Here is a 57,671-nt window from a genome sequence, read left to right as displayed (position 1 = left end):
GGGGACACAGACAGTCTCTAATATCGCAGATATTGTTTATTTACTGAGTCTGATTACACTGGTTTTTACCGCTACAGGTTCGCTTGTGACCACCATACTAATTCCTTTATTTCGCATGTTATCCAAAATTGTTAGTGGGTTGATTGCTCCATTGGTGTTATCGAAATATCGTCTGACTTCTATATTAATAGGATCGCAATTCGGCCAGTTCGTATTATTTGCAAGTTTAATTTTTTATTTAAATAGTACAGTTACTCCTGCTTATGTGATTATTTTTCTTATTGTGTTCGGTATGTCTTTTCTAGATGGTTGGACAGATCCGGCGCGCAATGCTTTGATTCCACGATTAGCTTATGATGAAGGATTAATGAAAGCAAATGGATTCATGTCGATTAGTGATCAGATTATCAAATGTGCAGGTTGGGCTTTGAGTGGTCTTATCGTGGCGATTATTGGTGCGATTCCAACGATGTGGATTGCAGCCGTTTGTTATTTGTTAGCGATGATCTTTACTGCTTTTATCCGAGATCCTTATGCTTCTCCACGTAAAGAGCCTGCTGTGGTTGCTATTACAGATGAGGATACGCTTGCCACAGAAGTGGTCTCTGAATCGCCAGCACAACAGCCAGTTTCACGTTGGGAGCAATTATCGGAAGGTTGGAAAGTACTGGGACGCAATCGGCGTATTCGAATGTTAGCGATTATTGATAATATAGATACACTAGGCGGAGCAGCTTGGATCGGTGCATTTGTACTGGCTTTTGTGGTACAGGTGTTACATCAAGATGCACGCTGGTGGGGATTTATGAATGCTTCCTTTTTTGTAGGTTCGATTGCAGGTGGAATATTTGTAGTCGCCCGTGTGAAAAAACTACAAAAAAATGCTTTTCCAGTCATGTTAATTAGCTTGCTCGCGTATGTGATTATCACCCTATTTTTTGCATATAATGTAGTGCCGTGGATAGCCTTGATCTTGATTGGATTATCTGGCTTACCTGTACAGATTGCAGGCGTGATTCGCCGAACACTGATTCAGCAGAATCTAACTCCTACCGAAACACCGAATGTGATGTCTGCATGGAGTGTACTTAGTAATCTGACTTTTGCGATAGCGATGTTATTGTTAAGCTGGTTTGCCGATACATTTGGGATGAGCAATATGTATTTACTTGCAGGCTTGTTAACGCTTGCTGCTATTGTTATGGGCTTTGTCAGTCGGGCTATTTTCCGCGAAGATTATGAAGGTTATGTACAAGATAAAAAGTTGGCGGCTTCAAAGTAGTAGATAATACAAAGTGCTGATTTGTGAAATGTTAACGCACATGATCAAAGCCTGTTCTTTTCCCATGGTTATATAGGGATAAAGAACAGGCTTTTTGATTGATTGTATATGATGAACATATATAGGATGCATTAGATAGTAGGATTAAATACTAAACGCCTGAATATGCCATAAATCCACCATCTACAGGAACTGTTATTCCGGTCACAAATCCAGAAGCCTGCGAATCAGCAAGCCATAACAGTGTTCCTAGTAGATCATTTGGTTCACCGAATCGACGCATCGGGGTATGAGCGATAATTTTCTCAGAACGTTCATTGTACGAACCATCTTCGTGTTTGAGCATTTTGGCATTCTGATCGGTTAAGAAAAATCCAGGTGCGATCGCATTAATTCGAATGCCTGCATCGGCAAAATGAACAGCTAACCATTGTGTAAAGTTATTGATTGCCGCTTTGGCAGCACTATAAGCAGGTACTTTGGTCATTGGAGAATAGGCACTCATGGATGAAATATTGATGACTGTGGCACCTTCACGGTGGATCATATTCCGTGAAAAAATTTGTGTAGGAATCAATGTACCAATCATATTCAGGTCGAATACATCACGGAATCCATTGAGTCCAATATCATAAAAAGTCTGCTTGGAGACATCATTCAGATGTTCTTCACGAAAAGCTTCTTCTGTTGTATTGGCATCGGGATGATTACCACCAGCACCATTAATCAGAATATCGCAAGCACCAAATTCAGCCATCACCGTAGCTTCGGCTAGAATCACGCTATCTTCTTTGGTCACATCACAGCCTACAGCAATCGCTTCACCACCTGCATCACGAATCTCGGCAGCCACCATTTCACCTTTGGCTAATGTACGATTTAAGATCGCGATTTTACAACCTTGTCGTCCTAATTCATAAGCCATCGAGCGGCACAATACACCTGCTCCACCTGTAATTACAACGACTTTACCTCGTAGATGAGAGTGAAGTGGAAGTGCATTTTCTTCGGTTTCGGTAGGTGGTTCGCCCGCTGTTTTTTCAGCAGAACGGATCACTTCACGTAATGTTTTGTCTACCAGTGCATTCCCTGTTGAAGGGGCTTTGGGTGCGGTAGGAGGGACATCTGCTGCTAATAATGGATCTGCTTCTAATTCGGTTGTATGCTGATGTTGATGATCATCTTTTCCTGTAAAAGATTGGCTCAAAGTTATCCCTTCCTTTCACAATAGTGCTTTTTGGAGTGTGAGGATATTCAAGTACGTTTATATTGAAATGAATCCCATAATCCCCATAGATACATAATACCCAAAGCACGGTCATACAACCCGTAACCCGGGCGACATTCTTCATTCCAAATATGTCTGCCATGATCCGGTCGACAATATCCAGTGAATCCTTCTTCGTGATACGCTTGTACAATGCCAGTTAGATTGACAGTTCCATCTTGTGTACGATGAGACGTTTCAGCGAAATCGCCATTTTCTTCGACTTTCACATTACGCAAATGGGTAAAAGGAATCCGATCGGCAAATTCATGTACCATAGCGACAATATCGTTGTCTGGATTCGCTCCTAATGAGCCACTGCACAAAGTGATCCCATGTGCTGGACTGTTATACATATTCAAAAAGCGTCTGATATTATCTTGGCTACGAATAATACGAGGTAGACCAAAAATCGACCATGGTGGATCATCGGGATGGATCGCCATTTGGATACCATTTGCTTCAGCAACCGGAATAATTTCATCTAAAAAGTACTGCAAATTGCTCCATAAATGATCTTCAGTGAATCCTTCATAAGCTTTAAATAATTCAGTTAAATGAGCTAACCGTTCAGGCTCCCAGCCGGGCATTGTTAATGCAGAATTGGCATTGATCTGAGCTACTAATTCCAACGGATCAATATGTTCGATTTTGCTTTTCTCATAAAAAAGAGAAGTAGAGCCGTCTGACGCAGGGCGGTGCAGATCGGTACGTAACCAATCGAAAATAGGCATGAAATTATAACAAATCACCTGAACACCAATTTCTGCTAGATGGATAATCGTCTGCTTATAATTGGCAATATACTGATCACGAGAAGGTAAGCCTAGCTTAATATCTTCATGAATGTTGACGCTCTCAACAACGTGCGTATGTAGACCGTAACGATCAGCAGTAGCTTGGATCTCATGGATTCGCTCTTGCGACCATACTTCGCCGACAGGTACATCATGCAGTGCCCAGACGATCCCTTCAACTCCGGGAATCTGCCGAATCTGCTCTAATGTGACCGTATCATTATGTTCTCCAAACCATCGGAATACCATTTTCACAACCATAACACCTCCATCATCCCAAATTATAAATAAGTATAACTATAACAATAAAGGAAGAATATTCATTACACAACAACGAACTTGCCCGCCAGTAGGAGAGCAAGTTCGATATTAGGCTTTACATTCGGAAGGCATCACCATTTGATTTTTGCGATAATGACTGGGCGATATGCCAGACCAGCGCTTAAATTGCCTGCTAAAATGAGCAATATCACGATAACCTAGAATCGAAGCAATATCTTGTATCGACATGCGTTGATCGGACAATAATAATTTGGATTTGTGAAGGACTAGATTAGATAAGTAACTGCGCGGAGAAATCGCAAATACTTGATGGAAAATTCGATTGCAATGAGAAGGGCTGATCCCTAGTTCGGCTGCAATATCGTCAATCCCATAATGGGAATCAGACGTGGCTTCCAGCTGCACAATATTGCGATTGGCAATGCCTTGCAATCGAGCAGCAATCTGATGCGCCATTTCGACATGGGCATAACTTGCAGGCGCTAGACCAGCAGCTTCATTGGATATCGCTTCCCAGAGCACGCCAAACAATTCAAATACCGCAGCTTGCAGACGCATTCGACGGGTAATAATATGTTCATCGGTATGATCAATCGGCTGGGCAATTTTGAGCAAATGAGGGCGTAACGCTTGAGCCACTGCACTGGATTGTCTAAAAATCACTTGATTCAACCGTTCCAATAATGATAAAAACAACCGATCATCAATATCAAAATGAATACAAAAATACGTAAAAGACTGTCCATCAATCGTACGACTGGAATGAGAAGTACCGGGTGAAAGGATCATCAGATCGCCTTCTTGCTGAACATAACTTTGCGAGCCAACTGTCATGAGTTGTTGCCCTTGTAATACATAATTAATCTCATACTGTGGATGATCGTGAATCGGATATTGCCAATCTGTACTGACTGTACGCAAATGAATACCGAACAAATTCATTGTTGTCTGCACATCTGGAAAAATGGTCTCAGCTAGACTTTGTCCCCATTCGGGTGGAATAAAGGAAGTAGACATGGACAACCTCCAATCTCACTATAATGCTTGATTTGGGTAAATAGATGAGCGATTTGGAAATGGTCTTACAGAATATACTTTGATAGGATAAATCTGAACTATTAAGGTAATTACTGATAGCATACACGGATACCTATCAAAATGAAAGGGGTTACAAGAAATGAAAAAAAATTCATTTTATAATGTACAACATTCTCCGATTGGCGCATTTGCTAGCTTTACCTTAGGATTCAAAGGAGCTAAAGGAGGACTCGGGTTAGAACTGGGCAAACCAGCGGATGAGAATATCTATATCGGCTTACAATCGAGAGATGGCAAGCGGTATGAAGCGCTTCCTTTTTTTACTTCATTGAATGATGAAAGCTCTCGTTACGATGTAGAAAAGGAGAAACCGACCGACCAGACCTCTACAGAAATAGTCTATTATCAGGATGGTGAGATTGAGCGTACATTAGATGTAGCTACAGATACATGGACAGCAGGTGATCTAACGTTCAAAATTTATTCTTCTGTTCGCCCTGTTCCTGATCCTGCACAGGCTAATGAAGAAGAACTCAAATCAGCGATTGTGCCTGCTGTATTTGCCGAAATGACGATTGATAATACAGCAGGTGAAGTGAGTAGACGTGCCTTTTTCGGTTATGAAGGTAGCGATCCTTATCGTTCGATGCGGATTATCAAAGAAGCAGATGAATCAGTAGAGCAAATGCAATCCAATGCTTACGCAGGCGTTGGACAAGGCAGACAGACAGCCATCTTATGTGATGACCCTGATGTTACACCTGCACTTGGATTTGCTCTCGAAAAAATATTGCAAGAAAAGTATGCAAACAATTTGTATTTTGGCTTGGGTATTGTAGGTGCGTTACTGATGGATGTTCCCGCAGGACAAACACGTACATTCCGTTTTGCGATCTGCTTTTATAAAGAAGGCATTGTCACCACAGGGATAGATACGTCTTACTATTACACTCGTTATTTCAAACGTATCGAAGAAGTCGGTACATATGCGTTAGCTCATTGGGATGCCTTAACTCAAGCATGTGAAGATGCGAATACTTGGATTGGTAATCATCAAGCATTGAATCAAGATCAGCATTTTATGGTGGCACAGTCGATTCATAGTTATTACGGCAGTACGCAGTTGTTGCAGACTGAGGATCAGCAACCGCTTTGGATCGTGAATGAAGGAGAATATCGAATGATGAATACACTCGATCTTACAGCAGATCAATTGTATTACGAATTGATTATGAATCCGTGGACAGTGCGTAATGAACTGGAACTGTTTGTAAATCGGTATAGTTATTATGATGAAGTTCGTTTTCCTAAAGATCAGACTAGATATCCAGGTGGGTTATCATTTACACATGATGTGGGCATCGCCAATCATTTTTCCCGTCCACAATATTCGGCTTATGAGCTAGCAGGAATTGATGATTGCTTTTCATATATGAGTCATGAAGAATTAGTAAACTGGCTCTGCTGTGCTTTAACCTATATGGAGCAGACACAAGACCATGAATTTAAAGACAAATATATGAATATATTGCAAGATGGACTACAAAGTATGCTCAATCGTGATCATCCTGAAGCAGAACAGCGTAACGGTCTAATGGGACTGGATAGTCATCGTACAGAAGGTGGGGCTGAGATTACCACCTACGATAGTCTGGATGTGTCTCTGGGTCAATCTCGTAACAATATTTATCTAGCAGGTAAATGCTGGGCAGTTTATTTGGCACTAGAGAAATTATTTTCCCAAGAAGGACAGACCGAATACGCAGCACAAGCAGGAGCACAAGCAGATCGCTGCGCAGCTACAGTAACCGCGCAGTTGAACGATCAAGGATATATTCCGGCCGTTATTGGCGAAGGCAATGATTCGCAGATTATTCCTGCGATCGAAGGCTTGGTATTTCCTTACTTTACCGGTTGTTCTGAAGCACTGGAACGTGATGGACGATTCGCTGATTACTTGAATGCTCTGCATACACATTTGAATACAGTACTGGTTAAAGGAATCTGTTTATTTGAAAATGGAGCTTGGAAATTATCATCCACAAGCAACAACTCGTGGTTAAGCAAAATCTATCTATCTCAATTTATCGCACGGGAAATTATGGGACTAACTTGGGATGAACAAGGGCAAACAGCCGATGCTGCTCATGTCGAATGGCTGACTCACCCTGAATATTCTTACTGGTGCTGGAGTGACCAGATTATATCGGGCATTGCTAGCGGTAGCAAATATTATCCACGCGGTGTCACGTCAATTCTCTGGTTATGGGAAAAAGGCGATGGTAAACTGCGTACACCTGAAGCCTTAGCCCACCCCATAGCATCAGTTCATGTATAGAAATTAAAGACTCACAAATTTCATTATCCATACAAAAAGGATTAAATCTTACACCTCTGCGTACCACCAACAGAGACAAGATTTAATCCTTTTCCATACACAAAATCGTTAGGTTCAACGGGTTTAACCAGCCTAAAAGATTTAATCTTTCAAATGGTTTATCTCTAAGGTGTTCATCTTTCCTGCCCCATAACCACCCTTGCAGTAGCGAAGGGCATCCTGTTGTTCTGAAAGAGCGAAGCGATCGCCTTTGTGGATGAATCCCTACCGCATAGCGGTTAATCAAGGGATTCATCCACAACAAGCGACGACAAGAACAACAGTATGAACGCAGCGCTGTAACTCCTACCTCAACTATTCTTCTTTGAAAAAAGGCATAATCTCCATATCAAAAACAAATTCTTTTTCATGTAATTGATACTTTTCAGCAAGTTGAGGGCCACACGAATTCGAGCCAACACCGCTCATTTTGTAATCCAGATGGATAAACGTTTCCAGGCGACGCACCAGTTCATACGTGTGTGTTGCATGCATCAAGTCGGCTGTAGTGTAATGAGAGGCATTAAATGAGAACGGTTGGGAACCTTTGAAATGAAGCCCTGCACCCATCGCTTGTGTAGCACTCATCCAATGCGTTTCAAAGCGAGATCCATTTTCTTGAGGCATAATATAATTGTAAAAAAGGTCATCGACCGTTTTCTCATATTTACCAAAACGTGTACTATGATGCTTATCAATATAACTTTCATGCGGTCCACGTCCAAAATAATCTATATATTCGGTACCTGCTGGCATTGCAAACATTAGACCAAATCTCGGTAAAAATGGGCTGGTATCTAATACAGTCACTTTTACTTTCAATTCGATCTTTCCATCACTCTGAATCGTCCACCATGCTTGACCACGCAGCACAGGATATTTACTATACGGAGCAAGCGAGAAAGAAGTCGTAATGATCACCGATTGTTCTTCTGCACATGACCAGTGGCTGTTGTATACTTTGGTCGATATATGATCATATCCAATATCTAACCATTTTTCTTTGATATGCATATCGTTATCGATCGGTGCTCTCCAGATTGTAAATTCGGTAGGTTGTTGAAGTAAAGGAACCCCCGATTTGCTCCATTCTGTAAATTGTCCACGTTCCAGATCATAGACATAACGGAAATCTAATCCTTCGATCACTAAGCGCCCCTGATGTTCAGTAGTCTGTAGTGGATATCGAAGTGAATCTAAAGAGTAACGCTCTGTTAAAATTTCGTCTATCGCTATAGCATCAGCAGGAATATAGAATTGAGTAAAAGCAATCTCATAACCAATTGGAGCCCATACTGTTTCTGTAGCCGTCCGTATAGAGAAGGTAAGATAACGAAGCGGATGATGATGTTGCAAAGCTAAAGTCGGCAAAGTAATTGTAGCTGAATCTTGTGGAGCAATACTAGGCATCGACAATGTACCTTGCTCGATAAGTAGACCTTCATCTTCGATTTTCCAGTGTAATATCAAGTGAGATACATCGGTGAAATCGTATAGATTAGTAATGCTAAATTGATTCCCTATTGCAGTATCTGTTCTTCCTTCGACTGTAATTAAAGCTTCGATTCGTACAGGAGCCATGATTTCTTTCAATTCTAATAACCCGGCATGTGGCTTACGATCTGGTGAAACTAGACCATCGATACAGAAATTGCTATCATTCGGTTGATCTCCAAAATCTCCACCATACGCATAATAAGATTGACCTGTTGCACTAACTTGAGCTATTCCGTGATCAACCCATTCCCACACGCAACCACCCATTAATTTGGGATAAGCATAGATCGCGTCCCAGTATGACTTGAGATCACCCGGGCCGTTACCCATAGCATGACTGTATTCGCATAAAAATAAAGGTTTGGTAGTAGTATCGTTATTCGCGTAAGCAATAATATCGGCAGGAGAAGAATACATACGACTTTCCACATCTAAGACACTTACATCTTCATGCCCTTTATAACCAGGAGCCGCACCTTCATAATGAACAAGGCGAGAAGGATCACGTTCTCTTGTCCATTGTGCCATCGCAATATGATTGATATCGTAACCCGATTCATTTCCCATCGACCACATAATCACTGATGCAAAATTTTTGTCTCGTTCCACCAAGCGAACAGCACGTTCAACAAAAGCTTCTTGCCAGTCTGGATTAACAGATAGTTGGTGAAAAGCACCTTCTGCAAAATCTTCAGGTATACCGATACCATGACACTCCAGATCCACTTCATCAATCACATAGAATCCGTATTCATCACAATATTCCATAAATTTAGGATCATTCGGATAATGAGAAGTACGAATCGTATTGATATTATGTTGCTTCATTAATTGCAGATCAGTCAGCATATGTTGTACAGGAATCGTCTGTCCAAGTTCTGGATGAGAATCATGACGATTAACACCTTTAAGCTTAATAGGCTGTTTATTAATCTGAAATACACCTTCAGGTGTCACTTCAATCTGACGCAGACCTACTGCAAATCGTAATACTTCTCTGCCTGCTTTGAGATATAAGCTGTATAGCGCAGGAGATTCTGCATTCCAAAGAATTGGATGGGTAATCTCCATGTCTAAAGATCCCCTTTGATCCAATAAAGCGGTTGTCGTTAACAGTTCGGTACCGTCAGGTGATAATAGAATCGCTTGAACTTCCAGATGTTCGTTCTCTTGTGATGATGTGGAGCAGTCCAATTGGATATTCAGTCTAGCTTGATGGTAGTGATCATGGTCATAATCCAAAGACTGCTGGATAAATACATCCCGAATATGCTGACGATCACGAGTAAGTAGATACACATCACGGAAGATGCCGTTATAACGCCACATATCCTGATCTTCCAGATAAGAACCTTCACACCATTTGAGAACCAACACAGCGATACGATTGATCCCTTCTTGCAAATAAGGGCTTACACAGAATTCAGCAGGGACACGACTGCCCTGACTGTAACCGACAAACTGTCCATTTACCCATAGATACAGACAAGATTGAACACCTTCAAATACAAGATACGATTCTCGATCTTGCCAACCATGCTGTAATCGTATTTCTTTGACATAAGCGCCAGCCGGATTCTGATCAGGGATAAATGGAGGATCACATGGAAATGGATAACTTAGATTCGTATAATGCTGTTGGTCATAGCCATTTGTCTGCCAGCAAGAAGGAACAAGCAAAGAGTCCCATGTCTGTACATCATATTCAGGCATAAAAAAAGCAGGTTCTACATCACGTACAGCATCATAATAACGGAATTGCCAGCCTCCATTTAGCGACTGATAAAAAGGAGATTTACCACGTTGACGTGTACGTGCGCTTGGCATATCTGCATATGGAATATAATACGCTCGGGCAGGCTCACGATTCACTTGCAATACATTCAGGTCTTTCCAATAGCTAGGAATGATCGTATTCATAGGGAAGATGGCTCCTTACTGGATTGAAGTGCGTACTGACTAACAAATTCAGCGAATAAACTATTTGCCCATGCAAACCATGGACGAGTAAATAGAGTAGAGTCGTCTTTATGAAATCCTTCATGCATAAATCCTGTACTAGCATGGGTAGTAGACAGCATATAAAGGATAGATTCTATTTCGCTAGGATCGGTAGAAGTTAATCCTTGCATACACAATGCGATATGCCAGATATAATCGGTCGGCGTATGCGGGCTACCGATTCCACTGGCTGCTGTACCTGTAAAATAATAGGGATTGTGTTCGCTTAATACAAATGCACGTGTATTTTGATATACGATATCATCGACAGGGCGATAACCCAAATAAGGAATTGATAAAAGACTGGGCACATTCGCATCGTCCATTAGATTGTGATTGCCTTGACCATCTGTTTCATACGCATAGATTTTGCCATATTGCGGATGGATCACTGCTCCATAATTTTCGATACCAAAATTGATTTCTTCTTGTAAACGCAGTGCTTTAGAAGCGAGACGCTCATCATTGTAAAGCTCGATCGCTATTTCTGCCATATAACGAAGGACGACAGAAGCAAACATATTGGATGGAATCAGATAACCAAATGTACAAGCATCATCACTAGGGCGAAATCCTGACCATGTCATACCTGTATACGACGTAGGCATACCTTTGCCCTGATTACGAAGTGTATCGGAAGGAGGACAATCTTCACGCATAAATGTATAAGGAGAATGGTCATCATGGTATTGTTCACAACGCCAGAGATCTATAATACGATGCATCACGATGCGAAAAGATTCATCAAACAAGTCAGTACGACCTGTCATTTTCCAAAATAAATAACTGAGTTGAATCGGGTAACAGAGCGAATCAATCTCATACTTACGTTCCCATACCCATGCATTCAATTCAGTAAGATCGATATCGTAGCGATTATCATTATCTTCACAGTTAAAAGCATTCCCATATGGATCAATACCGATATAGAAAATCTGGCGACGAATCACACCTGCAATGATATCAGCTACTTTAGGATCACTAGATGCCACAGGTAAGTAATGACGAACTTGAGCAGTAGAATCTCGTAACCACATGGCTGGAATATCTCCTGTAATCACAAATGTACTACCATCTTCTAATATCTGTAATGTTGTCTCATACGTATTGGCATAACAATTCCGAAACATCCTCTGAAGTTCAGGGAAATGTTCCAATTGTTGTTCAACGTGCTGAATATAATCATGCATAGCTGTCGTGAGTTGCAAAGGTTGAGAAGTCATAGGTTACACCTCTTGAAGAGAGATTAGGAATGTACGAATTTCATAAGGTGCAATGTCTATCGACAATGGAGAATGATGTTGTTCACCAATCGGTTGTTCCATCAGATTACATTCTTGCCAGCTAGTGATTTTTAGATCGCTAGTGATCTGAAGTGCTGAACGGATACCACCATATTCATGAACACGAAGTACAACCAGATCGTGATCTTCTGCTTTTTTGACTGCATCAATCATGACATGTGAAGCAGACAGAGTGAACATAGAGAATGAAGAAGGCTGTGTACTTAAGACACGCGCTGTACCTGAAGCGATCTGAAAAGGTTGATTTAATAACCATGCTTCTTGAACGGTATGCCCATCTAACCAATCTCCAGCATGAGGGTAAAGTGAATACGTAAACTCGTGTTGCCCGTAATCTGCTTGCGGATCAGGGTAGATCGCAGATTTGAGAAGCGACAGACGCATCACATTGTCTTTGATATCATAGCCATATTTACAATCGTTCAGCAGACTCACACCATAATTACGTTCAGACAAATCAGCCCATTGATGACCTACACTTTCAAATCGTGCCCAATCCCAGCTTGTATTCCAGTGAGTAGGACGCTTCACATTACCGAACTGGATATCATAGGTAGCTTCTGTAGAACGAATCTGTACAGGGAAAGCGACTTTGAGTAATTTTTGACGTTCTTTCCAATCGACATGTGTTTTGAAGTCGATTCGGCGACTATGAGCATAGACGATTAATTGCTGTGTGATCACTGTCTCATCATACTGCCAGACAAATTCTATTATGGTCTGAAGCGTTCCTGTTTCCAGTAAACGTACAGAGATGAGATGATTGATTTCTTCCATCTTTTCTTGATAAAAAATATCGATATCCCATGAATCAAAGTTCATCGGTTTGTCTTCAAACAATTGCAATACATTGCCCCGAGCTTCTGGAGCAAGCACTTGACGTAAATTTTCCAAATCCATAATTTGAATCAGTTGTCCTTGTTTATTCCATTGCAGTTCATAATAAGGAGTTACTAATTTGCCTTCTTCATATAAGAAAGGTACAGAATCTACTGTTGTCGTATCGTCGGAATCAACAACAGGCTGATAGTGAATTGTGCGTACTCCCATCGATGGAAGGAGAGGCGTGTGAACAATCCAGTGATCGTTTGCACGTTGCACTTGTAAAGGATGTTGCTGATCGTCTGTCCATGTGTACGCATCGGCTCCACATAATGCAAATGGAATCTGAACCGTAGACGAAACTGCCCATGAAGAACTATTGAATACAGTGATGGTGTGATCATCTGTTGTTAATACTGTTGAAGCAGATGTCCATGCTTGCTCACCGATCTGCTGAGCTTGGGCATATTCTTTGGTGCTATCTTCATAGACTTCTGCAATCGAAGAGCCTGGAATAATATCATGGAATTGATTACGCAAAATGATTTTCCAACCTTCATTTAATTCTTGCTGATTGTAGTTTGACCAGTCGGACTGAAGGACGCTACTCATCGTCTGTAGCCATTCGGTTTCCCGATAAAACAACTCTAATTTGCGATTCATTTTTTTGTTATATGCCTGGCTGGTATACGTACCGCGGTGATATTCTAAATACAACTCCCCATCCCATGTATGCACATAACGATCCGTCTGATCGAACGACTGATGCAACTGTTCGAAATAATCGTCAGCCCGTCCAGTGGTTACATGAGGAACACCGGGTACACGATCCAATTGACGACGAAGTTCTAACATTTCACGATTTACGCCACCGCCGCCATCTCCATATCCATAGGATAAGAGTAAGTTCTGATTGACTTCTTTGTTCTGATAACTATTCCAGATGCCTTGAACAGTCTGAGCTTCAATCAACCCATTATACGTATAAAAGAAAGAATTACCGCCTTCCCAATCATCCGGTGTCGTAATAAAATGAGTCAGTACTTCTGAACCATCAATACCACGCCATTGGAATGTATCATGCGGCATCCGATTGACTTGATTCCAACTGATTTTGGTCGTCATAAATGTATCAAAACCTGATTTTTTCAAAATTTGTGGCAATGCCCAGCTGTAACCGAATACGTCGGGTAACCACAAATAACTACTGGATACACCAAATTCTTGTTCGAAAAAGCGCGTTCCGAATAAAAATTGTCGTACAAGCGATTCGCCAGAAGTTAAATTACAATCGGCTTCTACCCACATGCCACCGCCAGCTTCCCAGCGACCTTCGGCAATACGTGCTTTAATCTTTTCATAAATATCAGGATAATCTTGCTTAATATAGTCGTACAATTGAGGTTGTGTCTGAAGAAAAATATAATCAGGATCATGTTCCATTAAGCGCAGTACAGTGGAGAAGGAGCGTGCTGCTTTTTCACGGGTATGTTTTAAGCGCCATAACCAAGCGACATCAATATGTGTATGTCCAAGAGCGGTCACAGTGACAGGATGAGTCTGCTTCATCGTATCTAATTGTTGATCTAACTGCTTAGCAGCAGCATAGACTGATTCATAGAAAAGGTCTGAGCCAGGCTTCGACCAATTGATCAGCTGGAACGATTGATCCAGACATGTGGTCAAAGCAGAACGTTCATACACCGTTTCTGGTAGAATCGTGATCGCTTGTAAGATGGCTTTAGCAGTATAAAAAAAGGTATCCACTTGTCGATCCAACCATGCGATCTGTGAGCGTTTGAGCTGATGATTCATCTCACGAGGAATGCCACCACCTTCAAGCCCTGACCATAAGCGGAAATCAAGTCGGGCTTCACCAGAGTATCCCACAGGAAGAATCATCTCGATATGATTGCTATCTACACCTTGATAAGGCTGATTGTTCCAGTACGCTAATGATTCAAATCCACCATTGTTACCGCCTTCGGTGATACCAAAGTCGAACAGTCCAACTACAGTATGGTTACACCATGCCACAGGAACGTTAACAGAGGCAGAGAGCCATAGATAACGGTCTCTACCTTTCCAAAAATCGCCTGTACGCATCACTGTATTCGGATGATCTAGTGTTGCTGTTGGGGGGCGCATCCCATTTTCACCTGTGATATCTTCGATTGCGATGTATTCGGATACCTCGAAAGCCTCCCGATAACGGAGTGGTTCAAGTTGCTCAAGACGTTTTTTTAATTTATCTTCTGTGAAAAACATAGTGTGCCTCCCTTAATCAGACAATAACTTCCCAATCGTCTGCAATATGTCCAGCTTGTTTGGCGATAAAATCTTCGACTCCTGCTTGATCCGGTATCCCTGTATTGCCACCATAAGCCGATACTGAAAGGGCTCCGCACGCATTGCCATATTGCAGACATTCTCCTGTATCGTGTCCGGTTAATACACCATACATGTACCCCGCATTAAAACTATCTCCAGCACCTGTTGTATCGACTGCTGTAATCGTGTACGCAGAGCGGTAGACCATGTGATGATTCTGTACAGAAACGGCACCACGTGAGCCCATTTTAACAACCAAATGTTCAGCGTGTTGCGACATTTTGTTAATCGACTCACGAATTTCGCTACAACCTGTGTAATGTAATGCTTCCAGTTCATTGAGAAAGAAAATATCAACTTCACTCATAATTTCAAAAATACCGCTGTACCATTCACCGCTATCGTCCCAACCGACATCAAAAGAAATCGTAGCGCCAAAAGATTTAATCTTTTTGATCATTTGAATATACGCATCATGATTACGACTACCTTGATAACCGGTTAAATGCACATGCCGACCGTATCGCATACTGTTTTCATTCAAGTCTTCCATCCGAACTTCAGCATTAGAACCCATATAGGTGATAAAAGAACGATCTTGTTCAGGGTTAATCGCAATCGAAATTCCAGTGTTATTATGTTCACTTTGACGAATATAAGAGGTATCAATATTCAATTCACTAAACTCATCCAAAATAAAACGACCGTAATAATCACTTCCCAAAACGCCATTAAAAGCGACTTTGAGTCCCATTTTAGCGAGTGCCATCGAGAATAGAGCAGCACCACCGCCAATATGAATCAGCATATTTTTGACGAAAACTTCTTGACCTGGAAGTGGCATCTGATCACTGCCTGCCACAATCAGATCAATATTAGCATCACCGATAGAGACAACATCGTATTGTTTTTCGTTCAATGATAATCCCTCATTTATTTAAGGACGTAGCGCATCCCGATTTGTGTACTCTATTTCTGTAGGGTAATGGTAATCGCCCATCGGTTGAGATATTGGAATTATCCTTTGACCGATCCGACCATAATCCCTTGGACAAAATACTTCTGAATAAACGGATAAACGGTAGCAATCGGCACAACAGAGATCATGACCATCGCCATCTTCATCGATTCGGTGGTGACCGAGTTACCGGCGCTCATCATCGCATTCATGGATAAGTTTTTACGCATCGCCTCAGCAGCAGTTAACATTTGTTGTAATATCGTCTGCAAAGGTCTTAATTTCTCATCTGTGACATAGAATGCGCCAGAGAACCAATCATTCCAGTGCATAACCCCATTAAAAAGACAGATCACGGATAAGACCGGCATACTGAGCGGAATATAGATACGGAATAACACTTGAAAATCATGAGCACCATCGATCTTCGCAGATTCTTCCATACTTTGATCAATCGATTGGAAAAAGGTACGAACCAGTATTAGATTCCATGCGCTATACAGGGTAGGGATAATGTATACCCAGATGGTATTGTTCAAGTTGAACATTTTCAAAACCATAAAGTAAGGAATAATACCGCCATTAAACAACATAGTGAAGACGATAAAAATACTAGCTATACCGACACCGGGTAGGTTTTTATTTTTAAGTGCAAAAGCCGCCATCGATGTAAGCAATACACTTAGAAAAGTTCCTATAATCGTACGAAATAAAGTGACTTCCATGCCTTGCAATACCGCTGGATTTTTGAAGACTTCAATATAGTTAGAGACAGAGAAGACACGAGGCCAGAATGCAATACCACCGAGCGAAGCATCTTTACCGTCATTTAAAGAAAGCGCCAGAATATTAACAAGTGGCATCAGAATAACCAGACACAATACCACCAATAACATATAGTTGATCACAATAGCGATGCGCTCATTGAGCGGTGCGTTGCCTACTGCTTTATCCATCTGCATAACCTCCGCAGTTTTAATTTGATAGGGGATGCTTGAACATCACATCCCCTGAGCAGTTCAGTGGTAAAACATGATCAGATCATTGAGGATACTTACGACTTGTTTTTAGAAAAAGGCATCAATATAGAACACGACAGAAGAAGGATCGGCATTGTATTTCTCTTGTAAATATTTCTCGTATTGTTCGACTCCAGCATCTTTGAGCTGTTGACGATAATCATCAAGTAGTTTTGTAGCTTCAGTCATATCTTTAGCGAAAAAGGCTTGTACAAGCACATCTTTGTACGAATCCAGTACCGGTTTGAGTGATGCTTCAATATCAGGAACTTCTGCTAAATAAGAAGCTGCGGTATAACCATCCCAGTATTTGTATTTCGGATTACCATAATTCATCAATTCAAAATACAGTTTGTAACGATCCGGTTGGGAATTCGCACTGCGGATCAATTCACCGAAATCTTTATTATTGTTCACATCGGTTTTGCCAAGTAGACTTCCCCAGAAATAAGGAATTGTATTGCGTTCTTCACCTGGGTTATTTTTCATGACATCAAGTACTTTGTCTGTATAGATATATTGCCCTTTATCATTGACCTTGTAATCTTCGCCTTCAACACCATAGTTCCATAGCGTTTTACCTTCTTTACTGGCTAGGTAGTCCATGTATTGAATAATTTGTTCTGGATTTTTGGTAGTGGAAGGGATAGCGACTACTTGGCTACCTGATTTTTCTTTTTCATAAATAGCAGTTTCGCCTTTGTAATTTTCCATTTGATCCATTGGTAAATATTTTGTTTTTTCAAACATCGTTAATGAATCAGGAGCGATATTCATATAGGAAGAGATGGCGTAAGAACCATTATTGTAAGCTTCTTCTGCACGAACACCATCCATATTGAAAGCTTCTTTATCGAGTAGACCTTCTCTAAGCAATTTTTGTACAAATTCAATACTTTTTAGTGCGTAATCGGTCTCAGCTACATGTTTAACTTGTCCATTATCAACATCAAATTGTGTACCGTTACCGAAATCGAAGTTTTTGAACAGCGTACTGGTGACTTGACCGCCCCATTTACGTGGGCCAATCACAGTGATTGGTTTACCATTATTATCTTTAAAGTTTCCAGCTTTGATTTTGATTGCTAGATTGTATAGATCATCTTGTGTTTTGATGGTAGAAGGATCAACATTTAATGCTTTTGCAATATCTGCGCGAAGCCATAATCCACCACGGTAGTGAATACGGTCAGCATCGGTTGTATTTTTGGCAGGGATATTCATATGAATAAAGTACACTTTGCCGCCAAACTCTGGGCGGAACATCACGTTTTCTTTAGTATCACGAGGTAAGAAATCTGGGTCGAGATAGTTTTTGAGCACTTTGGTATTTTTGAGGTAAGGGCTTAAGTCTGTGAATAGACCTTCACGAGCACCTTTGAGAAGTACATTCATTTCAGGGCGACCACCATGATCGAGATAAGCTTCAATCACATCAGGTAAATCTCCAGTCGCTAGCGCTACCGTTAATTCTTGTAGTCCATCTGCTGCACCGCTGGATTGCCAGTTGATCGTCATGCCTGTTTTTTCTTTGATTTTGAGGGCTATCGGGTTCCCCACTTGATCATCAGGTAATTGTGCACCATCACCTTCAAGAAAAATACGTCCGGTCAAATCACGATTGGCGATAAATCCACCTTCACCGCTTTTGCGACCATCCGCAGCTACTTGGCTAGTCGCTTCACTACCACTACTGTCTGAAGAACAAGCAGACAACAACACAACCATGAACAATAAGAGACAAAGTGTAAGTGAAGTTTGGCGTTTGATCGTTTTCAATGAAATCACTCCAAATGGTTTATTGAATTACAGGGGAGTTACCGATTGAGTTAGGACTACCAGAGACTGGCTTCATTTTTACTAAAGCGTTTGACTAGATAGTTGGTTACCACAACGAGGATTAAGCCGACAAGACCTTGTAAAAGACCAACTGCTGCACCATATCCATACTGTCCTTGCATCATACCTACACGTAATACATAGGTGTCTAGAATATCGGAATAATCCGAGTTACCCGCAGTACGAAGCAAATAGTTTTGCTCGTATCCTGTAGTTAACAGACTACCAATATCCAAAATAAACAGGATAGCAATGGTAGGGCGAATAGAAGGGAGTGTAATATGCCAGATTTTACGCCATTTGCTTGCGCCATCCATTTCAGCGGCTTCATAAAGGGTAGGATCGATTCCAGCCATCGAAGCTAGATAGATAATAGAACCCCAACCGATATTTTTCCAAAGATACGTCAGAAACATAATGAGATAGAAATAATGACCATCCATCATGTAGAAAATACTACCATCGCCACCTAGAGCAGCCATAAATTGATTGAAAATACCATCATCAGGAGCTAGAATTTTATTGGTAAATGCGGCAACAACCACCCAGGAGAGGAAGTAAGGGAGATAGGAGATCGTTTGGGTGATCGATTTGAAACGTTTGGAGCGAACTTCATTTAGCATTAAAGCAAGCAAGATCGGGAAAGGGAAATACACAATAATTTTGAGGAATCCAACAATAAACGTATTGAGAATTAGCTGTGTAGCATCCGGGTAAGAGAAGAATAATTTGAAGTAGCGAAGCCCTACCCACGGCCCACCGAACATCCCTGCATTGAATCGAAATTCTTTAAATGCCATCACCAGTCCTGCCATAGGAAGATAGGAGAAGATAACAAAAAAGATAAGACACGGTAGCAACATCAGGTACAAGTAGCGGTTAACAACAATCGTTTTCCATAGTCCTGCCGAAGATGCTTTTTTGCTCTTCGTTGATTTTTTCGGAACGGAATCCAGTTCGGCTTGCATGGCACTACTCCTTTCATACTGGCGAATACACATGTATAGCGAAATGATACGGGTAGATTAGAGCGTTTTGATTAATGTATTTAAATAATTCAGACTGGATTCCAGACTATCCATCGGTGAACCTGGGCAATAATCCTGTTCGACAGCGTACCACTCGACCCCATTCTGTTCGCCCCATTGTAAAAGAGGAGCAAAATCGATGGTACCGCTACCTATTTCAGCGAAATAGCGCTGTTCATCGTTTGTCATATCTTTAAAATGTAAGATCGGCATACGGTGAGTATATTGACGAATAATAGTGAGCGGATCAAGATCAGCTTTTTTCACCCAATACGTATCAATCTCTGCATAGACAGGTGTCGCTTCATCATATTCAAGTAAATATTGCAGTGCATATTGACCTTTTATCATCGTATGAAATTCCCAATCATGATTATGGAATCCCACTCGATAACCTTTTGGCGATACAATAGCAGATACTTTGCGTAGCTCACGTCTCACATAGAGATAGCCTTCTTCATTTTTGTGCTCATCAGGTAGAGAGTGACAGATCATATCTGGTGTACCAAAAAGATCAGCTTCAATGATGACTTGCTCCAGATCATTTTTCATTCGTTCTAGACCCACATGCATCCCAGCAGTGCGAAGACCTATTTCTTGCATAACAGCGGCGATCTCGGCAGGATCATTACCATGTAGCCCATCAATCTGGACGGCTGTCCAACCCATTTTGCGAAGTTCTTTGAGCGTGTAAATAAAGTCCTGTTTGAGTTCATTGCGTACTGTGAACAATTGAGCAGCTAATTTATGTTGGATCATGATCGTTCATCCCTTTCCAAATTAAGCCATTGTAGATCAGATTCGTTGATATCCAACGACAACACTGCAAAAGATTGAGCCAATTCATCCGAAGTACGAGGGCCGATAATGGCGGCAGTTGGAAATGGACGATGAAGAACAAAATAAAGCGCAATTTGTGTAGGGGTAACTTTTTTCTCATCTGCTAAGATCACAGCACGACGATAACGTTCCCAATTCGGTTCGCTGTAATACACGCGTACCATTTCTTCATTAGATCGATCTTCTGGAGAAAAAGCACCGGAGAAAAATCCGCCTGCTTGTGCTGACCAAGAGAGTAGTGGTAGCTGGTTGTTATCATGCCATAAAGTGGTATTTTCATCCGCCGATACGCAACCCGGCCAACGTGCTTCTAAAGCAATAGCAAGAGAAAGGTTAGGGCTGTTGAATGTGAATCCTTTTAACCCTTGCCGTTCTGCATAATCATTCGCTTGTTGAATTCGTTGGTAACTCCAGTTCGAAGCACCAAATGTACGAATCCGACCTTGAGATAAATGTTCGTTAAGGATATCGATAATGGGTTCGACAGGAACCGATTCATCATCTCGATGTAACGCATACAGATCAATATAATCGGTACCCAACCGCTCAAGACTAATCAGTAGATCATGGGTAATTGATTCGGGATTGACTCTGGCAGTGGTCTCACCCTTGAGAGGATGAACACATTTGCTAAGTAATACTAATTGATCACGATTGTTGTTCTCTTTCATCCATTGTCCAATGATGACTTCGCTATTGGTGTATTGGTATGCCATATCAATAGTAGTACCACCAGCAGCTACAAATTCATCCAAAATCCATGTACCATTCATTTTCGATAAATCACCTGTGCCTATAATCAAGGGTGAAACGGTTATTTCATCGACAATAATTGTTTTCAACTGAATTCCTCCTTTTATGGAATCGATACCATACGGATATCTAAGCCATTTTATAAGAACAACTATAATGAGAAACAAGTGAGATCAACAACAATTTCTATAATATGGTATCGATTCCAGAAAGTTAAAAATGTGATATCTGTTATCTGGAATCGATACCACATTGTGAACTTACCTTTACATATACAATGAATGACTTGGGACTGAGAAAAGGAAGATAAAGCTGTTAAATTGATAAATAATGTGAGGTTAACTAACTTATGAAGTGTCTTAGAAGAAAATTTATGTTGAAATCGTTTTGATATGAGACATTATATTACGTATCTTTTACAAATAACAAGTACAAATTTGAAATGAATTTAATTTATTTTTTTACAACTATCTCTTATGACTAGCTCATGCTGTAAAACGATATCTGTTTTTTGTTGTGTTTTGGGACGTGTAATTAATTTGTGTAGACTTTCTAATGAAATCTGTCCCATTTCATAAATGGGTTGTTGCATCGATGTGATTGCTGGACGAACAATATTAGTGATTGTACTACCATCAAAGCCGATAATCGAAATATCATCAGGAACATGTAATCCTTGATCGAGTGCACAGTTCAAAGCACCTACAGCCATATCATCACTCGCTGCAAACACAACTGTGGGGCGATTTGGAAGTGCAAGTAGTTCTTTCATCAATGCTTGTCCGCTAGGAAGCTTATAATCACCAAACTTAATATAATCAGGATTGATAGCGATCTCATGTTTGATCAAAGCGTCACGAAATCCATTGTATCGACTCTGCCCTGAAGTAATATCCTGTAGATCACCACCCAGATAAGAAATAGCTGTGTGACCTGCATCAATTAAGTACTCTGTAGCATCAAAAGCCGCCTGATAATCATCGATCAATACAGACATAAATGTAGGATCAGGAGATTTTACACTGGAAAATAAAATCGGCATCGTTGCATTTTGCACAAACGATACAATATCATCATTTGTTTTTTCATGCATAATAATAATGCCTTCTACTCTCATTTCCTGAAAAATATACAGGTACTTGAGTTCTTTACTCAGGTTCTCTGCAATATTGCAGACGATCAAGTTATAACCATATTTACTTGCATTTTCTTCAATACTACTCAAAATGGTCGAGTAGAAGTTGGAGGTAAGATCGGGAACGATAACACCAATCGTATTTGTTTTTTGTTTTTTGAGACTACGAGCAATATGGCTAGGGGAATATTTGAGTTCTTCAATCGCTTCATTTACTCGTGCCAGTACATCTTCGCTAACATATTTCTCACCGTTCAATACTCTGGATACACTGGTGACGGATACGCCGGCTCTTTTTGCAACATCTTTGATTTTGACAGTCATATCGCCAACTCCCTCAACTGGAAAAAAAGTAAGAGTATTTGTATCAAAAAGTACAATCGCTCTTTACCATATATTGACGAATCCCTGCATTTTCGTCAATCATTCCCTGAAATTAGCGAAGAGATGGATAGCCAATCATTTTAACTTCCAGCTATTAAATGGTAAACTATATCTGTAAGTAAGCGCTATCATATCACGAAATTTTGCAGATTGCTAGAGGGAGGAAAAAATTTTATGTCGAATCATGTTGAGATTCCCAAAACGATGAAAGCAGCTGTTATGACAGAGCCAGGTCACATCATTATCGAAGAAATTCCGGTTCCTACACCTCAGCCAGATGAAGTATTAATTCAAGTGATTGCTGTAGGCGTATGCGGATCAGATGTACATTATTATGAGCATGGACGTATAGGTCCTTACGTGGTTGAAAAGCCAATTATTTTGGGACATGAATGTGCAGGAATAGTAGTGAGTACAGGTAAAAAAGTATCACGTTTTAACGTCGGAGATCGAGTCGCTATCGAACCGGGAGTAACGTGTGGACATTGTGAATATTGCAAAGAAGGACGTTATAATTTGTGTCCAGAGGTACAATTTTTGGCGACACCACCTGTTGATGGAGCATTTGTTCAATATATTGTGATGCGTCAGGACTTTGTTTTTCCTATTCCAGACCATCTTTCTTTTGAAGAAGCCGCTATGAATGAACCTTTTTCAGTAGGAATTCATGCCGCTAGACGTTGTCATCTACAGCCCGGTTCTACAATAGCCATTATGGGAATGGGACCTGTTGGATTAATGGCTGTCGCAGCTGCCAAATGTTTTGGAGCTACACGTATTATCGTCACTGATCTAGAACCGGTACGACTAGAAGCTGCTCGCAAAATGGGTGCGACTGAAGTGATCAATGTCAGAGAAGAAGATGCTGTTGCCAAGATCAAAGAGTTAACGGGTGGCAGAGGCGTCGATGTCGCATGGGAAACAGCAGGAAATCCCAAAGCATTACAAAGTGCGTTATCATCTATTCGCCGTGGTGGGAAATTAGTGATTGTTGGATTGCCTCCACAAGATCAGATTCCTATCAATGTGCCTGCGATTGCGGATAATGAGATCGATATCTATGGTGTGTTCCGTTATGCCAATACATACCCGATGGGAATTGAATTTCTCTCTTCAGGTAAAGTGGATGCCAACATCATAATTACAGACAAATATCCATTATCTCAAACTCAAGAAGCCATGGAACGAGCGATCCATCACAAAAATGCCAGCCTCAAAATTATTGTTTATCCAAATGAGTGAATAATATTCAAAAAATGTCGTAAGTTGCCGATATTAGGGGAGAGCTCTAATATTGGCGACTTTTTCTATTTTTCAGAGAAATAAGGATGTTTTTAGCTGATATCTATCGAACAAGCATACAGTTTGAATGTATACACATATTATGTTTAGAAAAGAGGGCACAATGACTTCTTTATCCGGTCTGTCATTTTTGAAAGCTAAATTTCCTAAAATAAAATTATTAATAGAAGCAGAACATCATAAAAAAATTCCTAAGCACTTAAAATTGTCTACAGCTGTTAATCAAGCTGCTCAATCCAATATATTTGCTGAGTATCAAGATAGAAAAGCGTATCTACATAATTTTGATTATCCAGAAAAAGAAGCTGTTCAATTTTTAAGTTCATTGCAGGGAGAGCATATTGATCATATCGTTTTTTATGGAATCGGCATGGGTTACCATATCCAGCATTTTCAAAAACGATTTCCAAATGCGACTTACTCTGTATATGAACCTCGTCTAGCAATTGCAGAACAAGCTGTTACTCATATAACCAAAGAAGTTTTTGAAGATGTACATTGGAGATCTTTTGAGATATCAACGTCCCCTAGTCACTATCTTCATTTTTTGCAATCATTTATAGATCGTACGCCAGGAACGATAGCGCTAGCGATTCTTCCATCATATGAATATTTATTTGAGCAAGAAACCAATCGTTTTAAGGAAGCTTTTGATCAAATATTAAAACATAAGCATAACAATATGATGGTGAGTCAAAAGTTTGGTCTTCATTGGGTAGAAAATAGTCTACGTAATTTCAAGCATGTCTGTCATACACCTAATATTTTTCAACAGAAACCATATTTCAAAGATAAGCCTATTGTACTCGTATCCGCTGGCCCGTCTTTGGAGCAAGAAATACCTTATCTTCGTCAAATTAAAGAGGAGCAATCTGCTTATATCTTTACAGCAGGTTCTTCCCTTTCGGTGTTGATCAATCATGGAATTTATCCTGATGCTGCTTGCAGTTATGATCCAAATCCGCTTAATTATCGAGTGGTTGATAAAGTGAAAGATCAGAAGATTGACCGGATTCCTCTTATTTTTGGTTCTAGTATAGGAGAACATATTTTAGATGAATACCCTGGTGAAAAATTACATGTTATTACTACTCAAGACACGGTATCTTCCTACTTTTTCCCTGCCGTCAATACAGGTTATCCAGTAGTACAAGATGCGTCATCTATTGCAATTATAGCTCTTCAAATAGCTTCGAAATTAGAATGTGGACTTATTATTTTAGTCGGGCAAAATTTTGGTTATCACAATGGCAATCAGTATGCCAGTGGTATTGATTATGTGAACCCCACTCAACAATTTGATCCGAAGTTATCGATTCAGACGGAAGATGTAGAAGGGAATATGATATACAGTAATCCTTCTTTTCTATCGATGAAAAAAGAGATGGAACTGTATATTAAAATGCTAAATCCCAAACAAGTTATTAATACAACTAAAGGTGGGGCTGCTATTGCAGGGGCTAACTTTATGTCTTTGACAGCTGTAATCGATCAATACCTTTCTGCTAATACGATCGATTCTAACTGGATGCATCAGCAGGAATTATATCCGCTACATCATATTGAACCTGCAAAATATCAGTTAGAACAAGAACATCAAAAGGTACAGAAATCGATGGTAGAAATTCAACATATTTTTAGAGATATGAGTTGGTATGTGCAAGAACAACAAATCGAGTCACTATCAACATTATTCCCGATTTTTGATACTGCTTTTGAGCGGTGGCTAAATAATGGATTCAGTAAAATGATTCTTATTCCGTTGAATCGAGTTCATTATGAGCGGCTATATCAGCAAGTAGAAAACATATTTCAGGAACAGCATCCTGTGGAAAAAGCAAAAGCCATTTTATATTATTATGGTTCTTTTATGCAGCAAATTGAAAAATCGTATACGACCATCTTACCTTTGTATAAACAACTATAAGTAATCTTAGATATAAATAAAACTTCTAAAAAAGGGGATCATTATTAATGGGAAAACTAAAAAGAAAAAATCCAACTCAACAAACAAAATGGGAAAAATCAAGCAAAGCTATAGGTATCAGTTTGACTTTGATTCAACTAGCTAATATGTATTCTCCGATTATTCCTCGCGCAGGAGCAGAAGCTATGCCTAGTGAGTATAGTTCTTCTAGTGAGAATAACACCGATTCTGTAAATAATGATGTGTATGGAACACCTAGTGTTGAAGCGAACCCAACATTTAGGTTGCAAAGTTCAGAAATATCTTCATCATCAGGCATTAGTTTGATTGATTTTAGACCGACTTCTTCTGGATTAACCTCACTTATTCCTACGCTGGGTATGTCTTTTTCTAAGCAAGTTCAATTGGGAACAGGTGCAATCAGCATTTATAGAAGTAATGATAAAAATAAAGTTGAAGAAATTAAAGTTTCTAGTGGTCGTATGGAAGGAGCTACTTACAATTTAAGTGGCAGTACGTTGCAGATCTATACAAATGATACATTGCCAGATCAGACTGAATACTATGTAAATGTAGATCCAAGAGTAATTATAGATGAAAATGGCGTACCGTTCTCTGGTGTGACTGGAGAGAATACATGGACATTCCGTACACCTGATTTTACAGCGCCAAAAGCCAGTTTTGAGAGTAATTATAACAGTGGCGTAAGCAGACCGATCTGGCTCAAAATGCAATTTGATGAGTCTATTCATAAACGGTACGGAAGTATCATTATTCGCAATGCAGCAGATGACAGTATTGCTATGAAAATGAGCACATCAGGGGGTTCATTTCTCACAGAAAGTGGACAGCCTGTTTTTTCTTTTATAGATGAGAATGCATTTCATTTTCAGACTCAAGGATTAAATAGTGGAACTGCTTACTATGTAGATGTCACTTCAGGCACATTTAGTGATGATTCTAGTAATACTTTTCCAGGTATTCAAGGGTCACAAGGGTGGAGCTTCAAAACTGTAAGTACCGTGGATACGACGAATCCATCTTTGATATCGCATGGTGCATCTGAAGATAGTCTAGCACCAACGTTATATTTAACATTTGATGAAGTTGTAGAACTAGGTAATGGAGCGATTACGATTTATCGTGCGGACAACGATCAAGCTGTAGAAAACTTGATTGTCTCGGGTGGACATATTTCAAGTGCAACCTACAACCAATACAGTGGAGCACGTTCTATACGGATTGAGACGCAAACTTTATTAGACGATGAAACGGAATACTATGTATCGATTGCACCGAATACATTTAAAGATACCGCAGGAAATAGCTTTTCCGGATATAGTGGGAAAGATTGGATCATCCGTACACCAGATCGGACTGCACCTAAAGCCAGTTATGCGACGACTTATCCAGAGCAACAAGGAGATCCTGTTAAACTAAAACTATTCTTTAATGAAGATGTGAAGGTCAATAACTACGGAAGTGTTATTATTCGCGAAGTGGCTGATAATAATGCAGTAATGACGATGTATGCTTACAGTGGACATTTCAATGCAAGTAGTGGAAGTTTGTACTTGAATCAATCTGGCAATACGTTCTATTTTGAAGCATATGGATTGAACAGTGGAGTAGAATATTATGTAGATATCCAATCGGGTACATTTGTAGATCAAGCAGGCAATGGGTTTGGTAGATTTACGAATGCGAAAGAATGGAGTTTCAAAACATCTACTACTATAGATACAAGAAATCCATCTTTGATATCGCATGGTGCATCTGAAGATAGTCTAGCACCAACGTTATATTTAACATTTGATGAAGTTGTAGAACTAGGTAATGGAGCGATTACGATTTATCGTGCGGACAACGATCAAGCTGTAGAAAACTTGATTGTCTCGGGTGGACATATTTCAAGTGCAACCTACAACCAATACAGTGGAGCACGTTCTATACGGATTGAGACGCAAACTTCATTAGACGATGAAACGGAATACTATGTATCGATTGCACCGAATACATTTAAAGATACCGCAGGAAATAGCTTTTCTGGATATAGTGGGAAAGATTGGATCATCCGTACACCAGATCGGACTGCACCTAAAGCCAGTTATGTGACGACTTATCCAGAGCAACAAGGAGAACCCGTTAAACTAAAACTATTCTTTAATGAAGATGTGAAGGTCAATAACTACGGAAGTGTTATTATTCGCGAAGTGGCTGATAATAATGCAGTAATGACGATGTATGCTTACAGTGGACATTTCAATGCAAGTAGTGGAAGTTTATACTTGAATCAATCTGGCAATACGTTCTATTTTGAAGCATATGGATTGAACAGTGGAGTAGAATATTATGTAGATATCCAATCGGGCACATTTGTAGATCAAGCAGGCAATGGGTTTGGTAGATTTACGAATGCTAAGGATTGGAGTTTCAAAACATCTACTACTATAGATACAAGAAATCCATCTTTGATATCGCATGGTGCATCTGAAGATAGTCTAGCACCAACGTTATATTTAACATTTGATGAAGTTGTAGAACTAGGTAATGGAGCGATTACGATTTATCGTGCGGACAACGATCAAGCTGTAGAAAACTTGATTGTCTCGGGTGGACATATTTCAAGTGCAACCTACAACCAATACAGTGGAGCACGTTCTATACGGATTGAGACGCAAACTTTATTAGACGATGAAACGGAATACTATGTATCGATTGCACCGAATACATTTAAAGATACCGCAGGAAATAGCTTTTCCGGATATAGTGAGAAAGATTGGATCATCCGTACACCAGATCGGACTGCACCTAAAGCCAGTTATGCGACGACTTATCCAGAGCAACAAGGAGAACCTGTTAAACTAAAACTATTCTTTAATGAAGATGTGAAGGTCAATAACTACGGAAGTGTTATTATTCGCGAAGTGGCTGATAATAATGCAGTAATGACGATGTATGCTTACAGTGGACATTTCAATGCAAGTAGTGGAAGTTTATACTTGAATCAATCTGGCAATACGTTCTATTTTGAAGCGTATGGATTGAACAGTGGAGTAGAATATTATGTAGATATCCAATCGGGTACATTTGTAGATCAAGCAGGCAATGAATTTGAAGGATTTCCTCCCAATGCGAAAGAATGGACATTCCAAACAGTCGATCATCCTCCAATACTTCAGTCTTATGGAGAAACGGGAGAAATCGATACGTTAACACCAAAACTGAATTTGTTATTTAACGAGTCAGTTGAAATGAATCAAGGAAGTATTGATATTTACCGAAACAGTGATGATACGTTAGTCGAACGATTGAATATTACCAGTGGGCAAGGCATGGGTGCCGATTACCAAACGTATAGCGGAGGACGGGTCTGGAATATTCAGACTTCACAAGTGTTAGATGATCAGACCGATTATTATGTATCGATTACACCGGGTGCGTTCAAAGATAAAACTGGTCATGATTTTTCAGGGGTGATCGGGAAAAATTGGATCTTCCGTACGCCAGATCGGACTGCACCTGAAGCTAAATTTTCTACTAATTATAATAGTGGTGTAGGTGCACCTATTTGGATTGGTCTAGAATTTAATGAACAAGTTCGTCCATCTACCGGTAATATTATTATTCGTAATGAAGCTACTGGTGAAAAAGAAATGGTTATTCAAACTTCAAGTGGATATTTTTATAATGAAGCAGGAGAAGGTGTATTCTCTTACGAGGATAACAATAGATTCTACTTGCAAACACAAGGATTAAACAGTGGCGCTACTTATTATGTAGATATGTCTTCAGGTATGTTTGTAGATATCGCAGGTAATGTATCTAAACCTGTCTATAATAGTGATGATTGGAGTTTTACAATATCTAATTATGCTAAAGGCGATATTGTATCCTTATCCTATGGCATATTAGAGAATCAAGTGATTCGTAATTTACCAGTTCAACTTAAAGCTGGAGAACTTTTACGTGGATTAACACTTACACCTAATGCATATGCACTGGTATATAATTCTAATGGATCACCTGTGAATTCAGCTACTGTGATTACTACAGGTATGCAAGTGAAAGTATGGTCTACAAATGGGACAAGTAAATCATATTCACTAGAAGTAGAAAAATCGACTTCTAAGAAATCCGACTCAGATAAAAAAACAGGTAATAATCAACCAAGTACACCAGTTAGCTTTGCGCCTACAAGTCCAGTATCATCAACACCTGTACCGACCGCAACAGGTGGTAGTGGAGGAGCACAACCACAAGCGACAACAGGTAATTCGTCTAATAATGGAACGTCATCTGTTCCAAGTACGACTAATCCATCGTCTGGAAATAGTGCACCTGTGATTACATCGAGTCCAAATGTACTGGTTATCGTAGCACCTCTACAAGCTGTAGCAGACACAGTGAGCTTACAAGCGAATAGTCCGTCTACCAATGCACTTGTTTATTACTATGATAATAACTGGGATAAATGGATTGCTGTGCCGACAACACGTGAGAATAATAATCTGAAAGCATCTGTTCCGCAAGGAGCATGGACTTCAGTGATCGCGAACTCGAATATGGCGCAGCCTCAAGACACAATCAACAGTTGGGCGAATAAAGATATTTTGAAATTAATGAGTCTGGATATTGTACAAGGAGATGCAGCAGGTAGCTATAATCCACAACAAGCTGTGAATCGCTATGAAATGGCAGTTATGCTTGCCAAAGTGCTACGCTTGGATATTCCTACAGTATCTGTGGCTTCGGTAACTACGGATAATTCTGCAATGCCAGCATGGGCAGAACCTTATGTACAAGCAGTATCTGCACAAGGAATCATGGTCGGCGATAACAACGGATTTAACGGAACACGTTCGATTACGCGCGAGCAATTAGCTACAATGATTGGTCGAATGTTACCAACGTCTACGACAACTACTTTATCGCCAGTAGATTATAAAGATGCTAAAAAAGTATCTGCATGGGCAACACAAGGTGTGCAAAAAATGAATACACTTGGGCTCATGAGTGGTTATCCAGATCAGACGTTCCGTCCGAATCAGGAAGTGACCCGCGAAGAAATGGCAGCTGTGCTCTCCAAATTAGTCGATATCCTTTCTTCATAGGATCTATGTATATCTTACACAAATCGGTAGTGCCTATAGGTGCTACCGATTTTTTTTGCCATTAGAAAAACTCTATAATTCTTCTGATAAAATAACTAGAATAGCCTCGTTATTAGCTCAATATTTGTTATAATTTAAACTATGATGACAATCTATAGTTCAAAGTCATAGAAAGGCTGTCTGGCATGGCAAAATACCCGCAATGGTCTTATTCTCAATCTCGAGCAAATATGTTCGATGAATGTTTACGCAAATATTATTTTCACTACTATGCTGCTCATAATGGTTGGAGTGAAAAGCTGGGCTCAGAAGAACAAGTCCATGCTTATCGTTTAAAACAATTACGCAACTTCTATCTATTATTTGGTGATCTGGCCCATCGGATGTGTGAATCGGCACTTCGCCAATGGGAAGAATCACAAACGGCTCCAAGACAAGCATTTTTGTTAGAGAAAATGCGTAAATTATTGAATGAAGCATATATTCAATCTCAAGATGTAGAAGCTTGGTTGAATAATCCTAAATACCATACAATGCTTTCCGAAATATATTACGGTGACGATACATTGAATAGCCGAATAGCTACGATTAAGCAGCGGCAAGAAGAATGTATTCGGCATTTATACGATACGTTAACCTGGAAAGAAGTCACACGTTCGGATATGAAGATTTTAGAAATTGAAAAATGGGATACGATGATATTATTCGATACTAAAGTCTATGTGAAAATGGATTTATTGTATCGCAAACCGGATGGTACTGTAGTAATTGTCGATTGGAAAACAGGACGTGAAGACGATTTCTCAGATCAACTGTATCTGTATGCTTCGTATGTAAAAGAAAAGTACAATATGCCACTGGAGAAAATCCAGATTCGTGTTGAATATCTGGTAACAGGCGAATATAAAGAATATCGGATTACTTCGGAAGATATTATTAAAGTGGAACAAAGTATTGGTCGATATATTGAAGAAATGAAGTCTTGTTTGGATGATGATTATTACAATCGTCCCAAGCCAGAATCCTTTTTTACACCGATGCCTTCACAGCGCAAGTGTAAAGACTGCAATTTTCGTGAAATTTGCGAATTTAGGGCGGTATGAATAGTGATGATTAAAGGAGGATGGGTTTGTGTTTAATGCTTCTACCCCAGAAGAATCTGTACTAGCCCATATGTATGCCAATACCCCCGAAGGTATTGCGATATTTTCTGCGCAAGGGCAATGTGTACAAGCCAATCCTGCATTATGCCGAATATTAAAATATGAAGAGTCCGAATTACGGAATCTTTTAACGATATGGAATGTAGCTGATGAATGGCTAACAGATCAAGTAAAACATAGCACCACCATAGAAAAAGTAGAACGTCGTTGGATGAACGCTGACCATGTCCCTGTGTGGTTATCTATACATGTTTCTTATGTATTCTCAGATCAGGAACAGCAGTTACAATACATGATGATGTACATTACAGTCGTGCAAGATCGGGAAGCCGAAGATTTATATTCGATGATTGTACGTAATTCTTCCAGTATTGTTTCTGTGAGTGGAGCCGATGGCAATATTCAATATGTCTCGCCTTCAGTCAAAAAGATTTTGGGATATGAACCGTCTGAAATGGTTTCTCGAATGAGAATGGAATACTACCATGAAGAAGACGCACAAGAAATGTACCAACCTGGAAGTATGTATGCAGATGACAGAACATTTATAAGACGTGTTAAACATAAAGATGGTCATTATATGTGGTTAGAAATTTTTACACAATTAATGCGAAATGATCAGGGTGAAGTAGAAAAAGTACTCGCTATCGCTCAAGATGTCACCAAGCAAAAGTCAGAAGAAGATATTATTGCTCATGCGCATCGGATGGCTTTACTGGGTGCATGGAATTGGGATCTACAAGGAAATACGATTCACTTTTCGAAAGATATTCGCCGAATCTATGCCAAAAGTATAAAAGCAGTTGAAGATAATCTTGATTCGTATCTGGCGGTTGTACATCCCAAAGATGTGGAGCAGGTAAAGTATTGTATCGAAAAGGCTATTCACCAAAAAACAAGCGAAGAAATGCGCTACCGGATTCGGTTACCCGGCAATGTACAGAAAGTGATTCATGGATACTGGGAAGCGACGCTTGATAAAGAGACTCAGCAACCATTGCAGTTGATAGGACTGGCTCAAGATATTACCGAACATTACCTGATTAGCGAGCAATTGCGTGAAAGCGAACAGAAATACCGTATTATTACCGAGCATTCATTAGATATGATCTCCCGTCATGCTGATGATGAACACTCGACTTTTCTATATGTCTCTCCTGCATGTCGATTGATTCTTGGCTATGAAGCAGAAGAATTGATCGGAGGTCCGGGGTATAGTCATATTCACAAAGAAGATTTACCGTTATTTGTTCATTTTCTTAAAGGTGTACGAGAGCAAAAAAATGAAAAAGAAACGGTTGTTTTTCGTTGCCGTCACAAAAAAGGACATTATGTCTGGTTAGAAACGACAAGCCGGTATGTGTACAGCCCAGAGGGAGATGCCTATGGATATACAGCAGTCTCCAGAGATATTACCGAACGCAAACATTTAGAAATGGTTCTTCAAGATAATGAACATCGCTACCGTTCTTTATTTGAAAATAATCCTTCCGGTGTATGTGCAGTTGATCTCAAAGGGCATTTTATCTCGGTAAATAGTAGCCTGGAAGAAATTACAGGGTATTCTCGGTATCATTTGATCGGGCAACCGATATTGTCTTTATTTGAAGAAAGTAGTATTGAGCGTGTCATCCATCATGCTAAATTAGCAAGACAAGGAATCCCGCAGACGTATGAATTAAATGTATATCGTCAAGATGGTTCACTATTTCCTGCCAACATTACCAATATACCGATTGTAGCTCATGGGGAAGTTATCGGATTATATGGAATCGTGACTGAAATTACAGAATTAAAGCAATATATTCATCAGATTGAACGCTTAAGTAATGAGCATTCTCTTATTTTAAATGCAGTATCGGAAGGTATCTTTAGTATCAATAGTGAAGGCGAAGGAATGTTTATTAACCATGCTGGTGCGATGATGCTAGGGCTGGATATTGAAGATCATTTATCCGATTCTACACGTACAAATCAAATTCGTAACTGGGGCATTCAAGATGATGATGTGTTAGGTGAAGAATCTTCTATTATTCAAGCAATCCGCCAAGGTAAACCCAATCAAGAAGAAGAAACAGTCTTTTGGAAAAAAGATGGGTCTAGCTTTCTGGCTGCTTATCAGGTGACGCCTGTTATAGATCATGGAGAACAACGGGGTGCAGTAATTGTATTCCGCGATATTACAGGGGAAAAAGAAATTATTCGAGCCAAAGAATCAGCAGAACGCGCAGATCGAGCGAAGTCTGAGTTTTTGTCTGTGATGAGTCATGAATTACGTACACCGATGAATGGCATCATAGGTATGAGTGGACTGCTTGCAGATACAGAATTGGATGAACAACAGCAAGGGTATCTGGATATTGTCTGCAACAGTAGTGAGACATTATTGCATTTGTTAAATGAGATTCTGGATTTCAGTAAAGTCGAAGCTGGGAAAATGACACTGAATACAGAGCCCTTTAATTTACGATCGATTTTGGATAATGTACAAGAATTATTTACATTTAAAGCACAAGATAAGCAGTTGGATTTGGTATTTGAGATGGATGAGTCGATACCACACTGGATGGTAGGAGATGCAGGTCGTATCCGACAAGTGCTTGTAAATCTGGTTGGAAATGCGATTAAATTTACAGAGGCAGGTTCAGTTACTGTACATGTTCGTCCGTTAGAACGTGAAGAAGGACAGTCTGCGATTTGTGAAGAGTTATGGTTAGAATTCTCAGTTAAAGATACAGGAATCGGGATTCCCATTCATCAGCAATCCCAGTTATTTCAACCGTTCTCCCAATTGCATCCTGTGTTAAATCGGAAGTACGGAGGAACAGGCTTAGGATTATCTATTTGTAAAAAGCTAGTTGAGTTGATGGGTGGAAGTATCGATGTAACCAGTGACGAGAATAGGGGCGCTACATTCTACTTTGTATTGAAATTAGAAGTATCTGCTGAATTGAACGATCTTGCTGTTTTGCCTTTAGATATAGAATCACGCTCTAATCCTATTCGATTATTAGAAGATGTACAGGTCACTTCCGAATATTATCCTATGCGTATTCTAGTAGCAGAAGATTATGTAGCGAATCAGAGAGTATTACTTGCCATGCTAAGTAAATATGGTTATGAAGCTGATCTGGTAACTGATGGACAACAAGCCGTACAGCAAGCCACAGAATCCCATTATGATCTTATCTTTATGGATGTGCAGATGCCGAATATGAACGGAATAGAAGCGACTCAGCACATTCATAATTATTATACAGCTCAAGACATGCCGATCATTATTGGAGTTACTGCTTTTGCAAGAAAAGAAGATCGGGAACGTTGCCTAACAGCAGGAATGAATGATTTTATCAGTAAGCCAGTTATCACTGCGGATCTACAAAGAGTCTTATCTCAATGGAGTCAGCATATTCATCATCGTGTAGATTCATTTGCTGCTCGTTCTCAATCTTCTTTACAGTTTGAAAAAGATCATCAAGAATAAAAATAGGCACACTCAAGCTAATAAAAAAAGCGTAATTCTCCTATAGATCAGGGGAATACGCTTTTTTTGTTATTTCTTAAATCCGTTTATTCGTTTAAAGGATCAATTTGTACCATAGATTGCTTACCACTGACCTGAATCCCTGTTTTAGCTTTACCTGATGATTGAAGATCACGCAATAATTCTTCAATAATCGTTTTAGCTTTAGCCGATTCTTTACTACCTTGTGTTTTGACAACCAGTAATACAGCATTATGCGATTGTAGGATACGTTCAGCCTGATTCTTTTTCGTTTCATAATCGTGATCTTCGATATTAGCGGTTAAGCGAATTTCTTTGATTTTAACGGGTTTATCACTTTTTTTGGATTGTTGTTTATTTTGTTTAGCGGCACCTGCTGAGATCAATTGACAAGGAGGTGGGCTACTATAAAGAGAAGTACAGACAAGATCAATTTTTAGTTGTTTAGCCATTTGCAAAGCTTCAGCTGTAGGTACAATCCCCAGGTCTTCTCCATTGATTCCTGTTAACTGCACTTCAATTGCTTTAATTTTTTCATTTTTAATCACTTTTTTATCCTCCAAAACCATATTTATTCGTCCTACTTAGTATACAATAGCATCATTTGATGACGATATTGAGGTTTTACAAATATAACTTTAACTGGGATAATGAAAAAGAAATATATTATCGAAAGGGGAACATTATGAAAAATAGAAAATGGGTTATCATGCCGTTAGTACTGCTCCTTGTCCTGTTGTCAGGTTGTCAGGCTGTAGGTAATCTAGACATCAATAGTGCCATGGTTGGTGATCTTAATGTAAAATCGATCGAAACCAAACAATCGCTTGCAGTTCAATTAACACCTGTTTCAACAGCGTCGGCAGAAGAGCGCAAAATAGCAACCGTTTTGAACGGAATGCAATTGAACATCAATCATGCCAAACTTCAAGAAAACGGAAATGTTTCGGTTGAAGGTGGTATCGCTTACAGTGGAATGACATTACCTTTCCAAATGTTTATGGATACGAAAGGAGTCACGATTGCGTTGTCTGGTGCGCAAAAGCCATTATACATACCTCTAACTACAGAAGAACAAATGGCTTTTTTACCTGCTAGTCTAACAATGAAACAAATTGAAGATCAAGCGAAAGAGTTGATTACCAAATCAGCTAGCTTATTTTTCAAACATGCTCCTAACCCATCCAATGTCACTGTTGATTCTGTGACTCAAGAAGTGTATGGAGAGTCTGTAGATTTGACTCATTTGCATATTGAACTTACCGGTGAAGAATTTATCGGATTGGTTAAGCCTTTCTTAACAAGTATCTCTACGGATGAAGCGGGCTGGCGTGATCTGTTAGCTACGTTGTATGACTTTATCACGTATGCAGAATCACAAATGAGTGATGAAGAAAAAGATTCTGTATCTTACTTCACTTTGGATCAGACAAAAGCTGAATTTGTTAACGAATCGTATACTGAGGTTCAATCGTTTTTGAAAGATGTATTGTCTGAATATGATAAATATTTGAAAGAAGTCTCTGCTGAGCCTGAATTCAAAACGATTTTCGGTACAAATACACGTCTTACATTAGATCTTTATTTTGATAAAGATATGCATACCCGTAAGCAAATTGTAGACTTAACAGTCGCTTTGCCTAGTTCAGAGTATGTGCCTTACAGTATGTTTAATCTGCATACCGAAAATGAGAACTGGAATGTAGATGGAAATATTGTCGCTGATCCGATTGCAACACCTAATGGTGTTCTAGATGTCACTTCCAAAGATTTTACACCAGGTGCGTTATTGCGCAGCTTCGATACGACTTCACCTGTCTATTTGTTATTACATGATGTCGCAGGGATTGCTAACAAATCGATCTATATCGATAAAGATTCATCTTATTCTTCATACGATGTAGTGACTAAAGATCGTGTGTTACTAATGTCAGTTAAACAGTTAGCTGAAGAATTTGATGCTAAGTTCACATGGAACCCAACAACCAAAACAATCACACTGACTGATGATATTACTGGCGCTGTGACTACACTTCACTTGAATTCCAACAAAGCTGTAACTGATGGAACTACAAAAACAATGACACATAAAGTGGTCAAAATTAAAGGCGTTACTTATGTACCGGTACGTTCTGTCGCTGAGATTTTGGGAGCTAAAGTTACTTCTGAATCTTCTTATGTTGTTGTCGAACGTAAATAATAGTTGCTCAATAAATAGTTATCAGAAGAAGGATATTCTACTTATGTAGAATATCCTTTTTTGGTCTTCTTATATGAGTCAAAAGAATCAAATCCCTATTTTTTCCAAAAAAAGTATTGCAAAAGTGTTCACACTGACTATAGAATAAAGCGTCAACATCTTAATAAGTTAATTAGTAAATAGTGGTTATTTGGTAGTAATATACAAACTACATAATATAATAATAGACGCCACAAGTACTATGTCTTATTTATTAGTTGTATTCTAAATGGGGTAAGAAAGGAGGAGTACAGACAAATTTGTATTCAATAACACTATTTTTTAATTACTTATTACCTAGTAAAATTTAACTATAAAAACTTTTTTTATGATAAATGTGTCAAAGTTTGGAAAAACGGTTATTAACCACTTATGAATATGTAACTTAATTAGATGTCCAACGGATCGTTTTTTGGGGGAAACAAAGAAGTAGATTCTAAACAATAATTGTACTCTATGCACAGCCCGCAGAACTGTGTACTACCAGTATTCTGAATAGATCATTTCTACGTCTAGCTATCCCACGTAAGACTAATATTTTAAAGGGGAGATTGAACAATGGGATTGCTTAAATTGAAAAAAACGGGTGCGGTATTACTTGGTGCATTATTGATGGGGACTGTATATCAAGGCGGAACGGCACATGCGCTAAATTACAGCAATGATGTAGTACCTGTATTAAGTTCAAATACTGGAACAAATGGTACAGCAAGTGCAAGTGCTGAAGAAGTTGGTCATGAAGCATGGAAAGCATTTGACGATAATTCTACTCCAGAAAGCACATGGAAAGCTCCTGCTGGTTCATCCTCTCAGTTGATTTATCAATTTAACACTAAAAAAGTAATCACTCAATATACAGTGCAAGCAGATACGTACGATACATCTGAAGCACCAAAAAAATGGCAGTTAGCAGGTAAGATCGGTAAGAACTGGCTTGTGCTAGACGAACAGTCGAATCAGACTCAGTGGCAACCAGGTCAGACCAAGTCGTATACGATTTCTAATGATACAGCTTATACAGCATACGCTCTATTTATTTCTTCCAACAACGGTGGATCATCTGTAGCCGTTAGCGAATTAGAATTATACGAATTTGGAGATAATGCGAATCTGGTACCTGCCGCTAACTCTATGGTATCTGTCGAAGGTGGAGCATATGCTTCAGTGAATGAAGATACAGCATGGAAAGCATTTGATCATAATACAGGATCAGATAGTTACTGGGAATCAGACAACGATAACTTTATAGATGCAACACTTCAATATACGTTTGATGCTCCTCAAGTTGTTAAAGGGTATTCATTAACACTGGCGAACAAATCGACTGCTCCTGTGTTTTGGACACTGGTAGGTAGTAACGATGGTGAACAGTGGGAAGAAGTCTTGCATGATGTTAAATCTTCTTATCGCTGGGAAGTAGGTCAGAAAAAAGTCTACGAAATAGACAATACCAAAGCTTACAAGACGTACAAAGTGATTTTTGATCGTAATTCAGGACCTTCTACAGTAGCTGTAAGTGAATTTGAATTATTCCAATAAATTAAATAACAATAGCATAGATGGTAAGCAAAAGAAGAGATTCGCTTTTAGAATCTCTTCTTTTTTGCATATCTTTGCATATCATAGGGACGATCAGAAGAGATTGCTATTGTATTTAGCATCACAAGTATGAGAGTATAGATGTGTTAAAAGCGCTATCATTTGATAGGAGGAATATAAAAATGACTAAAGTAATGCCACTTGCTAAACGTGGAATTTCAAATAGCCGTCTTGCCTTAGGGTGTATGCCGTTTGGTGGAGGCTGGGATGCAGAACCTTTTACAGAGCAACATGTGAAAGAAGCGGAAGCAGCAGTTGAAGCAGCTTTATCGATCGGAATTACGATGTTCGATCACGCTGATATCTATACTAAAGGGAAAGCAGAACAAGTTTTTGGACGTGTACTGCAAGCTAGACCTGATCTGCGTGAACAAATCGTCATTCAATCCAAATGTGGTATTCAATTGGGTGAAGGCGATCTACCGGGTCGATTTAACTTTTCGAAAGAGCATATTCTTCATTCCGTAGATGGTAATTTGGAGCGCTTGGGCATTGATTATCTAGATGTATTGTTGTTGCATCGTCCTGATCCATTGGTTGAACCAGAAGAAGTGGCAGAAGCTTTTGCCAAATTAAAATCTTCAGGTAAAGTACGTTATTTTGGTGTATCCAACATGAGCGCTTCTCAGATCAAATTTTTACAACAAGCGATTCCTGATTCCTTTGCAGTCAATCAATTGGAAATGAGTCTAAATCATCTTCATTTTGTGGATCATGTGGTGCATGTGAATCAACAAGCAGGTACAGAAGTGAACTTTGCTGAAGGATTAATGGAATACTGCCGGACAGAAGATATTCAATTGCAAGCTTGGAGTCCACTAGCACAAGGTAAATTCTCTGGCCGTGATATCAAAGATGAGCCTAAACATATTCAACAAACAGCTCAATTGGTACAACAAATGGCAGCAGACAAAGAAACAACAGCAGAAGCGATAGTATTAGGATGGTTAATGTATCATCCAGCTATGATTCAACCGATTATTGGTACATCTAATCCAGAACGCATCAAAGCTTGTGCAGATGCAGAACGTCAAGCAAGCCTGATGACACGGGATGAATGGTATACTTTATATGTAAGTGCACGCGGAACATTATTACCTTAAATTTGGTTCAATGATTATTAAGCGCAGTGATGATCTCCTTTACAGGCGGTCATTCCTGCGCTTATTTTTTTGCCAAAGATCAATCAGGAAATTGAGCTTTACCCGCTACGATATAAGGGCTAGATGTCGCTTCGCTAGGCAATGCTTGTAAGGTATCAGTTACAACTTTGCCACGGATATCGGTTATACGTACGTTTAGAGGTTGATTCCCCATTTGCTCACCGACAAAATGGTTGTAATCCGTTTTGGGTAAGCTGATCCATTGACCTGCTTTTTCATATTCAAATTTCATGACAGGGTATTTGTGATTGCGAACTTGAATAGCCGCCCACCACTGGCTACTTCCTTCTTTGATCCGATAGCTAAAGTTACCTGTAATTGGCGCTTTAACTACTTTCCATTGAATATCGATTTTGCCTTTAGACATATCTCCGATTGCTGCAAAGGCATTGTGTGATAAATCTAAAGCTCCGCTAGGTCCTTCAGGGTAAAGGTCAGTCACATAGACGGTTGTTTTACCGAGTGGTCCTTGCACTTCTAAGTAAGCACCGGCTAATGCAGCTTTGACCCCACCATAATTCATTTGAGTAGGATTAAGGGCTGTAATGTAGGCAGTGGAAGGAATAGGGTCAAGTAAAACAGCTCCACCTGAATATCCTGATCCTGTGTAAGTGGCATATCCTTTATAGGTATCGTTCCATGCTGCTGAAGCTGGTAAAGCAAATACCAATAGACCGAGTACAATCAACAGACTGGCTGTGCTCCATTTGCGTGTTGTCCGTGGCACATTCATTTGTATTCCTCCTTAAAGCATCTTTGATACCTATAAAATATAATTTTAATAATAGATATCGTTTACTTTATGAATAAATATACTATAAATTCCAGAAGGTTACAAATGATCCGACAAATAAAAATAAGGAAGTGGACGCTATAAATATATTGATTTTACATTTAAATGAATTATTCTTTATCCTTTTATGATAATTTAGTGTAGTACATAGAATTTTAACAAACGAAATGGGGAATATAGTGTATGGTGCAGTGGAAAAAGAAAATAAGTATAGGGGTATCTACAAGTGTATTGGTCACATCATTGTGGTCTGGAATATCTGTTGGTGGTCATAATGTCGCATCAGCAGCCGATCAAAGTGAACAGGTATCAGATACTGTAGTTCAACAACAAATGCATCCCAATGTAGTATCTACAAATGTTCTTCGTCAGACTGTGAGTCAAAATGTATATACAGTGATGCCGATTAACGAGGTGCGGACTCAATCTTTAGGAGATACTGTATCTACTCATGGAGTGATTACGTATCGAGAAGAAACGGGTAGCGGGTATAGCAACCTCTATCTTCAAGATGGAACAGCAGGTCTTGTGATACGTGGACAGAATTTACCGGGTACTGAAGGACAAGAAATCGAAGTTCGTGGTAAATTAACGGCTTATAAAGCGTTATTGCAAATCGAAGCGTCTGCTAGCGCAGTGAATATTACGAATGCATCGATTCAGTTACCTGCTCCGCAAACAGTGGTGGGTACTGATTTTGTAACAGGAAATACATATGAAGCTCAATTAATCAGTGTGCCTAATGTGACGATCGTTAGCAAAAGCGGTAGTAATTATACGGTAAAAGATGCTACAGGTACATTTATTATCTATACAGCTAATCCATGGTTAGAAGTAGGTGAAGTCTATACCCGTATTACAGGCGTAATGTCTCGCTACAATAATACATTTGAATTGATACCACGTTCTACAGCAGATATTGAAGGAGGGACACCTCCGGTTATTCAACCTCCGTTGCAATTACGTATTCATGATATTCAAGGTGCTGCTCAGCGATCTCCTTATGAAGGCAAAGAGGTACAGCAGGTTGAAGGTATCGTAACCATGGTCAAAGGCAAAACAAGCTTTTATCTGCAAGAATTGGATGATCACGTTGATACAAATGAAGGCACTTCTGAAGGCATATTAGTCTATCGTTCCGCTCATGGGCTAAAAGTAGGCGATAAAGTGAGTGTAGATGGAAGTATTAAAGAGTATCAAGAATTAGGCTACGCAGATGCAGCTGATCTTACCACAACAGAAATTGTTGCATCCGCTATTCGTCTGCAAGCTTCTAATCAACCGTTACCTGCTCCGATCATTCTAGGTCAACAAGGACGAAGTATTCCGAATCAAATTGCTGCTAGCAACGGATTAACAGCATATGATCCGACGCAATATAGTATTGATTTTTATGAGAGTCTAGAAGGGATGCGGATTCAGTTAAATGATGCATCTATTATAGGGCCATATACGTATGAGATTCCTGTCACTGTAGATTTGAAATCTTCTCCGCTCGTGACGCCAGCAGGCGGACTTGTGATCGATAATAATCAATGGAATGCCAAACGATTGCTCATTAGTGCGAAGCCTACGCAAACGGTGAGTACAGGTGATCAATTTGCTGGAGCCCTAAACGGAATTATGAGTTACAGTTATAGCAATTTTAAAGTATTACCTGAAGGAGCATTACCACCTGTGATCGATAATGGATTGCAACGTGAAGTGTCTACTCTTCAAAGTGGAAGTAAACAGTTAACGATCGCTTCTTTTAATGTAGAGAACTTTTGGAATAATCCCAAAGATCAAGAAAAAACAGCACGAATTGCAGATGATGTTGTCAACCATCTTCGTAATCCTGATATTCTGGGATTGATGGAAGTTCAAGATAATAATGGAGAGACCAATGATGGCACAACAGATGCAAGTCAGAGCTTTGGTGCATTGATCAAAGATATTCAACTTGCAGGTGGACCGACCTATCAATATGCCAGTATATCTCCACAAGATCAGCAAGACGGTGGTGCACCCGGTGGGAATATTCGAGTAGGATTTTTGTATAATCCAGAACGAGTAAGTTTACCTGTAGCTTCAAATGGTGCAGGTAATTCAGTAACAGCCGCCACCTATACAGCTAATGGACTGAACTATAATCCGGGACGGATTGCGCCGACCGATGAAGCTTTTGCCAGTTCACGCAAATCATTAGCCGCTCAATTTGTATTTAATGGAGAACAAGTCATTGTTATTGCGAATCATTTCAACTCTAAAGGTGGAGATCAGGCATTATATGGTAGTATTCAGCCACCTGTACGTAGTAGTGAAATTCAACGTGCCAAGCAAGCAAGTCTATTAAATCAATTTGTAAAGCAGACACTGGCTCAAAACAGTCAAGCTAATATTGTATTGTTAGGGGATTTTAATGATTTTCAATTTTCCAATACACTTGATGTGTTAAAAGGAAAAGAGTTAACCAACCTTGTAGATACATTACCAGCTAATGAACGTTATTCCTATGTATATGAAGGCAATTCGCAGACACTGGATCATATTCTAATGACTTCAAAGATCGCAAACCGTGCTCAATTAGACATTGTGCATATCAATTCTGATTTTATGGAAGCCGATGGACGAGTAAGTGATCATGATCCATTATTAGCTAGAATTGATTTTGGCAAAAAAGATTCAGACAAAGATGATAAAACAAGACCAGGATCCGATAACAGCAGTGGAAATAATAGCGGAGGATCAGGAACAACTAATCCTTCTACTGATAATCCTACTTTACCGACAATCCTGACTGCACCTGAATATGAAGGGCTATCTACTAATCGAGCCATAGCCAGCTGGACCATGCCTACTACAGTGAATACAAACACTAATAATACAGTGGTAGCTTCTACAACATTAACAGCGACGATGCTCAATGATATGTTAAATCGTATCGATGGAGCCAATACATTACGTCTTTCGCTCAAAGGAGATCAATCAGCTACTACGTATCAATTGCAGTGGGAAGCTGCTGTACAACAATCGTTAACTACTCAAACGACAATCGATCAGATTATCCTATCTACACCGATTGGTACGTATGAATTACCTGTCTCGATGATTGAGCAACAGACATTAGCTCCAAATGAGAAGTTTATTCTAGATCTATCTAATGCTAGTCCGGCGGTCAATCAAGCAAAACAAGCTGGTTATGATGTACGTACAGCTGTTGATTTTGACGGATATATTTTAGATGGGCAGAATAATAAACGTTCCATACAATCATTTGATCAATATATCAAACGTTCGATCATCAGTTCCAATGTGAATGCCGCTAATCGTCTCGCTGTTGTGCGCGCCGAATCAGCTGTGAATGGAAACATTTCATATACACCTGTTCCATTTACAATTGCTAATGGAGAAGTAACAATCTATAGCCGTAGCAATAGTACGTATCTGATTCTCAATCGAAGTGAGTCTTTATTAAAAGATATATCCGGTCACTGGGCACAAGCCGATATTCAATCATTTGTTGATCGGATGATTGTCACAGGCACAGGGCATAATCAGTTCGAACCTGCGCGTATGGTTACACGTGCTGAACTGGCGACATTATTAACCAGAACACTAGGCTTATCCCAAATGAATATTTCTACTTCGCAAACTCCCTTTACTGATGTGAAGTCTACAGCTTGGTATTCTGATTCTGTAAATACAGCTGTTAAAGCGGGATTGATGTTGGGTGATGCTAAAGGTACATTCCGTCCACAATCAGCAGTGACACGTGAAGAACTAGCTGTTATTTTGGAGAGAACCTTATCATTTATCAGTCAGAGTCCAGTGGAGCCGTCTTCAAATCCAGTCATTGCTTTTAAAGATAGAGATCAAGCTTCTTCATGGTCACGTTCTGCAATACAACGGATAAGTAATGAAGGTATTTTAAAAGGGAATCCATCCCAACAATTTCAGCCAAAGGGAAATCTAACACGTGCTGATAGCATTGTAGCGTTAAGTCGCATATTGCAGAAAATAAATAGAGATAAATAAAATTTAAATGATCCAAAATAGGGAACAAATGTTCCTTTAATGGGATAAATATACTAAATGATGACAGAAAAATAGGTTTTGTAACCAAAATGTAATATTTTATTTTTTACTTTTTTTGCAAATTTAATTAAAGAAAAAAATGAAAAAATCTGCATTCCTCGCAAAAGTGTGAATGCAGATTTTTTCGCGTTCTGACAAGGTTTTTACATTATCTAATAGTCAAAATGTGAAATATATAAATTAAGAATCACGTAAAACCTTATCGTATCAACATTATTTGATATTAGCTAATTATCTAAACTTTTTTTCAAAATTGGAAAATTTATCATGTAAATTCTTCTTTTTAAATATATAATGTACTTAGCTGATTATTGTTATTCAAAACGAATAACTTTTGGGTACATGTATGAAAGAGGTTTTGGAAGGCAGGGGAAACCGGATGATTGAAAGAAATGGTAACAAACTCATCTTTCTTCTCTGTGTGCCACGCAGTGGTAGCTCACTCGCAACAGTGATGCTACAAAATCACACGCGTATCTATGCTGCACAAGAAATGTGGTTTCTTATGAGTCTATATGATTTGAAGAAACCAGAGAAGCGAGCATACGGTGGAACAGCTATTCTAAATCAATTCTTTGACGGCGTTCTACCTGAAAGTGTGTATGATGAGGCATGTCGTAGCTTTGGAGCCAATGTGTATAATGGGCTATTATCTACAAGTGAAGCAGATATGGTCGTAGATAAATCTCCACGCTACTATTATATTCTTGAATTTTTGGATCGTTTATTCCCGCAGTCCAAGCGGATCGGATTGTTCCGTAACCCGTTGGATGTAGCGGCTTCTTATAAAAAAGTAAATCAGCGTTCTGCACCCAATTTTAATTTGGCAGATCAGCTGAGTGACCCGTCGTTGAATATGAAGATGGTCGATATCACCGTCGGATTATTCCGTTATCAACAATATTTTGCTCAAAAGAACGAAAATGCTTTCTGGTTGAAGTATGAAGAAATGGCTACGCACCCAGAAGAACAGATGCAGAACGTATGTCGCTTTCTAGATATTTCGTACGAAGAAGGAATCGAAAAATACGGCGATTATATGGATTCTGCCAAGTCGGAACTGTTCTATAGCATGGGTGTAGGTGATCCATATCTCAGTGAACACCGTACACCACATATGAAGTCTATCGGTAACTGGCGTACCATGCTAGACCGTCGGGAAGTGGAAGCTTACTGCCGTATCCTAGGTGCAAGACTATTTCGTGAGTTAGGGTACGAAGCAGAGCTTGAAGAAGCACAGCGTCTTACAGGCGTCGTGTTTGAGGAGGAGCCAGACATGAAGTGGATTGAAGCCAAAACGAAGCAGTTCGCCGAGGCTACCGGCTGTCGCTGGGAGCCAGAGTACAAGATGCAATCGGCTGTTCTACCTGAAACTTCACCAGAAGTTGCGAATGCGCTGTCTCAAGAATACAAAGATAAGGCTGAAGCAGATGAATTGCTAAGAATGCGAATGACGTTGCGATCTTTAGAAAAAAGAATGGAACAGCATTATGCAGAACGCGATCGTCTTCATCAGGAAAGTGAACGTCTTCGTAAAGAAGTCAAAGATATGAAGCAAAAAATGAATAGAATCAAATCGTTAATTCCATTTAATCGCTCATTAGGTCGTGTATTTAACGCTTATCTTGTTCGTAAAGGCGTCGAAAAAATGAGTACGATTGTAGGTGTTTGGAATTTTCCACGTCAGAGTTCAGAAGCGTTAGCTCTACAAGGGCAACGATTAATGAATAATCTGCGAATGTATCCTTCAGATGCTTCAGCGGTTTGGCAAGATGAAGATATCTTCCTAGGTTGTCATGATCGGTGGATTACAGAAGAATCGGTGAATCAGACCGTTCCTTATCATGATCCTATCAGTGGCCTTGTGATCACCGCAGACGCCATTATTGATAATCGAGAAGAACTATTCGAAGCGTTGGGGATCAGCCGCGCAGAAGGTAGTACATTGTCCGATGTATTGCTAATTTTGAGAGCATATCAGAAATGGGAGGAACATACTCCTCAACATTTGGTTGGCGATTTTGCTTTTATGATCTGGGATACCAAAAAGCATCAGCTCTATGGTGCGCGAGACTGGTCAGGCAATCGAACTCTATATTATTATCACACCTCTTCTCAATTTGCATTTTCGACATTGATGGAGCCTTTATTTCAGACAGGTGATATTCAGAAAAAAATGAGTACTCCCTGGATGGCCGAATTTCTGACAATGGCTGGTATGACAGAATCTTTGGATATTAAAGGTACCGTATATGAAGACATTCTACAGTTGCCTCCTGCACACGCTATTATCCTCACAGAGCAGCATAGTCATATATTCCAATATGGTACGTTATTACCGGAGGAACCACTTCATCTTCGTTCAAACGGAGAATATGAAGAAGCTTTTCGTGATGTGTTCACCCAAGCTGTCAAATCGAAAGTTCGTACTCGTCTAGGAGTCGCCTCAACGTTAAGTGGAGGATTAGATTCCGGTGCTGTGGTGAGTTATGCAGCTAAGATTCTGGCAGAGCAAGGAAAGTCATTACAGACTTACAGTTATGTGCCTATTGCGGGTTTCGATGATTGGACTTCTTCGACTCTAGTGCCTGATGAACGTCCGTATATTGAGGAGACGTTAAAGTATATCGGTAATGTTCAAGGTAACTATCTTGATTTTGCCGATCGGAATCCTTTAACAGAAGTAGACTCATGGCTAGACTTTTTGGAGATGCCGTACAAATATTTTGAAAATTCATTTTGGATTAGAGGGATATTTGAACAAGCGCAACAACAAGGAGCAGGCGTTCTACTGACAGGAGCTAGAGGGAACTTTACCATTTCGTGGGGACCTGCATTGGATTACTATGCAGTGCTACTCAAAAAATTTCAATGGACTAAATTGTATCGTGAACTGAAATTGTATGGTCACAAAACAGGTGTAGGACGTTCTCGTCTTTTGCCAATTATTCATAGTAAAGCTTTTCCGAAATGGAATCAGACTGCTGCTTCTAAAGATCGACCGAATCCATTAGTCTGGATCAATTCAGAACTAGCGCGTCAGACGGGTATGGTAGAACGTGTACAGCAACAAGAAGAATGGTTAGTCGGTCGTGAAGTTCAGAATGCGTTTGATATTCGATTAGAAAAATTTAAAAATCTAGCGATTGCAAATAAAAATGGAGCGATGACCTCCAAAATTTCTGAACACTATGGTGTCTGGGAACGTGATCCTACAAGCGATGCTCGTGTGGTTCGATTCTGCCTTTCGATTCCTGTTGGACAATATGTACAAGAGGGTATGGATCGCGCATTAATTAGACGTGCTACGGCTGGTAATTTGCCTGATAAAGTAAGACTGAATCAGAAAGTCAGAGGCATGCAACCCGCTGATTGGGTACAACGCATGCAACCTCAGTGGTCTTCCTTTACAGGAGAGCTTCGAGATTTGTGTAAAGACCCTAAAGTGGCAGCATGGATGAATACGACTACGATTATGAAAGCTTTAGAAAAAGTAGGCGAACATCCTCAAGCCAATGCAGCAGCCCATCCGGCTACCCGTATGCTGATGAGAAGCCTTATTGTTGGGCGATTCATCCGCAACTTAGCATAGCAACGACTATTATTTTATAGAGGAGGTGAAAACATGAACAAAGAAAAAATGCAATGGCAGGCTCCAACATTGGAAGTTTTAGATGTTAACGAAACAATGGCAGGTATTGGTTGGAGACAAATTGACTGGGTATCTGAACAAGACGCTGATTTGTACAATCCTAGCTGAGGCATTTTTTAACTGCAATTCCACGATCAAAAGGAGGTTATATTAATGAACCAAGAGAAAATGAAATGGCAAGCTCCAGTATTGGAAGTTTTAGATGTCAATGAAACAATGGCAGGTATCGGTTACAAGCAAATTGACTGGGTATCTGAACAAGATGCTGATTTGTACAACCCTAGCTGAGCATTTAACATAATGATCGATCATTCTAATATAAGGAGGCTACTATAATGAAAGAACAAAAAATGCAATGGCAGACTCCAACATTAGAAGTTTTGGATGTTAATGAAACAATGGCAGGTATTGGTTACAAGCAAATTGACTGGGTATCTGAACAAGATGCTGATCTATATAACCCTAGCTGAGTATTTAAGGCTACCAAAGGGATAGACCAGCAAGCAGTAGTTCAGAAAGTCCTTATACGAGTTAGTATAGGGACTTTCTGTTTTCATATATAAATTCTTTGTACATCATTCGGAGAAAGCAGAGTCATAGGCTCTATGGGAGGTAATGACCATTTTTACCGTAAATAAGACGATCAATAAAACAATCTATCAAGCGTTTGGATTACATTTTGATAGTGAAATTTTGCTACCGGAATTGTTACAACGCCAGGATACTCAAGAGGCTGATGTGAACATCGAAATTCAGGATTTATCTGAATGGCGATCTGTTGTGAATACACGCGAAAATAATTTTACGATGCAATCGATTGGCTTTATGTTTGAAATTCCAAATACAGCTTTGTTTTGTATTCAAGATGGCAAGCGGATCGGTATTCATCCGTTCCCTGATGCTGATATGGACAAGATTCGTCTGTATGTGTTGGGTACTTGTATGGGTGTATTGTTGTTACAACGAGGAATTTTACCATTACATGGCAGTGCAGTCGTAATTAATAATAAAGCATATGCGTTTGTCGGAGAATCAGGTGCAGGTAAATCTACACTTGCGTCTACATTTGTGCAATCTGGATTTCAATTGTTAAGTGATGATGTGATTGCTGTCAGTTATGAAAATGGAGAGCCTGTTGTCCATCCTGCTTATCCACAGCAAAAGTTATGGAAGGAAAGCTTGGATTTGTTTGGAATGTCAGAAGATCAATTTAAGCCACTCCATGATGAAGTTAGCAAATTTGCCATTCCAGTGACCAAGCATTTTCATAATAAGACTGTTCCATTAGCAGGTGTATTTGAATTAGTCAAAATGGACAGTGAATATGTAGCGATGCGTGAAATGAATCGTTTGGAAAGATTACATGCGATGATGTTGCACACGTACCGTGGAGCCTTGATTCCAAGACTGGGATTGAAGCAATGGCATTTTTCAAGTGCAGCTGCTCTAGCGGGAGAGTTATTTGCTTTACAAATTCTGCGCCCGACCACAGGTTTTACAGCGCCAGAATTAATGAATCAGATTATGCGTAAAATTTATCAAGAAGAAATGCAGGGGGATACGATCTACTCTACAGAACATTTCAACTGAAAAGAACAATAAAGGAGAGAATAATGATGAACAAAAGCTTAATCGGATCCGATCAGGTTGTTGTACAAAATGAGCAATATATTGCTAGTGATATGAATGGCGAAACGGTCATGATGAATGTAGAGTCTGGCAAATATTATAATTTAGGGATGGTCGGTGGACGGATCTGGGAGCTTAGTTCTTCTCCGGTTTCATTAGAAAATATCGTCAACACACTGGTTGCTGAATATGATGTAACTTATGATGTCTGTCTGGAGCAAGTGAGTGAATTTGCTGGGCAAATGTTTAAAGAAGGATTAATCGAAGTAGTCGCTGAAAAGGACGGACTTCGTGTGGAGTAAGGTCGTCAAATTCCGTAATACCCCGATGCCGATGCGTAAATTAATGCTTGAAGCATGTGTATATTTAGCATGGGCAAGGTTCTTGAAAATGTTACCTTTTGCTAAAGTGTCTCCAACATTAGGTACTTACATGGAAGAGACTTCATACAATGACCTAAGCAGAGATCAGAAGTGGCAAGGGGTACAAGTCTCAAGAGCATTACATCGTGTAAGCGGACATGTATTCTGGGAAACGGAATGTATGGTGATGGGAATGGCAGCTATGAAAATGTTAGCCAGACGCAAAGTGCCAAGTACGTTGTATTTAGGAATGCGCCGTAATCCAGCAGGTAAAGTTGCTGCGCATGCATGGGTACGAAGTGGTGCTTTTTATGTCACAGGTGCTGAAGAAATTGAACAATATACGGTTGTGGGGAAATTTGCTAAAAACTAGCAAGCATCAACGGAATATGAATATATTTTGTGCTTTACAAAAGGGTGTATGATCACCAACTGCAAAATGATCTGAAAATCACTGAATGAACGCTATAGACTGAATGATTCAATCCAGATCAGTTTATATCCAAAGGAGTTCGGTATGAATATAGATTGGGATTTAGATGTACAGGATTTTCCTGTGGAATTAAAGTTATTGCTTGAATTGATAGACGTAGAAACAGATGCAGAAGCTCAAGCTATGATTGAATCTTCGGGTCGTCAGATCAACTGGCAAAACTTTTACTCACTAACAAGGCATCACCGGGTATATCCAACGATTCACGAACGACTCAGTCATCATCCATTATCCGGTCTACCCAAAGGTATGGTACAACAATTGAGTGTAGATTATAGTCGTAATGCACTGATGATGTTGCAGTTAAGCGGTAAAATGAAACAAGTAAGTGAAGCTCTTGATAACAAAGGGATTTACGCTTTGCAATTAAAAGGCCCTGCACTTGCTGAAGCGCTGTATGGTAGTCTATCTCGCCGTACATCGAAAGATTTGGATATTTTAGTGCATCCAGATCATATTGAACAAGCGGAAGAAGTATTAGAGCAGTTAGGATATACCAAAACACAAGAAGTATCGCGGATCGTTAGTGATTGGAAATGGCGTCAAAATCATGAGTCTTTCACTCATGCGGATACAGGTACAGAAGTTGAACTACACTGGCGTTTAAATGGAGATGCTGGAGCAGAACCGAGCTTTTATGAATTATGGAATCGTCGTCAAACATTAGAATTTGCAGGTACAGATGTTCATATGCTGAGCAATGAAGATTTGATGTTTTACCTTACGGCACATGGTGCCCGTCATGCATGGTTTCGATTACGCTGGTTAGCGGATATTGATCGCCTGGCACGTATGGAACTGGACTGGGACAAACTAACAGCTTTACTGCGTCGTTATAAATGCACACATTTAGTCGGTCAGGCGTTAATCTTGTCTGCTGCTATGCTTAATACACCGGTTTCTCGGGAAATGGCTTCATTGATGAGTACCGATCGTCCGCAAGATTTGGCACGTCGAGTGCTTATTTTTATCCGTGAAAAAGTCAGTCTGTGCCCTGAACCGGAAAGTGAAATACTCGCACAAATTTATCGTAATTACCTATTCTCTTTGCGTACGCCGGGACAGAAAGCTATTTTCTTAGCTCGTAAAATGGTGCCGGATACATGGGATACACAGACGCTTCCTTTACCGAAATCGTTGCGCTTTCTGTATTACCCACTTCATCCTTTCTTATTATTACACCGCCGTATTCAAAGGCGGTCTGCTCTAGAACGGGAGGTGGGTCAATGAATGCGATTCGTGCTTATATGAGACAACTGCATGACTTTGCAGGTAAGCGTCTCTATATCTATGTATTTCTTATGCTCATGATCAGTTGTCTGGATGGGTTAAGCATTTACTTGCTAGTGCCTTTATTGAGTCTGGTCGGATTATTCGGTACACAGGGATCGATGCCGATGGCATGGTTGTTTGAACCGTTACAACGTATTCCAGCCAGTATGACTTTATTTGTAGTACTCGGCATGTATAGTGTTCTGATGATTGTACAAGGATTAATCCAGCGTAGACAGGCAGTCATGGGAACCGAAATTCAGCAGGGATTCGTCAACAACTTGAGAATCCGTACCTACCGTTCGATACTGCGTGCGAACTGGACATTCTTTTTACGTAAACGCAAATCGGATCTAAGTCATGTACTGACTTCTGAATTAGCACGTGTCAGTCAAGGAACCAATCTAGTGATGCAATTATCGACTTCGCTGATTTTTATGGTGATTCAGATTGCCTTTGCTATGTTTCTGTCGGTACAAATGACGTTACTGGTGATCGTCGGTGGCGTACTACTAACGCTGTATTCTCGTAAATTTGTACGACGTGCCAAACGAATGGGCGATCGTACGACTTTTTTATCTCAAGAGTACTTTTCGGGAATGCAAGAGCATTTAAGTGGGATCAAAGATATCAAAAGCAATATGTTAGAAGCTTCGCATTTTGAATGGTTTCGAAGCATGTGCGGCAAGTTAGAGCAGAATGCGATTCAATTGGTACGCCTTAATTCAGGAACTCAATTTATTTATAAAATTATTTCGGTTGTGTTTATTATTTTATTTGTTGTGCTATCTGCGCAAGTGTTTAAATTACAACCAGAACGTTCAGTATTGATTATTTTGATCTTTGCTCGTCTATGGCCAAGGTTCGGAGGCATTCAATCTTCGCTAGAGTATATTGGAGCACTGGTACCTGCTTTTCATGCGGTGACAGCATTACAACAAGAATGTGATCAAGCTGAAGAATCATACAAAGCGATTGCACCCGGTCAAGTCGAACGAGTTCAAATGACCAAAGGGCTTAGCTGTGAAGATGTATCTTTCCGGTATCAAGAAGATCAAGGCAATGCGCTTCATAACATCAATTTGTTTATTCCGATAGGCAAAATGACAGCGATTGTTGGACGTTCAGGAGCAGGGAAAAGTACATTGATTGATCTGTTAATGGGACTTATGGAGCCACAAGAAGGCAAAGTCACTGTAGATGGTGTAACTTTAACAGGTGAACGCCTACAGACATGGCGTAATTCGATAGGATACGTTTCACAAGAACCGTTCTTATTCCATAGCAGTATTCGTGAGAATCTATTACTGGTTGATCCACGTGCAAAAGAAGAACAGTTGTGGGAAGCCTTATCTTTTGCAGCTTGTGAAGATTTTGTACGTAAATTGCCTGAAGGATTAGATACGATCATTGGTGATCGAGGAGTACGTCTATCTGGAGGAGAACGTCAACGGATTGTGTTGGCACGCGCGATTCTACGTCAACCTGAAGTACTGATCTTGGATGAAGCGACCAGCTCACTCGATAGTGAGAATGAAGCGAAAATTCAAGCAGCGATTGAAAAGCTCAAAGGAAAAATGACATTGATTGTGATTGCTCACCGTCTATCTACGATTCGTGATGCCGATCAAGTCGTTGTGCTAGATCAAGGACAGATTGTACAACAAGGTGAATTCGGTGCATTGTCTCGTGAAACCAAAGGGACATTCCATCAATTATTAGCAAAACAAACGGCTGTACAGAACGCTTAATATTCATCATTCCATGATTGGAACAGTGAATACAAAGTGACTGCACAGCCGTTTTTCTTTTATAGAGTCTGATCTGCTCGGCGCTCAAGTTCAGCAATAACTTTGGCAACACACTGTTCGACAGACTCATGTTCAGTGTCTATCGTCAATTCAGGTTGTTGTGGAGCTTCATAAGGAGCACTCACTCCTGTAAAGTTCGGAATCTCACCTGCACGAGCTTTTTTGTATAATCCTTTGGGATCACGTTCTTCGCAAGCCGATAACGAGCAGTCGATATAGACTTCGATAAAATCGCCTTCTTCAAATAAATCACGAACCATCTGACGGTCTTGCGCATGAGGAGAAATAAAAGCAGCAATGACAATAGAGCCTGCATCCATAAATAACTTGGCGACTTCACCAATGCGACGTAGATTTTCTTTGCGATCTTGTTCAGAAAATCCTAGATCACGATTGAGTCCATGACGGATATTATCGCCATCCAGTACATAACAAGCACGCTCATGTGCAAATAATTCTTTTTCTAGCGCAAAAGCGATTGTCGATTTCCCTGAACCGGAAAGCCCTGTTAACCAGATCACAACACTACGTTGTCCATACCGCTGTTCTCTTTCTTTACGTGTAATATTAGAAGACTGCCAGGTGATATTTCGTGAAGATTCCATCTTTATTTCGCCCCTTTGCTGACAATAGGTATTGATCCAATTATATCAGCAATTTGGCTAAATCTCTAAGTTGCTTTGTAGATATCAAGCATGAGCAAGGAGATATACGAATGAGATTTTCTTTATTTAATGCTGTACGATTTGACTCCAACCTGCATAATCATGCACAGCTACCCCTGCAAAAGAAGAATGAGTAGAAGCTTGAGCAGATACTTCACCTAGTGCTGTTGTGAGCGCTGTTGCTCCTTTTCCATAAAAGCTGACATGCTCACCTTCGGAAGAACGATTCGTTTCTACGCCAATATACATATCTTTACCTGCTGTATCAGCTTCACTTAATTGAGCTTGCGCCACATCATAGATAGCAGTTCCTGAATCTCGATAAGCCATAACGGTTAGCGAATCATATTGTTCAATCATCCACTGACTTAATGTCGAACGATCATCAGGGGTACGAAGGGTATACAACCAGAAAGGAATATCTGCACTGGATGATAGATGAAGCGATTGAGCAGTTGCTGTAATCATCTGTACACTACGTTGCCATTGCGCAATAATAGTGGCTTGTTCTTTGGCCCAATTTGGAAGCAAATAAGGTTCGATATCGATATGAATCCCACTAAATTGCTCTGTAGATGAAGAAGCATGTTGATAAGAGACAATCCATTGCAAAGCATCTTGCAATTGGTAACGATCCTGATCTAATGCCCAGGAGGGTGCACCATCCAGAGCTTCAACGGTAATATGCTGTGCAGAAGCAGCTGTAATAAAACGTTGATATTGCGATATATCCAGATCTCTATTGATTTGCAGGTAGATCTTAGTGATCTGTTGTGAAGAAGCAAACTGTAAAATATCTGCTGTTGAATCAACAATAAGTGCTGTATTCCATAGCCACGTTGCTTTTTGAAGCGATTGTGCATGAATGGATTTCATATCACAAACTCCTAGCCAAATAAACATTGTCAGACTGATTAGTCCTATTTTAGAGTAGAACAATATCTTAGTGTGCATGATCCATCGGACTCCTTCGATTCATACCGCATCAGGTATTCCTCGGTAACCGGCTGTCATGACATGTCCTACAATTCATGTGTTAGACCCTTTGGCTTTGCGTCTTTACTTTTCAGTAAATTTGCCTGATTAAATATGAAATTAGATAGTAAAGTATTATACAATCCAAAAAAGATTGTACACAATAGATATCGGAATCTAAAAGTTACTTATGAATAGCTAACCAAGTGAATCAATAAAAAAAGCCATTATCTTTGGATCAGATAATGGCTTTTGGGTACTCTTATTTTACTTTTTCAGGTTCCGGATAAGTTACGCCTTTTGTATCTACTGTTACTTTTTTCATTACAGCAGGAGTATTCGGTTTATCTTGTCCGTCTCTTGGTAGATTCACCACTTCATCTACGGCATCCATACCGCTGATCACTTTACCAAATGCAGCATATTCGCCATCCAATTGAGGAGAATCAGCAACCATAATAAAGAATTGAGAACCGCCCGAGTTAGGGTCGCCAGCACGTGCCATCGAAAGAATACCACGTGTATGTTTTAGATCATTTTGTACATTGTTGGATTTGAATTCACCAGCAATACTATATCCTGGTCCACCTGTACCTGCACCATCAGGATCTCCACCTTGAATCATAAATTCAGGAATAACACGGTGGAACGTCAAACCATCATAGAATCCTGATTTGACCAAAGAGATAAAGTTGTTCACTGTATTTGGAGCTGCTTTAGGGAACAGTTCGATTTCAACTTTTTTACCATTGTCCATTTCAATCGTAACGATTGGATCATTGGCTTGTTTGAAATCTGCTGAATTATCAGTTGCAGAAGCTTCTTCTGTTGTACCTGTTGTAGCTGAGCTATCTGTACCTGTCGATTCTGTAGTGGAATCGGCTTGATCGGTTGAAGTACTTGTTGAGCTACTTTCCGTTGTTGTACCTGAAGTGCCTGTTTGTCCAGTAGTAGAACTGCTTGTCCCGTTATTACC

General features: G+C 39.8%; 38 protein-coding genes and 1 riboswitch (2 of these 39 only partly in view). Of the genes, 20 read left to right on the top strand and 18 right to left on the bottom strand.

The window, feature by feature from the left end; all coding sequences use genetic code 11:
• Positions 1-1,282 carry the 3' portion of an MFS transporter gene (locus RCP16_RS14555; protein WP_308640629.1) on the top strand. 29 nt of this gene lie to the left of the window's left edge, so only the last 1,282 of its 1,311 coding nucleotides appear in the window; the start codon falls outside the window, past its left edge; its stop codon occupies positions 1,280-1,282.
• Positions 1,283-1,433: 151 nt separating this feature from the next.
• Here the strand turns inward: RCP16_RS14555 and RCP16_RS14550 are convergent, their stop codons facing one another.
• The 3 genes from RCP16_RS14550 to RCP16_RS14540 all read right to left on the bottom strand — a co-directional run bounded on the left by RCP16_RS14550 (position 1,434) and on the right by RCP16_RS14540 (position 4,645).
• A complete protein-coding gene (locus RCP16_RS14550; RefSeq protein WP_069326868.1) occupies positions 1,434-2,336 on the bottom strand; it encodes an SDR family oxidoreductase in 903 nt (300 codons plus the stop codon).
• 200 nt (positions 2,337-2,536) lie between these two features.
• Positions 2,537-3,601 carry a mannonate dehydratase gene (gene uxuA / locus RCP16_RS14545; protein WP_069326867.1) on the bottom strand — a complete coding sequence of 355 codons (1,065 nt, stop codon included), beginning with the start codon at positions 3,599-3,601 and terminating at the stop codon, positions 2,537-2,539.
• Positions 3,602-3,715: 114 nt separating this feature from the next.
• Positions 3,716-4,645: a helix-turn-helix domain-containing protein gene (locus RCP16_RS14540; RefSeq protein WP_069326706.1), complete on the bottom strand. Its 930-nt coding sequence runs from the start codon at positions 4,643-4,645 to the stop codon at positions 3,716-3,718.
• Positions 4,646-4,805: 160 nt separating this feature from the next.
• Here RCP16_RS14540 and RCP16_RS14535 point away from each other — a divergent pair, with 160 nt between their 5' ends.
• Positions 4,806-7,004 (top strand): glycoside hydrolase family 52 protein, encoded by a 2,199-nt coding sequence (locus tag RCP16_RS14535; RefSeq protein WP_308640628.1) that lies wholly within the window; start codon positions 4,806-4,808, stop codon positions 7,002-7,004.
• A gap of 354 nt (positions 7,005-7,358) precedes the next feature.
• Here the strand turns inward: RCP16_RS14535 and RCP16_RS14530 are convergent, their stop codons facing one another.
• From RCP16_RS14530 to RCP16_RS14485, 10 genes are all read right to left on the bottom strand, one after another.
• Entirely contained in the window at positions 7,359-10,460 is a 3,102-nt protein-coding gene (locus tag RCP16_RS14530; RefSeq protein ID WP_308640627.1) for a glycoside hydrolase family 2 TIM barrel-domain containing protein, read from the bottom strand.
• Positions 10,457-11,764 (bottom strand): glycoside hydrolase family 125 protein, encoded by a 1,308-nt coding sequence (locus RCP16_RS14525; protein ID WP_371748104.1) that lies wholly within the window; start codon positions 11,762-11,764, stop codon positions 10,457-10,459. The genes RCP16_RS14530 and RCP16_RS14525 overlap by 4 nt, the downstream gene beginning before the upstream one ends.
• Before the next feature lie 3 nt (positions 11,765-11,767).
• The gene (locus tag RCP16_RS14520) at positions 11,768-14,935 is read right to left on the bottom strand and encodes an alpha-mannosidase (protein WP_308640626.1); all 3,168 of its coding nucleotides are present in this window, start codon (positions 14,933-14,935) and stop codon (positions 11,768-11,770) included.
• A gap of 16 nt (positions 14,936-14,951) precedes the next feature.
• Entirely contained in the window at positions 14,952-15,917 is a 966-nt protein-coding gene (locus RCP16_RS14515; RefSeq protein ID WP_308640625.1) for a carbohydrate kinase family protein, read from the bottom strand.
• A 98-nt stretch (positions 15,918-16,015) separates the two neighbouring features.
• The gene (locus RCP16_RS14510) at positions 16,016-16,912 is read right to left on the bottom strand and encodes a carbohydrate ABC transporter permease (protein ID WP_137221186.1); all 897 of its coding nucleotides are present in this window, start codon (positions 16,910-16,912) and stop codon (positions 16,016-16,018) included.
• A 111-nt stretch (positions 16,913-17,023) separates the two neighbouring features.
• Positions 17,024-18,754 (bottom strand): extracellular solute-binding protein, encoded by a 1,731-nt coding sequence (locus RCP16_RS14505; protein ID WP_083243386.1) that lies wholly within the window; start codon positions 18,752-18,754, stop codon positions 17,024-17,026.
• Positions 18,755-18,810: 56 nt separating this feature from the next.
• Complete coding sequence (locus RCP16_RS14500; protein ID WP_069326700.1) at positions 18,811-19,782, bottom strand: ABC transporter permease; 972 nt, start codon at positions 19,780-19,782, stop codon at positions 18,811-18,813.
• 57 nt (positions 19,783-19,839) lie between these two features.
• Positions 19,840-20,601 (bottom strand): sugar phosphate isomerase/epimerase family protein, encoded by a 762-nt coding sequence (locus RCP16_RS14495; protein ID WP_308640624.1) that lies wholly within the window; start codon positions 20,599-20,601, stop codon positions 19,840-19,842.
• Positions 20,598-21,524, bottom strand: coding sequence for an aldo/keto reductase (locus RCP16_RS14490; protein WP_308640623.1), 927 nt, complete (start codon positions 21,522-21,524; stop codon positions 20,598-20,600). The genes RCP16_RS14495 and RCP16_RS14490 overlap by 4 nt, the downstream gene beginning before the upstream one ends.
• Before the next feature lie 359 nt (positions 21,525-21,883).
• Positions 21,884-22,894, bottom strand: a complete 1,011-nt coding sequence (locus RCP16_RS14485; protein ID WP_137221182.1) for a LacI family DNA-binding transcriptional regulator — start codon at positions 22,892-22,894, stop codon at positions 21,884-21,886.
• A gap of 234 nt (positions 22,895-23,128) precedes the next feature.
• On the opposite strand from RCP16_RS14485, the gene gutB reads away from it, so the two are divergent.
• From gutB to RCP16_RS14460, 5 genes are all read left to right on the top strand, one after another.
• The gene (gutB, locus tag RCP16_RS14480; RefSeq protein ID WP_308640622.1) at positions 23,129-24,196 is read left to right on the top strand and encodes a sorbitol/xylitol/iditol dehydrogenase GutB; all 1,068 of its coding nucleotides are present in this window, start codon (positions 23,129-23,131) and stop codon (positions 24,194-24,196) included.
• A 142-nt stretch (positions 24,197-24,338) separates the two neighbouring features.
• A complete protein-coding gene (locus RCP16_RS14475) occupies positions 24,339-26,183 on the top strand; it encodes a motility associated factor glycosyltransferase family protein (RefSeq protein ID WP_308640621.1) in 1,845 nt (614 codons plus the stop codon).
• 47 nt (positions 26,184-26,230) lie between these two features.
• Complete coding sequence (locus RCP16_RS14470; protein WP_308640620.1) at positions 26,231-31,297, top strand: Ig-like domain-containing protein; 5,067 nt, start codon at positions 26,231-26,233, stop codon at positions 31,295-31,297.
• Positions 31,298-31,482: 185 nt separating this feature from the next.
• Complete coding sequence (locus tag RCP16_RS14465; RefSeq protein ID WP_308640619.1) at positions 31,483-32,400, top strand: PD-(D/E)XK nuclease family protein; 918 nt, start codon at positions 31,483-31,485, stop codon at positions 32,398-32,400.
• A 28-nt stretch (positions 32,401-32,428) separates the two neighbouring features.
• On the top strand, positions 32,429-35,944 hold the full coding sequence (locus RCP16_RS14460; protein WP_308640618.1) for a PAS domain S-box protein: 3,516 nt from the start codon (positions 32,429-32,431) through the stop codon (positions 35,942-35,944).
• 86 nt (positions 35,945-36,030) lie between these two features.
• On the opposite strand, the gene infC is transcribed toward RCP16_RS14460, so the two are convergent.
• Complete coding sequence (gene infC, locus RCP16_RS14455) at positions 36,031-36,513, bottom strand: translation initiation factor IF-3 (RefSeq protein ID WP_308640617.1); 483 nt, start codon at positions 36,511-36,513, stop codon at positions 36,031-36,033.
• A gap of 137 nt (positions 36,514-36,650) precedes the next feature.
• On the opposite strand from infC, the gene RCP16_RS14450 reads away from it, so the two are divergent.
• From RCP16_RS14450 to RCP16_RS14440, 3 genes are all read left to right on the top strand, one after another.
• Positions 36,651-38,165 carry a copper amine oxidase N-terminal domain-containing protein gene (locus tag RCP16_RS14450; protein ID WP_308640616.1) on the top strand — a complete coding sequence of 505 codons (1,515 nt, stop codon included), beginning with the start codon at positions 36,651-36,653 and terminating at the stop codon, positions 38,163-38,165.
• 597 nt (positions 38,166-38,762) lie between these two features.
• Entirely contained in the window at positions 38,763-39,743 is a 981-nt protein-coding gene (locus RCP16_RS14445; RefSeq protein WP_069326691.1) for a hypothetical protein, read from the top strand.
• A gap of 182 nt (positions 39,744-39,925) precedes the next feature.
• Entirely contained in the window at positions 39,926-40,906 is a 981-nt protein-coding gene (locus RCP16_RS14440; RefSeq protein WP_069326690.1) for an aldo/keto reductase, read from the top strand.
• A 79-nt stretch (positions 40,907-40,985) separates the two neighbouring features.
• Here RCP16_RS14440 and RCP16_RS14435 read toward each other — a convergent pair whose 3' ends face one another.
• Entirely contained in the window at positions 40,986-41,699 is a 714-nt protein-coding gene (locus tag RCP16_RS14435; protein ID WP_069326689.1) for an expansin EXLX1 family cellulose-binding protein, read from the bottom strand.
• A 243-nt stretch (positions 41,700-41,942) separates the two neighbouring features.
• Between RCP16_RS14435 and RCP16_RS14430 the strand changes: the two genes are divergently transcribed.
• The 10 genes from RCP16_RS14430 to RCP16_RS14385 all read left to right on the top strand — a co-directional run bounded on the left by RCP16_RS14430 (position 41,943) and on the right by RCP16_RS14385 (position 54,995).
• A complete protein-coding gene (locus tag RCP16_RS14430; protein ID WP_308640615.1) occupies positions 41,943-45,776 on the top strand; it encodes an S-layer homology domain-containing protein in 3,834 nt (1,277 codons plus the stop codon).
• Between the two features lie 439 nt (positions 45,777-46,215).
• Positions 46,216-49,428, top strand: coding sequence for a sulfotransferase (locus tag RCP16_RS14425; RefSeq protein WP_308640614.1), 3,213 nt, complete (start codon positions 46,216-46,218; stop codon positions 49,426-49,428).
• A gap of 33 nt (positions 49,429-49,461) precedes the next feature.
• Entirely contained in the window at positions 49,462-49,596 is a 135-nt protein-coding gene (locus RCP16_RS14420) for a paeninodin family lasso peptide (protein WP_137221166.1), read from the top strand.
• Positions 49,597-49,641: 45 nt separating this feature from the next.
• A complete protein-coding gene (locus tag RCP16_RS14415) occupies positions 49,642-49,776 on the top strand; it encodes a paeninodin family lasso peptide (protein WP_137221164.1) in 135 nt (44 codons plus the stop codon).
• Between the two features lie 47 nt (positions 49,777-49,823).
• Positions 49,824-49,958: a paeninodin family lasso peptide gene (locus tag RCP16_RS14410; protein ID WP_137221162.1), complete on the top strand. Its 135-nt coding sequence runs from the start codon at positions 49,824-49,826 to the stop codon at positions 49,956-49,958.
• Between the two features lie 145 nt (positions 49,959-50,103).
• Positions 50,104-51,078, top strand: coding sequence for a phosphoenolpyruvate carboxykinase (ATP) (locus RCP16_RS14405; protein WP_069326685.1), 975 nt, complete (start codon positions 50,104-50,106; stop codon positions 51,076-51,078).
• A gap of 26 nt (positions 51,079-51,104) precedes the next feature.
• Positions 51,105-51,419: a lasso peptide biosynthesis PqqD family chaperone gene (locus tag RCP16_RS14400; protein WP_083243382.1), complete on the top strand. Its 315-nt coding sequence runs from the start codon at positions 51,105-51,107 to the stop codon at positions 51,417-51,419.
• Positions 51,409-51,852: a lasso peptide biosynthesis B2 protein gene (locus RCP16_RS14395; RefSeq protein ID WP_308640613.1), complete on the top strand. Its 444-nt coding sequence runs from the start codon at positions 51,409-51,411 to the stop codon at positions 51,850-51,852. Before RCP16_RS14400 ends, RCP16_RS14395 begins: the two co-directional genes overlap by 11 nt.
• A 144-nt stretch (positions 51,853-51,996) precedes the next feature.
• Positions 51,997-53,202 (top strand): nucleotidyltransferase domain-containing protein, encoded by a 1,206-nt coding sequence (locus tag RCP16_RS14390; RefSeq protein WP_308640612.1) that lies wholly within the window; start codon positions 51,997-51,999, stop codon positions 53,200-53,202.
• On the top strand, positions 53,199-54,995 hold the full coding sequence (locus RCP16_RS14385; RefSeq protein ID WP_137221158.1) for an ABC transporter ATP-binding protein: 1,797 nt from the start codon (positions 53,199-53,201) through the stop codon (positions 54,993-54,995). Before RCP16_RS14390 ends, RCP16_RS14385 begins: the two co-directional genes overlap by 4 nt.
• A 59-nt stretch (positions 54,996-55,054) precedes the next feature.
• Here RCP16_RS14385 and cysC read toward each other — a convergent pair whose 3' ends face one another.
• From cysC to RCP16_RS14370, 3 genes are all read right to left on the bottom strand, one after another.
• A complete protein-coding gene (gene cysC / locus RCP16_RS14380; protein WP_137221156.1) occupies positions 55,055-55,660 on the bottom strand; it encodes an adenylyl-sulfate kinase in 606 nt (201 codons plus the stop codon).
• A gap of 126 nt (positions 55,661-55,786) precedes the next feature.
• On the bottom strand, positions 55,787-56,596 hold the full coding sequence (locus RCP16_RS14375) for a hypothetical protein (protein ID WP_137221443.1): 810 nt from the start codon (positions 56,594-56,596) through the stop codon (positions 55,787-55,789).
• 119 nt (positions 56,597-56,715) lie between these two features.
• Positions 56,716-56,810: riboswitch (cyclic di-GMP riboswitch) on the bottom strand.
• Positions 56,811-56,957: 147 nt separating this feature from the next.
• A protein-coding gene (locus tag RCP16_RS14370; protein WP_273593348.1) for a peptidylprolyl isomerase crosses the window boundary here: on the bottom strand, positions 56,958-57,671 show its 3' portion. The gene runs 75 nt beyond the window's last position; 714 of the gene's 789 nt are visible here — the last part of the coding sequence; its start codon lies off the right edge, out of view — the gene reads right to left on this strand; its stop codon occupies positions 56,958-56,960.

Source organism: Paenibacillus nuruki (assembly GCF_963311185.1).
Lineage (GTDB): Bacteria > Bacillota > Bacilli > Paenibacillales > Paenibacillaceae > Saccharibacillus > Saccharibacillus nuruki.
The sequence above is the reverse complement of the archived record's forward strand: the minus strand, read 5'-3'. Positions and strand labels throughout refer to the sequence as shown.

What these genes read in the sequence shown, in the direction of transcription:
- RCP16_RS14540 (WP_069326706.1), bottom strand. Translation starts at nt 4,645, where the DNA reads ATGTCTACTTCCTTTATTCCACCCGAATGGGGACAAAGTCTAGCTGAG.
- RCP16_RS14535 (WP_308640628.1), top strand. Translation starts at nt 4,806, where the DNA reads ATGAAAAAAAATTCATTTTATAATGTACAACATTCTCCGATTGGCGCA.
- RCP16_RS14530 (WP_308640627.1), bottom strand. Translation starts at nt 10,460, where the DNA reads ATGAATACGATCATTCCTAGCTATTGGAAAGACCTGAATGTATTGCAA.
- RCP16_RS14525 (WP_371748104.1), bottom strand. Translation starts at nt 11,764, where the DNA reads ATGACTTCTCAACCTTTGCAACTCACGACAGCTATGCATGATTATATT.
- RCP16_RS14520 (WP_308640626.1), bottom strand. Translation starts at nt 14,935, where the DNA reads ATGTTTTTCACAGAAGATAAATTAAAAAAACGTCTTGAGCAACTTGAA.
- RCP16_RS14510 (WP_137221186.1), bottom strand. Translation starts at nt 16,912, where the DNA reads ATGGATAAAGCAGTAGGCAACGCACCGCTCAATGAGCGCATCGCTATT.
- RCP16_RS14500 (WP_069326700.1), bottom strand. Translation starts at nt 19,782, where the DNA reads ATGCAAGCCGAACTGGATTCCGTTCCGAAAAAATCAACGAAGAGCAAA.
- RCP16_RS14495 (WP_308640624.1), bottom strand. Translation starts at nt 20,601, where the DNA reads ATGATCCAACATAAATTAGCTGCTCAATTGTTCACAGTACGCAATGAA.
- RCP16_RS14485 (WP_137221182.1), bottom strand. Translation starts at nt 22,894, where the DNA reads ATGACTGTCAAAATCAAAGATGTTGCAAAAAGAGCCGGCGTATCCGTC.
- gutB (WP_308640622.1), top strand. Translation starts at nt 23,129, where the DNA reads ATGTCGAATCATGTTGAGATTCCCAAAACGATGAAAGCAGCTGTTATG.
- RCP16_RS14475 (WP_308640621.1), top strand. Translation starts at nt 24,339, where the DNA reads ATGTTTAGAAAAGAGGGCACAATGACTTCTTTATCCGGTCTGTCATTT.
- RCP16_RS14470 (WP_308640620.1), top strand. Translation starts at nt 26,231, where the DNA reads ATGGGAAAACTAAAAAGAAAAAATCCAACTCAACAAACAAAATGGGAA.
- RCP16_RS14465 (WP_308640619.1), top strand. Translation starts at nt 31,483, where the DNA reads ATGGCAAAATACCCGCAATGGTCTTATTCTCAATCTCGAGCAAATATG.
- RCP16_RS14450 (WP_308640616.1), top strand. Translation starts at nt 36,651, where the DNA reads ATGAAAAATAGAAAATGGGTTATCATGCCGTTAGTACTGCTCCTTGTC.
- RCP16_RS14445 (WP_069326691.1), top strand. Translation starts at nt 38,763, where the DNA reads ATGGGATTGCTTAAATTGAAAAAAACGGGTGCGGTATTACTTGGTGCA.
- RCP16_RS14440 (WP_069326690.1), top strand. Translation starts at nt 39,926, where the DNA reads ATGACTAAAGTAATGCCACTTGCTAAACGTGGAATTTCAAATAGCCGT.
- RCP16_RS14435 (WP_069326689.1), bottom strand. Translation starts at nt 41,699, where the DNA reads ATGAATGTGCCACGGACAACACGCAAATGGAGCACAGCCAGTCTGTTG.
- RCP16_RS14430 (WP_308640615.1), top strand. Translation starts at nt 41,943, where the DNA reads ATGGTGCAGTGGAAAAAGAAAATAAGTATAGGGGTATCTACAAGTGTA.
- RCP16_RS14425 (WP_308640614.1), top strand. Translation starts at nt 46,216, where the DNA reads ATGATTGAAAGAAATGGTAACAAACTCATCTTTCTTCTCTGTGTGCCA.
- RCP16_RS14420 (WP_137221166.1), top strand. Translation starts at nt 49,462, where the DNA reads ATGAACAAAGAAAAAATGCAATGGCAGGCTCCAACATTGGAAGTTTTA.
- RCP16_RS14415 (WP_137221164.1), top strand. Translation starts at nt 49,642, where the DNA reads ATGAACCAAGAGAAAATGAAATGGCAAGCTCCAGTATTGGAAGTTTTA.
- RCP16_RS14410 (WP_137221162.1), top strand. Translation starts at nt 49,824, where the DNA reads ATGAAAGAACAAAAAATGCAATGGCAGACTCCAACATTAGAAGTTTTG.
- RCP16_RS14405 (WP_069326685.1), top strand. Translation starts at nt 50,104, where the DNA reads ATGACCATTTTTACCGTAAATAAGACGATCAATAAAACAATCTATCAA.
- RCP16_RS14400 (WP_083243382.1), top strand. Translation starts at nt 51,105, where the DNA reads ATGAACAAAAGCTTAATCGGATCCGATCAGGTTGTTGTACAAAATGAG.
- RCP16_RS14390 (WP_308640612.1), top strand. Translation starts at nt 51,997, where the DNA reads ATGAATATAGATTGGGATTTAGATGTACAGGATTTTCCTGTGGAATTA.
- RCP16_RS14385 (WP_137221158.1), top strand. Translation starts at nt 53,199, where the DNA reads ATGAATGCGATTCGTGCTTATATGAGACAACTGCATGACTTTGCAGGT.
- cysC (WP_137221156.1), bottom strand. Translation starts at nt 55,660, where the DNA reads ATGGAATCTTCACGAAATATCACCTGGCAGTCTTCTAATATTACACGT.
- RCP16_RS14375 (WP_137221443.1), bottom strand. Translation starts at nt 56,596, where the DNA reads ATGAAATCCATTCATGCACAATCGCTTCAAAAAGCAACGTGGCTATGG.